54 protein-coding genes, 4 tRNA genes, 5 pseudogenes and 1 riboswitch (1 of these 64 running past the window's edge) are annotated in these 56,456 nt (G+C 59.5%); of the genes and pseudogenes, 43 read left to right on the top strand and 20 right to left on the bottom strand.

Annotated features, from left to right (window positions below):
• The 10 genes and pseudogenes from AACY44_RS24670 to AACY44_RS24625 form a co-directional block, all read left to right on the top strand.
• On the top strand, positions 1–203 hold the end of the coding sequence (locus tag AACY44_RS24670) for a benzoate/H(+) symporter BenE family transporter (RefSeq protein WP_339427440.1). 1,030 nt of this gene lie to the left of the window's left edge; 203 of the gene's 1,233 nt are visible here — the last part of the coding sequence; the start codon falls outside the window, past its left edge; it ends in the stop codon at positions 201–203.
• Positions 203–1,042, top strand: a complete 840-nt coding sequence (locus AACY44_RS24665) for a YggS family pyridoxal phosphate-dependent enzyme (RefSeq protein WP_065874177.1) — start codon at positions 203–205, stop codon at positions 1,040–1,042. Before AACY44_RS24670 ends, AACY44_RS24665 begins: the two co-directional genes overlap by 1 nt.
• 29 nt (positions 1,043–1,071) lie before the next feature.
• Positions 1,072–2,253, top strand: coding sequence for an aspartate aminotransferase family protein (locus tag AACY44_RS24660; RefSeq protein WP_339427442.1), 1,182 nt, complete (start codon positions 1,072–1,074; stop codon positions 2,251–2,253).
• Positions 2,254–2,279: 26 nt separating this feature from the next.
• On the top strand, positions 2,280–3,545 hold the full coding sequence (gene glyA, locus AACY44_RS24655; protein WP_305394087.1) for a serine hydroxymethyltransferase: 1,266 nt from the start codon (positions 2,280–2,282) through the stop codon (positions 3,543–3,545).
• A gap of 214 nt (positions 3,546–3,759) precedes the next feature.
• Positions 3,760–3,945: a DUF1203 domain-containing protein gene (locus tag AACY44_RS24650; protein ID WP_339437685.1), complete on the top strand. Its 186-nt coding sequence runs from the start codon at positions 3,760–3,762 to the stop codon at positions 3,943–3,945.
• 292 nt (positions 3,946–4,237) lie between these two features.
• Complete coding sequence (locus AACY44_RS24645) at positions 4,238–4,558, top strand: hypothetical protein (RefSeq protein ID WP_339437686.1); 321 nt, start codon at positions 4,238–4,240, stop codon at positions 4,556–4,558.
• Entirely contained in the window at positions 4,555–6,015 is a 1,461-nt protein-coding gene (locus tag AACY44_RS24640; RefSeq protein ID WP_339437687.1) for an ATPase domain-containing protein, read from the top strand. Before AACY44_RS24645 ends, AACY44_RS24640 begins: the two co-directional genes overlap by 4 nt.
• Before the next feature lie 8 nt (positions 6,016–6,023).
• Entirely contained in the window at positions 6,024–7,043 is a 1,020-nt protein-coding gene (locus tag AACY44_RS24635; RefSeq protein ID WP_339531240.1) for a sensor histidine kinase, read from the top strand.
• 133 nt (positions 7,044–7,176) lie between these two features.
• On the top strand, positions 7,177–7,974 hold the full coding sequence (locus AACY44_RS24630) for a DNA/RNA non-specific endonuclease (protein WP_339416410.1): 798 nt from the start codon (positions 7,177–7,179) through the stop codon (positions 7,972–7,974).
• Positions 7,975–9,085: 1,111 nt separating this feature from the next.
• Positions 9,086–9,251: pseudogene (locus tag AACY44_RS24625) on the top strand (YeeE/YedE thiosulfate transporter family protein); the annotation flags it as partial.
• Positions 9,252–9,271: 20 nt separating this feature from the next.
• Here the strand turns inward: AACY44_RS24625 and AACY44_RS24620 are convergent.
• The 3 genes from AACY44_RS24620 to AACY44_RS24610 are packed head-to-tail and all read right to left on the bottom strand — an operon-like array spanning position 9,272 to position 10,059.
• Entirely contained in the window at positions 9,272–9,571 is a 300-nt protein-coding gene (locus AACY44_RS24620; protein ID WP_339416409.1) for a hypothetical protein, read from the bottom strand.
• Positions 9,572–9,583: 12 nt separating this feature from the next.
• Complete coding sequence (locus AACY44_RS24615) at positions 9,584–9,910, bottom strand: low molecular weight protein tyrosine phosphatase family protein (RefSeq protein ID WP_339531237.1); 327 nt, start codon at positions 9,908–9,910, stop codon at positions 9,584–9,586.
• A complete protein-coding gene (locus AACY44_RS24610) occupies positions 9,907–10,059 on the bottom strand; it encodes a DUF2986 domain-containing protein (RefSeq protein WP_339416407.1) in 153 nt (50 codons plus the stop codon). Before AACY44_RS24610 ends, AACY44_RS24615 begins: the two co-directional genes overlap by 4 nt.
• Positions 10,060–10,209: 150 nt before the next feature.
• Between AACY44_RS24610 and panB the strand changes: the two genes are divergently transcribed.
• On the top strand, positions 10,210–11,025 hold the full coding sequence (panB, locus tag AACY44_RS24605) for a 3-methyl-2-oxobutanoate hydroxymethyltransferase (protein ID WP_339531235.1): 816 nt from the start codon (positions 10,210–10,212) through the stop codon (positions 11,023–11,025).
• Here the strand turns inward: panB and AACY44_RS24600 are convergent.
• From AACY44_RS24600 to AACY44_RS24590, 3 genes are read right to left on the bottom strand one after another with little or no spacing between them, the layout of a single operon-like run.
• Positions 11,013–12,407, bottom strand: coding sequence for an aminotransferase-like domain-containing protein (locus AACY44_RS24600; protein ID WP_339439612.1), 1,395 nt, complete (start codon positions 12,405–12,407; stop codon positions 11,013–11,015). The two genes, panB and AACY44_RS24600, sit on opposite strands and share 13 nt — an antisense overlap.
• Before the next feature lie 55 nt (positions 12,408–12,462).
• Entirely contained in the window at positions 12,463–12,981 is a 519-nt protein-coding gene (locus tag AACY44_RS24595) for a DUF2569 domain-containing protein (RefSeq protein WP_339416401.1), read from the bottom strand.
• Between the two features lie 37 nt (positions 12,982–13,018).
• A complete protein-coding gene (locus AACY44_RS24590; protein WP_339531233.1) occupies positions 13,019–14,053 on the bottom strand; it encodes an alpha/beta hydrolase family protein in 1,035 nt (344 codons plus the stop codon).
• Positions 14,054–14,299: 246 nt separating this feature from the next.
• Between AACY44_RS24590 and AACY44_RS24585 the strand changes: the two genes are divergently transcribed.
• Both AACY44_RS24585 and AACY44_RS24580 read left to right on the top strand, forming a co-directional pair.
• A complete protein-coding gene (locus tag AACY44_RS24585; protein WP_339416398.1) occupies positions 14,300–14,806 on the top strand; it encodes a hypothetical protein in 507 nt (168 codons plus the stop codon).
• A gap of 112 nt (positions 14,807–14,918) precedes the next feature.
• Positions 14,919–16,274 carry a hypothetical protein gene (locus AACY44_RS24580; RefSeq protein WP_339416396.1) on the top strand — a complete coding sequence of 452 codons (1,356 nt, stop codon included), beginning with the start codon at positions 14,919–14,921 and terminating at the stop codon, positions 16,272–16,274.
• Between the two features lie 91 nt (positions 16,275–16,365).
• Here AACY44_RS24580 and AACY44_RS24575 read toward each other — a convergent pair whose 3' ends face one another.
• Complete coding sequence (locus AACY44_RS24575) at positions 16,366–18,387, bottom strand: FIST N-terminal domain-containing protein (protein ID WP_339427446.1); 2,022 nt, start codon at positions 18,385–18,387, stop codon at positions 16,366–16,368.
• 399 nt (positions 18,388–18,786) lie between these two features.
• On the opposite strand from AACY44_RS24575, the gene msrA reads away from it, so the two are divergent.
• The 4 genes and pseudogenes from msrA (at position 18,787) to AACY44_RS24555 (ending at position 20,507) form a co-directional block, all read left to right on the top strand.
• Complete coding sequence (gene msrA, locus AACY44_RS24570) at positions 18,787–19,293, top strand: peptide-methionine (S)-S-oxide reductase MsrA (protein ID WP_339416393.1); 507 nt, start codon at positions 18,787–18,789, stop codon at positions 19,291–19,293.
• Between the two features lie 5 nt (positions 19,294–19,298).
• A pseudogene (locus AACY44_RS24565) lies at positions 19,299–19,697 on the top strand (ABC transporter substrate-binding protein); the annotation flags it as partial.
• Between the two features lie 138 nt (positions 19,698–19,835).
• Positions 19,836–20,137, top strand: a pseudogene (locus AACY44_RS24560) (type II toxin-antitoxin system RelE/ParE family toxin).
• A gap of 1 nt (position 20,138) precedes the next feature.
• On the top strand, positions 20,139–20,507 hold the full coding sequence (locus tag AACY44_RS24555; protein WP_339416392.1) for an addiction module antidote protein: 369 nt from the start codon (positions 20,139–20,141) through the stop codon (positions 20,505–20,507).
• A gap of 85 nt (positions 20,508–20,592) precedes the next feature.
• Here the strand turns inward: AACY44_RS24555 and gudD are convergent, their stop codons facing one another.
• The gene (gene gudD, locus AACY44_RS24550; protein ID WP_339427448.1) at positions 20,593–21,918 is read right to left on the bottom strand and encodes a glucarate dehydratase; all 1,326 of its coding nucleotides are present in this window, start codon (positions 21,916–21,918) and stop codon (positions 20,593–20,595) included.
• Positions 21,919–21,937: 19 nt separating this feature from the next.
• On the bottom strand, positions 21,938–23,293 hold the full coding sequence (locus AACY44_RS24545; RefSeq protein ID WP_339427449.1) for an MFS transporter: 1,356 nt from the start codon (positions 23,291–23,293) through the stop codon (positions 21,938–21,940).
• 338 nt (positions 23,294–23,631) lie between these two features.
• Here AACY44_RS24545 and AACY44_RS24540 point away from each other — a divergent pair, with 338 nt between their 5' ends.
• The 6 genes from AACY44_RS24540 (at position 23,632) to AACY44_RS24515 (ending at position 31,332) form a co-directional block, all read left to right on the top strand.
• The gene (locus AACY44_RS24540; RefSeq protein WP_339416385.1) at positions 23,632–24,351 is read left to right on the top strand and encodes a FadR/GntR family transcriptional regulator; all 720 of its coding nucleotides are present in this window, start codon (positions 23,632–23,634) and stop codon (positions 24,349–24,351) included.
• Positions 24,348–25,043, top strand: coding sequence for a tRNA (adenine(22)-N(1))-methyltransferase (locus AACY44_RS24535; protein WP_339416384.1), 696 nt, complete (start codon positions 24,348–24,350; stop codon positions 25,041–25,043). The genes AACY44_RS24540 and AACY44_RS24535 overlap by 4 nt, the downstream gene beginning before the upstream one ends.
• 281 nt (positions 25,044–25,324) lie before the next feature.
• A complete protein-coding gene (locus AACY44_RS24530; RefSeq protein ID WP_339531231.1) occupies positions 25,325–27,382 on the top strand; it encodes a methyl-accepting chemotaxis protein in 2,058 nt (685 codons plus the stop codon).
• Positions 27,383–27,528: 146 nt separating this feature from the next.
• Positions 27,529–27,924, top strand: coding sequence for an InvB/SpaK family type III secretion system chaperone (locus tag AACY44_RS24525; protein ID WP_339437380.1), 396 nt, complete (start codon positions 27,529–27,531; stop codon positions 27,922–27,924).
• A gap of 39 nt (positions 27,925–27,963) precedes the next feature.
• On the top strand, positions 27,964–30,552 hold the full coding sequence (locus AACY44_RS24520; protein WP_339531229.1) for a hypothetical protein: 2,589 nt from the start codon (positions 27,964–27,966) through the stop codon (positions 30,550–30,552).
• Between the two features lie 153 nt (positions 30,553–30,705).
• Entirely contained in the window at positions 30,706–31,332 is a 627-nt protein-coding gene (locus AACY44_RS24515) for a glutathione S-transferase family protein (RefSeq protein ID WP_339416376.1), read from the top strand.
• Between the two features lie 39 nt (positions 31,333–31,371).
• Here the strand turns inward: AACY44_RS24515 and AACY44_RS24510 are convergent.
• Positions 31,372–31,760 (bottom strand): annotated as a pseudogene (locus tag AACY44_RS24510) (FAD-dependent oxidoreductase); the annotation flags it as partial.
• 118 nt (positions 31,761–31,878) lie between these two features.
• Between AACY44_RS24510 and AACY44_RS24505 the strand changes: the two are divergent.
• Positions 31,879–32,112, top strand: a complete 234-nt coding sequence (locus AACY44_RS24505; RefSeq protein ID WP_339416375.1) for a hypothetical protein — start codon at positions 31,879–31,881, stop codon at positions 32,110–32,112.
• A 3-nt stretch (positions 32,113–32,115) separates the two neighbouring features.
• Here the strand turns inward: AACY44_RS24505 and AACY44_RS24500 are convergent.
• Positions 32,116–32,202, bottom strand: a pseudogene (locus AACY44_RS24500) (DUF6124 family protein); the annotation flags it as partial.
• Positions 32,203–32,551: 349 nt separating this feature from the next.
• Positions 32,552–32,788: a hypothetical protein gene (locus AACY44_RS24495; RefSeq protein WP_339416373.1), complete on the bottom strand. Its 237-nt coding sequence runs from the start codon at positions 32,786–32,788 to the stop codon at positions 32,552–32,554.
• A gap of 50 nt (positions 32,789–32,838) precedes the next feature.
• On the opposite strand from AACY44_RS24495, the gene AACY44_RS24490 reads away from it, so the two are divergent.
• Entirely contained in the window at positions 32,839–33,411 is a 573-nt protein-coding gene (locus AACY44_RS24490) for a nucleotidyltransferase family protein (protein ID WP_339416372.1), read from the top strand.
• On the opposite strand, the gene chrA is transcribed toward AACY44_RS24490, so the two are convergent.
• On the bottom strand, positions 33,400–34,614 hold the full coding sequence (gene chrA / locus AACY44_RS24485; protein WP_339416371.1) for a chromate efflux transporter: 1,215 nt from the start codon (positions 34,612–34,614) through the stop codon (positions 33,400–33,402). The two genes, AACY44_RS24490 and chrA, sit on opposite strands and share 12 nt — an antisense overlap.
• Before the next feature lie 163 nt (positions 34,615–34,777).
• Between chrA and tspO the strand changes: the two genes are divergently transcribed.
• From tspO to AACY44_RS24465, 4 genes are all read left to right on the top strand, one after another.
• Positions 34,778–35,218, top strand: a complete 441-nt coding sequence (gene tspO / locus AACY44_RS24480; RefSeq protein ID WP_339416370.1) for a tryptophan-rich sensory protein TspO — start codon at positions 34,778–34,780, stop codon at positions 35,216–35,218.
• Positions 35,218–36,162, top strand: a complete 945-nt coding sequence (locus tag AACY44_RS24475) for an alpha/beta hydrolase fold domain-containing protein (RefSeq protein ID WP_339416369.1) — start codon at positions 35,218–35,220, stop codon at positions 36,160–36,162. Before tspO ends, AACY44_RS24475 begins: the two co-directional genes overlap by 1 nt.
• A gap of 34 nt (positions 36,163–36,196) precedes the next feature.
• Entirely contained in the window at positions 36,197–36,736 is a 540-nt protein-coding gene (locus AACY44_RS24470) for a hypothetical protein (RefSeq protein ID WP_339416368.1), read from the top strand.
• Positions 36,737–36,843: 107 nt separating this feature from the next.
• Complete coding sequence (locus AACY44_RS24465) at positions 36,844–37,068, top strand: hypothetical protein (protein ID WP_065874145.1); 225 nt, start codon at positions 36,844–36,846, stop codon at positions 37,066–37,068.
• 96 nt (positions 37,069–37,164) lie between these two features.
• On the opposite strand, the gene AACY44_RS24460 is transcribed toward AACY44_RS24465, so the two are convergent.
• The 4 genes from AACY44_RS24460 to AACY44_RS24445 form a co-directional block, all read right to left on the bottom strand.
• A complete protein-coding gene (locus tag AACY44_RS24460; RefSeq protein WP_339416367.1) occupies positions 37,165–37,929 on the bottom strand; it encodes an ABC transporter ATP-binding protein in 765 nt (254 codons plus the stop codon).
• Positions 37,926–38,930, bottom strand: a complete 1,005-nt coding sequence (locus AACY44_RS24455) for a FecCD family ABC transporter permease (protein WP_339416751.1) — start codon at positions 38,928–38,930, stop codon at positions 37,926–37,928. The genes AACY44_RS24460 and AACY44_RS24455 overlap by 4 nt, the downstream gene beginning before the upstream one ends.
• Positions 38,931–38,938: 8 nt before the next feature.
• Entirely contained in the window at positions 38,939–39,949 is a 1,011-nt protein-coding gene (locus AACY44_RS24450) for an ABC transporter substrate-binding protein (RefSeq protein ID WP_339416365.1), read from the bottom strand.
• A gap of 115 nt (positions 39,950–40,064) precedes the next feature.
• A riboswitch (cobalamin riboswitch) is annotated at positions 40,065–40,259 on the bottom strand.
• A 360-nt stretch (positions 40,260–40,619) separates the two neighbouring features.
• On the bottom strand, positions 40,620–41,564 hold the full coding sequence (locus AACY44_RS24445; protein WP_339416364.1) for a DNA/RNA non-specific endonuclease: 945 nt from the start codon (positions 41,562–41,564) through the stop codon (positions 40,620–40,622).
• 127 nt (positions 41,565–41,691) lie between these two features.
• On the opposite strand from AACY44_RS24445, the gene AACY44_RS24440 reads away from it, so the two are divergent.
• Positions 41,692–42,756: a M4 family metallopeptidase gene (locus AACY44_RS24440; RefSeq protein WP_339437387.1), complete on the top strand. Its 1,065-nt coding sequence runs from the start codon at positions 41,692–41,694 to the stop codon at positions 42,754–42,756.
• Between the two features lie 14 nt (positions 42,757–42,770).
• The gene (locus tag AACY44_RS24435; protein WP_339416362.1) at positions 42,771–43,076 is read left to right on the top strand and encodes a protealysin inhibitor emfourin; all 306 of its coding nucleotides are present in this window, start codon (positions 42,771–42,773) and stop codon (positions 43,074–43,076) included.
• A 73-nt stretch (positions 43,077–43,149) separates the two neighbouring features.
• Here the strand turns inward: AACY44_RS24435 and AACY44_RS24430 are convergent, their stop codons facing one another.
• Positions 43,150–44,532 carry an aldehyde dehydrogenase family protein gene (locus tag AACY44_RS24430; RefSeq protein ID WP_339531225.1) on the bottom strand — a complete coding sequence of 461 codons (1,383 nt, stop codon included), beginning with the start codon at positions 44,530–44,532 and terminating at the stop codon, positions 43,150–43,152.
• A gap of 103 nt (positions 44,533–44,635) precedes the next feature.
• Here AACY44_RS24430 and ptrR point away from each other — a divergent pair, with 103 nt between their 5' ends.
• Complete coding sequence (ptrR, locus tag AACY44_RS24425; protein ID WP_339416359.1) at positions 44,636–45,508, top strand: putrescine utilization regulator PtrR; 873 nt, start codon at positions 44,636–44,638, stop codon at positions 45,506–45,508.
• Between the two features lie 102 nt (positions 45,509–45,610).
• Here ptrR and AACY44_RS24420 read toward each other — a convergent pair whose 3' ends face one another.
• Positions 45,611–45,820, bottom strand: a complete 210-nt coding sequence (locus AACY44_RS24420; RefSeq protein WP_038442076.1) for a hypothetical protein — start codon at positions 45,818–45,820, stop codon at positions 45,611–45,613.
• Between the two features lie 110 nt (positions 45,821–45,930).
• The gene (locus AACY44_RS24415; protein ID WP_339416357.1) at positions 45,931–47,127 is read right to left on the bottom strand and encodes an amino acid aminotransferase; all 1,197 of its coding nucleotides are present in this window, start codon (positions 47,125–47,127) and stop codon (positions 45,931–45,933) included.
• A gap of 341 nt (positions 47,128–47,468) precedes the next feature.
• On the opposite strand from AACY44_RS24415, the gene uvrB reads away from it, so the two are divergent.
• The 11 genes from uvrB to AACY44_RS24360 form a co-directional block, all read left to right on the top strand.
• Complete coding sequence (gene uvrB / locus AACY44_RS24410) at positions 47,469–49,484, top strand: excinuclease ABC subunit UvrB (protein WP_065880879.1); 2,016 nt, start codon at positions 47,469–47,471, stop codon at positions 49,482–49,484.
• 739 nt (positions 49,485–50,223) lie between these two features.
• Entirely contained in the window at positions 50,224–51,705 is a 1,482-nt protein-coding gene (gene gltX / locus AACY44_RS24405; protein ID WP_339531223.1) for a glutamate--tRNA ligase, read from the top strand.
• Positions 51,706–51,852: 147 nt separating this feature from the next.
• A tRNA-Ala gene (locus AACY44_RS24400) sits at positions 51,853–51,928 on the top strand.
• Between the two features lie 56 nt (positions 51,929–51,984).
• Positions 51,985–52,060 (top strand) — tRNA-Glu (locus tag AACY44_RS24395).
• A 50-nt stretch (positions 52,061–52,110) separates the two neighbouring features.
• Positions 52,111–52,186 (top strand) — tRNA-Ala (locus AACY44_RS24390).
• 80 nt (positions 52,187–52,266) lie between these two features.
• Positions 52,267–52,342, top strand: a tRNA-Glu gene (locus AACY44_RS24385).
• Positions 52,343–52,524: 182 nt separating this feature from the next.
• Positions 52,525–53,064, top strand: a complete 540-nt coding sequence (locus AACY44_RS24380) for a TetR/AcrR family transcriptional regulator (RefSeq protein WP_339416351.1) — start codon at positions 52,525–52,527, stop codon at positions 53,062–53,064.
• Positions 53,065–53,079: 15 nt separating this feature from the next.
• Positions 53,080–53,913, top strand: coding sequence for an alpha/beta hydrolase (locus AACY44_RS24375; protein ID WP_339416750.1), 834 nt, complete (start codon positions 53,080–53,082; stop codon positions 53,911–53,913).
• Between the two features lie 39 nt (positions 53,914–53,952).
• Complete coding sequence (locus AACY44_RS24370) at positions 53,953–54,387, top strand: acyl-CoA thioesterase (RefSeq protein WP_339416350.1); 435 nt, start codon at positions 53,953–53,955, stop codon at positions 54,385–54,387.
• Positions 54,388–54,442: 55 nt separating this feature from the next.
• Entirely contained in the window at positions 54,443–55,402 is a 960-nt protein-coding gene (locus tag AACY44_RS24365; protein ID WP_339416349.1) for a tRNA dihydrouridine synthase, read from the top strand.
• A 540-nt stretch (positions 55,403–55,942) separates the two neighbouring features.
• Positions 55,943–56,456 (top strand): hypothetical protein (locus AACY44_RS24360; RefSeq protein ID WP_339531221.1); only part of this gene is annotated, 514 nt, incomplete at its 3' end.

Genomic DNA, 56,456 nt, shown 5'->3' with positions numbered 1-56,456 from the left:
TGGCCAATGCCATGGCGGACGTCAAATCCCGTGAAGCCTCGCTGATCACCTTTCTGGCGTGCGCCGCCAACATCACCTTGCTTGGCATTGGCGGCGCGTTCTGGGGCTTGCTCATCGGCCTCGCGGCGTATGCGGTACTCAATGGGCAACTGCCACGTGGTGAAAAAACCACTGCGGTGACCACCAAGGGAGCGACCCGCTGATGACTGGGCAAGCCGAACACCTCACCACGCTCCACGCCGACCATGGTCGCTATCCGCAGGCGGTCAGCGTCGAGGACTTTCGTCGCAACCTTGCCGCTGTGCAGCAACGCATCATCGATGCTTGCCACCGTGTCGGGCGTGACCCGGCCACCGTGCGGTTGCTGCCGGTCAGCAAGACCTTCGACGAAGCCCATCTGCGCCTGGCCTATGCCGCCGGTTGCCGCCTGCTCGGCGAAAACAAGGTGCAGGAGGCCCAGCGCAAGGCGCAAGCCATGAGCGACCTGCACGACCTGCAATGGTCAGTCATCGGCCACCTGCAAACCAACAAGGCCAAGCAGGTTGCGCGTTTTGCCAGCGAATTCCAGGCGCTCGACAGCCTGCGCGTGGCCGAAGTGCTGAACCATCGGCTGCAGCTCGAAGGTCGGCAGATGGATGTGTTCGTGCAGGTCAACACCTCGGGTGAAGCCAGCAAGTACGGCCTGGCTCCCGAGGATGTGGCGGCGTTCATCGCGGCGCTGCCGGCATTCCCGGCGCTGCGGGTTCGCGGGCTGATGACCCTGGCGCTGTTTTGCGCCGACGTGGTGCGGGTACGCCCCTGCTTCGTGCGCTTGCGTGAATTGCGCGACCGCTTGCTCGCACAGGTGCCCGAGGGCGTGTCGCTGCAGGAGTTATCGATGGGCATGTCGGGCGACTTTGAAATTGCCATTGAAGAGGGTGCAACCGTGGTACGCGTCGGCCAAGCCATCTTCGGTGCCCGCGCCATGCCCGATGCCTATTACTGGCCCACGGCCGACGCCAGACCGCGCAACGACGACGAGTTGCCGGCGCTCGCCCCTTAACGTTGATTGATCTTTATAGGAGGCCTGCAATGTCCGCTGCACCCGCTTACCTGATGCACACCTCGTCCCGTCAGCCGGTTTCGTTCAGCCGAGGCCTGGGCGCCCGCCTGTGGGACACCGACGGCGTTGAATACCTGGATGCCATCGCCGGCGTGGCCGTGACGAGCCTGGGGCACGCCAACCCGGAAATTGCCGCCGCCATCGCCGAGCAGTCCACGCAGTTGCTGCACACCACCAACATGTTTCGCATCCCGTGGCAGGAGCAACTGGGCGAGCGGTTGTGCCTGTTGTCCGGCATGGAGCGCGCGTTTTTCTGCAACTCCGGCGCCGAGGCCAATGAAGCCGCGCTGAAACTGGCGCGGTTGCACGCCCATGCCCGAGGCGTGGCCCAGCCGCAGGTGCTGGTGATGGACAACAGCTTCCACGGGCGCACCCTCGCCACGCTGGCGGCCACCGGCAACCCGGCGGTGCACGTCGGTTTCGAACCGTTGATGCCCGGCTTTGTGCGCGTGCCGTACAACGACATCGAGGCGATTCGGGCGGTCGCGGCGCGGTCACCCAACATCGTTGCAGTGCTGGTCGAACCGGTGCAGGGCGAGGGTGGGGTGCATGCGGCGTTCGCGGGCTACCTGCAAGGGTTGCGCGCCCTGTGCGATGAACACGACTGGCTGATGATGATTGATGAAGTGCAAACCGGCATGGGCCGCACCGGCGCCTGGTTTGGCTTTCAACACGCGGGCATCGAGCCGGATGTCATCACCCTGGCCAAGGCACTTGGCAACGGCTACCCGATAGGCGCATGCCTGGCGCGGGGCAAGGCCGCCGAGCTGTTTTCCCCCGGTCACCATGCGTCCACGTTTGGCGGTAACCCGCTGGCCTGCCGCGTGGGGTGCACGGTGCTGGACATCATGCAGCGTGAGCACCTGCCACAACGCGCCGCCGCCAGCGGCCGACGCCTGCTGGCCGCGCTCAAGCTGGCGCTGGGCAACCATCCCGAGGTGGTGGCCATTCGTGGTATCGGCTTGATGGTCGGCGTCGAACTCAACCGCCCGTGCGGCGAGCTGGTCGACCGCGCCCGTGAAGAACAACGCCTGCTGATCACCGTCACCCGTGGCACCACCGTGCGCCTGTTGCCCGCACTGATCTGCGATGACACACAGATCGACGAGATCGCCGCACGTGTCATTCGCCTGCTGTCGCCCGCTGTTTGAATTTGTTAACCAAGGACGCTCCCACCATGTACGACTCAACGCTCACCCTGGATGCCTTCGACCCTGAACTGCGTGAGGCGATTCATAACGAAGCGCATCGCCAGGAAGACCACATTGAGCTGATCGCGTCGGAGAACTACGCCAGCCCGCTGGTCATGCAGACCCAGAGCACGGTACTCACCAACAAGTACGCCGAGGGCTATCCCGGCAAGCGCTACTACAGTGGTTGTGAATACGTTGATGTGGCCGAGCGGCTGGCGATTGAGCGGGTCAAGACCCTGTTCAACTGCGACTACGCCAACGTGCAGCCTCACGCGGGTGCGCAGGCCAACGCGGCGGTGTTCCTCGCGTTGATCAACCCCGGTGACACGGTGATGGGCATGAACCTGGCCCAGGGCGGCCACCTGACCCACGGTAACCCGGCGAACTTTTCGGGCCGGCATTACAAGATCGTGCCCTACGGGCTGGACCCGAAAACCGGTTTTCTCGACTACGACGAGATGGAACGAATTGCCCTGCAGACGCGCCCGAAAATGTTGATCGGCGGCTTCTCGGCGTACTCGCGCTACAAGGACTGGGCACGCATGCGCACCATCGCCGACAAGGTCGGCGCCATATTCTGGGTCGACATGGCCCACGTCGCCGGGCTGGTCGCCGCCGGCGAATACCCGGACCCGCTGCCCCATGCGCATGTGGTCACCAGCACCACGCACAAAACCCTGCGCGGCCCACGGGGCGGTTTGATTCTGTCGAAGGGCCAGGACGAAGCCTTCTACAAGAAACTCGATTCGGCAGTGTTTCCCGGCGTGCAGGGCGGCCCGCTTATGCACCAGATTGCAGCCAAGGCCGTGGCGTTCAAGGAAGCGCTGACGCCCGAGTTCCGCGTCTACCAGACCCAAGTGGTGATCAACGCCCGCGCCATGGCGGCGGTGCTGCAAAAGCGCGGCTACAAGATCGTCTCGGGCGGAACCGACAACCACATGATGCTGATCGACCTGTCCGACAAGCCCTACACCGGCAAGGACGCCGATGCGGCATTGAGCAGCGCCTACATCACCGCGAATAAAAACTCGGTGCCGAATGACCCACGCTCACCCTTCGTGACCTCCGGCTTGCGCATCGGCAGCCCGGCGGTGACGACGCGGGGCTTCGGTGTCGAGGCCTGCGAGCAAGTGGCAGGGTGGTTGTGCGACGTACTCGACGCCCTGGAATATGGCGACAGTGACAAGGTCGGCCACCACGTGCGCGAACAGGTTGTCGCACTGTGCCGGCGTTATCCGGTTTATCGCTGAATGGGTTTGGGGGGGCCGTGTGGACGGCCCCTGATTCACTTCTTTGCCGAAAAGGACGCTCATGCAGCCTGCTTCCAGCTTTATCAGGCGTTCGATCTGGGGGAGTGGGTGCGTCGTGATGATCTGCCGGAGATTGATCCCGGTGAGCCCGAAAGTCACAGCGCGTGGTACTTCCCAAAAAATGATCTCAATTTGACAGCTGGTACCCGAGTCTATGCGAATCCGCCTGCTATCACTTCGCGCTTTCACTGATGATGGGATGATGCTCGACGCCGACGTCGCTGATGGAATAGCAATAGAACCTGTCGTTACCCGGATGTTTGCCAATCCAGAGGTTAGTTACATACACGTTCACAATGCCAAGCAGGGTTGCTACTCCGGGCGAATAGATCGGGCTTAGTCACCGCAGGTCTTCGTGGCTCATCTTCGATTTTTCTGGTCACCAAATGGCCGGTATTGGCCGTTTGAATTCGGCAGAAAGCGGAAGTCATTGCTTACCCATCGGACGCCTCGCTAATGGTGAGGACAATCGCCTAAATCGATGTCCGGGACCAGCAGACCACTGCAATTAGCCCGTCATGTCCACGCTAAGCTAAGAGAGCCGCCAGATCGTAGCGTCTCTGGCGCACCGTGTTGGTCCCACCGCTGATATCGCAGGCATCGCCGAGGCGATCATTTCGATATTGCAGGACATGGACGCAGCACTCACGCCCATCATCGGACAGCAAGGGGTTGTGGCGCTCTTGCGCCGCAGCCTGCTCCTCAGCGCCTCGAAGCACACTCGGCTGGCCGGCACGTACGAACGAGTACAGGTCACGGCGGACCTGATCGGCCTCAAAACCGTATTGATCGAGCAAAGCGAAGCCGATGCGCTGTTTTTCGGTGAGGTGCTGCTGATCACCTTTTACACGTTGCTGGCCTCGCTGATCGGGCGGTCGCTGACGGCCCAGTTACTGCACAACGTGTGGGAACCTTCTTTGAGCGACACCCCTTTGCAGGAAAATTCGCCATGAGCTCCAAAGTAACTATCAACCGCCTGGCTACCGGTGTGCCAGGTCTGGACGAGGTGCTGGGCGGAGGATTGCCGGAATTTTCGTTCAACCTGATCGCCGGCCCACCTGGCTGCGGCAAGACCACGCTGGCGCATCAAATGATGTTTGCCCTCGCGACCCCTGAACGCCCCGCGCTGTTTTTTACCGTGTTGGGCGAGCCGCCGCTGAAGATGCTGCGTTATCAGCAGCAGTTCGACTTTTTCGACAATGATGTGATCAACCAATCGATCCGCTATATCAACCTGGCCGATGACACCCTGGCCGGTAATCTGGATGAAGTGCTGCGGCGGATTGTCAGCGAAGTGGAGGCACATTCGCCGTCGCTGGTGTTTGTCGATTCCTTCCGTTCGGTGGTGCTGGCCAGCCAGACTCAGACCAACCCCAACAACAACCTCCCGCAGTTCGTTCAGCAGTTGGGCATGTTGATGACGACCTGGCAGGCGACCACCTTCCTGATTGGCGAATATTTCACCGAAACCGACACCAACCCGATCTTCACCGTGGCCGATGGGCTGATCTGGTTGCGTCAGAGCGTCGAGCGCAATTCGATGGTGCGCAAGATGGAAATCATGAAGATGCGCGGCCAACCTACCTTGCCGGGGCTGCACACCTTCCGTATCGCCACCTCCGGCATCAAGGTCTTCGCGCCCGCTGCTATCGACCCGGTCGAGACACCGATGGCGCTGCCTATCCAACGCCTCAAAATGGGCGTGCCACGTCTTGACGAGATGCTCGGAGGCGGCCTGCCCCGGGGCTACTCACTGTTGGTTGCGGGGCCTTCGGGGTCGGGCAAAAGCATTCTGGCGGCGACGTTTCTGGCCGAGGGTGCGCGTAATGGCGAAACCGGTGTTATTGCGGTGTTCGAGCAACGGCCCAACCGCTCGCAAAACGCCACACTGATCGACCTGATCAACTGTGGCAAAGTCAGTCTGGTGGACAGCCGGGCGCCGGACCTGTCGATTGACGAAATCGTCCAGCAGTTGCTCGGTGAAATCAGGCGCATGAACGCCACGCGGGTGGTTATCGATTCGTTGTCGGGCTTCGAGTTGGCCTTGGCGCCGACCTTCCGTGCGGACTTTCGTGAGTCGTTGTCGCGCATGGTCACGGCGTTGACCCGCGTCGGCGTCAGCGTGTTGATGACTTCGGAATTGGAAGACCGCTACACCGACCTGCGCTTCAGCCCCTACGGCACGGCGTTCCTGACCGATGCGATCATCGTGCAGCGCTACATTGAAGTGCGTAGCCGCCTGCTGCGCATCATGGCCGTGGTCAAAGTGCGTGCCAGTGCCCACTGCGATGAGTTGCGCCAATACCACATCACTGACGATGGCCTGCAGATCGGCGAGATGCTTCCCGATCAGGAGGGGCTGCTCGGCGGGTGCCCGAAGACCCGGCATACAGGGCGTGACAATGTTTGAGCTGACTCATGAGTGACCGCGCTGGAGAGGGGGAACGTAAGGTAGCCAATGCTGCCCACGAACTCTTCCTGCTCGGCCGCAAAATCGTTGAAGCCCGTGCGGTATTGGCTGCGCTGCAGGATCAACTGAGTGACGCGAATAATCGTCTGGAAGACGCCCAGCACGTCGAGCAACTGATCGAAGCCAATCAGCAACTGGTACTGGCAATACTCCTGACGCAATCCGACGCAATCGCGGCGCCTCAGGTCGAGGAGCTGCTGCTGTTCCAGGAGCTGCGCGAGGCGAATGCGCAATTGGTGATCGCCGCGCTCAGCGCCCAGGACCTTCAGGCCACGGCCGAGCTTGCACTGGGCCAGCAGAAAAGCATCCTGGCGATGGTCGCCCATGAACTGCGTAACCCGCTGACGCCTATCAGCCTGATTGCCGAGCGCATGGTCAGGCTGCCCAGCGACCAACTGCCGCGCATGCGTGAGTTGATCGAAGGCCAGGTCCAGCATATTTCACAACTGGTCGACGACCTGCTGGATGTCTCACGCGCCAGCACCGGTAAGCTGCGCATCCAGTGTCGCGAGGTGGACATGCTGCGCATCTTGAATGCCGCGGTCGACGCGTGCAGCCCGGTGATGATCGCGCGAAATCAGCAGTTCGACGTGGCGTTTCCCGACGCTAGCCTGATCATGAGCGGTGACCCCGTGCGGCTCGCGCAGATCCTGCACAACTTGCTGGGCAACGCGGCCAAGTACACCCAGGCCGGTGGCAGAATCTCGATGGTGGTCACCGTGGAGGCCGAGCAACTGAGGATCTGCATTTCCGATAATGGCATCGGCGTGACCGCCAAGGCCCTGCCGTTCATTTTTGATCCTTATGTGCAAGACGCCCACGCCATCGGTTTCAACAGCGCCGGCCTGGGCATTGGCTTGACCGTCGTGCGCGAACTGGTCGAAGCCCACGGCGGCACGGTCTCGGGAAAGAGTGATGGGCATGGCAAGGGCAGCGAATTTGTGGTGGTGCTGCCCCTGACGGCGTAACGGGGCGAACGCGCGGCACCAAAGTGATTTATGAGGGTCCATACACCCCGCACGATTGTCTGTGGTCGTGCGCCTGTAGGTTCCGAGCGTCGGAACCTGTCGTCCGTTTTACCCTCAGCATAAGATCTAAAGCATGTACCTACGCAACATTGCAGTCGGGCTGTCTGCCCTTGTTTTGCTCTCTACCGCAGTAGAAGCCCGCAACCTGGCAAACCCCTACACCCCCACCGAGCAACGCGCTTCATTTGAGGGTTGCGCTGATCTTTTCCCTGCCAATACGCCGATCAAAACCGCCACCATCCCTGCGTCAATGACACCTCTGGCGCTGTGTTCCGACACGTTTGCAGTGCTGTACTCGCAAACCAGCAAGACGCCGCTGGTGGTGGTCGAACGCCTGAATGCGGCGCAGTTGAAAGAGGCGAAAGGCGAGGAGCGTACCAACCAGTTCTACCCCGACCCACGCATCCCCAAGGCTGGGCGTGCTGAGTTGAGTGACTACCGCAGCCAGCACCCGGCTGTGGACCGCGGCCACCAGGCCCCGGCCGCCGACGCACCGGATGCCCACGCGATGGCCCAATCCTTCGCACTGTCGAACATGGTGCCGCAAGACCCCACCAACAACCGCAAGATCTGGAGCAAGGTCGAGGCCGACGTGCGTAAGTTTGCCAAGCGTGCTGGCGGTGATGTGTATGTATTCACCGGTCCGCTGTTCGACCCGGGCCACGGCACCATCGGCGACAACCACGTCTGGGTGCCGACGCGGCTGTTTAAATTGGTGTACGACGCCTCAAGCAAGCGAGCCTGGGCGTATGTGCTACCCAACGCTAAGACGCGCCTCCAGAAGCCGATGGACTACGACAGCTTTGTGAAGAGCACCGGCCTCAAGTTGCTGGGGAATCTTCCGGTGTCGGGGTCGGTGGGGCGGGGTTGACCGACGCCTCTGGCACGGCGGGCGCAGCACCCAACCGCAACAGAGACCAAAGGTGGGAGCTGTCGAGCCCTGGCGAGGCTGCGAAGGCGGCGGTAATGCCAGCATTTTCATCACCTGATCCACCGCTTTCGCAGCCTCGCTAAAGCTCGACAGCTCCCACAGGAGATTTGCTGTGTTGGTTGGATTCCGGTCTTGGCAGCGGACGCAATTTCAGCAGCGATAAAGCTCAAATGTGGGAGCTGTCGAGCCCCAGCGAGGCTGCGAAGGCGGCGCCACTGCCAGCATTTTCATCACCTGACCCACCGCTATCGCAGCCTCGCTAAAGCTCGACAGCTCCCACAGGGGATTTGCTGTGTTGGCTGAATTCCGGTCTTGGCTGCGGGCGCAATTTCAGCAGCGATAAAGATCAAATGTGGGAGCTGTCGAGCCCCAGCGAGGCTGCGAAGGCGGCGGTACTGCAAACATCTCCATCGCCTGACCCACCGCTATCGCAGCCTTGCTAAAGCTCGACAGCTCCCACAGGGGATTTGCTGTGTTAGCTGAATTTCGGTTGTGGCGGCGGGCGCAATTCCAGCAGTGATAAAGATCAAGTGTCGGAGCTGCTGTGTTGATTGGATTTTGGTCTTGGCTGCAGGCGCAATTTCAGCAGCGATAAAGCTCAAATGTGGGAGCTGTCGAGCCCCAGCGAGGCTGCGAAGGCGGCGGTACTGCCAGCATTTTCAGCACCTGACCCACCGCTATCGCAGCCTCGCTAAAGCTCGACAGCTCCCATAGGGGATTTGCTGTGTTAGCTGAATTCCGGCCTTGGCTACGAGCGCAATTTCAGCAGCGATAAAGCTCAAATGTGGGAGCTGTCGAGCCCTAGCGAGGTTGCCAAGGCGGCGGCACTGCCAGCATTTTCAGCACCTGACCCACCGCTATCGCAGCCTCGCTAAAGCTCGACAGCTCCCACAGGGATCGGCGGTGTTGGTTGAATTCCGGCCTTGGCTACGAGCGCAATTTCAGCAGCGACAAAGCTCAAATGTGGGAGCTGTCGAGCCCCAGCGAGGCTGCGAAGGCGGAGGTAATGCCGACATATTTTTTCGCCTGGACCCAACACTCTCGCAAAGGGATCGGCGGCCTGCTGCTCGGCTACGGTTCGCGCCTGGCCTACGGCTGTTACTTCCAGCGGCATCGTCTTGGGCAGCCTGTATGGCTGGGTATGGTCGGTGGTGGCGTTAATCGGCAACAGCGTGGGGTGCCGGTTGCGGCCGCTTTTCTTCGTAGGTGAGCGTTAGCAGGTGGCGTTGAGCAGTTGCTAAGACTTGAAGGCATCGCAGTTGTCTTCAGGCGCTCCGAACAACTCATCGTGAGCGTCCATTGCTTCTATCAGGCTTGCGTACGATTGGCTACGTTCACTGGGTGACATCTCAATCAGCAGTTGTATCAGTTGTTTATCAAAGAAAGCTTGGTTGGCGGTCGTCATGGGCAGGCGAAAGAAATCCGTACTCTGCACCGTGTACAGGGCTGTTTTAAGGTTCATAAAGCACACATACCGCACTGCCGCGGTATCAGTCAGTCGGCGCCAAGTGATGATTTGCTGGTAACTGTCGTTCATTGATCTTCCTTGTCATGTCGCGAGGTAAGGCTCCACCACATCTTCCAGCAGACTCACTAGTTCCAGGTCCATGTAGCGAAAATCGTCGGGAATATCCAGGCAGTGCAACGGCTTATGCTCCAGCAGACGGGCGTAGTCGGCCTGTAGGCGCTGCTGGTGTTTGCGCTCCATGACGAAGATCACGTCGGCCCACTGGATGTCCGCCGGGCCGACGGTTTTGCGTGCGTTTGGGCTGGTGCCTGCCGAGCGCACATTGAAGCCGGGGCGACGGCGCCAAATCACTTCTGCCGTCGGGCTGGGCCATTTGTTGCGGCTGCAGATGAATAGCAGGTTTTTCAATCTTGCTCCAACGCTTGAACCGCTTCAGCCGCCAGCTTTTCCCGGTCTGCCTTGCTGACGTACGTATCTTTTTTCTTCGGCGCCAATTTGGCGCTGGCCTTTTTGGCCTTGGCCTTGAAGAGCTGCTTGAGTTTTTTCTGGCGGTTCATGTCTTTCTACCCAGGCTGTACAGGCTCGGGATGATACCAGCTTAAAAACCGACGCCATTCCCTGAGTCGCTTTTTAGCGCCAATCTGTGTATTGAATCGCCCTCCCTTTTGCCAATAATCGGGTCCTCCAGCGCACAACGGACGACACTGATGAGCATCCACACCCGCACCAAACGCATGACCGTCCCGCAACTGGTCGCCATGAAGGGCCAGCAGAAAATCGTCTCCCTGACGGCTTACTCCAGCGCCATCGCCAAGCTGATCGATCCTTTGGTCGATTTCATCCTGGTCGGTGATTCCACGGCCATGGTCGGGTACGGCCGCCCCTCGACCTTTAGCATGCAACTTGAAGAAATCATCGGCCACACCCGGGCCGTGGTCGATAGCACGCGCTTGGCCTGTGTGATTGCCGACATGCCGTTTGGCAGTTATCAGGAATCCAATGAACAGGCCTTCCGCAATTGCGCCCAGGTGCTGGCGCGCACCGGCTGCGACGCCGTCAAGCTGGAAGCCAACCAGGCGTTAGCCGGCACCGTCGAGTTTCTGGTGGCGCGCGGTGTTCCGGTGATGGCGCATGTGGGGCTGATGCCGCAGTTCGTCAACGTGATGGGCGGCTTCAAGGCTCAGGGGCTCACCGCCGAAACCGGCGCGCGAATTGCCAAGGATGCACGGGCCAATCTGCAGGCGGGTGCGTTCAGCCTGTTGCTCGAAGGGGTGGCAGAGGGCGTGGCCCGGCAGATCACCCTCGACTCGGCAATGCCCACCATCGGCATCGGCGCTTCACCGGCCTGCGACGGCCAGGTGCTGGTGACTGAGGATGTGCTGGGCCTGGGCGGCGAGCAGATGCCGCGTTTCGTCAAACAATACGCGGACGTGGGCGCGGTGATCCGCGATGCCTGCGAACGGTTTGCCGAAGACGTGCGTCACGGTCGTTTCCCTGAGGCGCGGCACTGCTACGGACTTTGACGAATTGCCCGGGCCAGTTGCTCCACGGCCTGGGCGATGTCTTTGCTCCAATCGAGGGTAAAGCTCAGGCGCACATGCTGTTTCCAGGCACCTTGCTGGCTGAACAGTTCGCCGGGGGCGATGACGATGCGTTCCGCCAGCAGGCAATCGAACACGCTCTGCATGTCGACCAGACGCGTGGCTTCCAGCCAAAAACACGCGCCACCCTGCGGGATCTGCACTTCAAAGGCACCCTTGCCGTGTTCGTCCAGCAGGCCTTTCAGCCGGGTCATACAGTCCTGCAACAAGGCCCGCAGCGTGTGCAGATGCGGGTCGATGCGCTTGGAAGTGAATAGCTTGGCAATCGCCTTCTGGCGGATCGGCGACAGACGAAATGCCCGCGCCAGGAACGCCTGCTGCAACTGCGCCCCACACCCACGGCACAGCACATAGCCGTAGGGTGCCTCCGAGCCGATCACCTTGTCTAAGGTCGAAAACACCAGCAGTTTCTGCGGGTCGGCAACGTCGCGATAGCGGGCCGGCCGGGGCGCGAAATACAACTCGCCGTAGGTGTCGTTTTCGAACAACCAGATATCCCGCTGCGCCAGCCATTGGCAGATCTGCTGTTTATCCTCAGCCGGCATGCGGCTGCCGTGGGGAATGTTCACGGTGGATGACAGCACCGCCAGGCGAATGGGCGCGTGCTTGAGCAGTTGATTAAGCGCAGGCAGGTCGAAGCGCCCGTCGGCGTCAAGGTGCAGTTCGATTACGCGGATGTTCGCGGCTTTAAGCTGGCGCAGGATCGCCCACGAGCACGGAGACTCCACCAACGCCACTGTGCCCGCCAAGCCCAGGGCGTTCAGCGACAACGCCAGCACGCTGTGCAGGTCCGCGCCGACATAGACCTGATCGGCCTGCCAGTAGTTGTCAGTGGAGCAGGTGTAGCGCTCGGCCAATGCAGCGCGCAGCTCCGGTTCGCCAAAGGGCAGGTACAACGGTGTCAGTGAGCGCGGGTATTGGCGGGCAATCTCCCGCTCAATCATCAGCAGTGGGTTTTCCAGCGACATCAGCATGGCCGGTGCGTCGCTGCTCAGGGCCAGCATGCCCGGCTGGCGGGCATTGGCAAAGACCTGATCGAGCAGGCTGGGTGCGCGCTCAGTTGAGACAGCCGTCGGCTGCAGACGGGTGAAGTAACCGAACTTGGGCCTGGCGTATACCCGTCCTTCATCCTCAAGGAGCGCGTAGGCGTACTTGGTGGTCGACACCGATACGCCGAGGCGCTGCGCCAACTGGCGCAGCGACGGCAACTTGTGGTCGCCTTGCGAAGGGCTTGCCTCAATCAACTCGACGAGGTAGCGGTACACCGCTTGATAGGCGAACGGGGCGTTTTTAGGTGTATCCATAACCCTTTGCGCCGCATGACTCGCCATTGCAGGGAGCAAGGGGCAGCGTGCTCTGTTAAAGGTTGACGACGGTGCGAGTGTCAGCGCTCTCAGGCTTATGCTCTACAAACGTTGCCTGTACCCGCTTGGATACCAGCATGTAAGGCACCCAGATAAACAAGCCAAACAATGCCCGGACCATTTCTTTTAGTGTGTTGCCATCGAACAGCGGCTGATTCACCAGGACAAACGAGCAGATCCAGGCATCGAGCGGAATGAAAATCACCGAAAAAACGACCGTGGCGATATAAACCTTGGGGAACACGTAATGCTTCCTGAGGAACAGGTAGACCAAATAAGCATAGGTAGCAGCCAGTAGTACGTTGACGACTGTTTCTGAAATCAGAATCGGCGCCCATAGCGGGTTATACAAGGACGATCCCTGCGTGGTCACAGCAGTAAAAGTGCCATTTGCGAAGATGGGGTAATACACGGCGAGAACGTTATAGCTCAGGCGGATAACCGATATAAACAGGCCTATTCCAACGAGCACGAGCCAGCCTCCTAACCCTCTCAACTCTTTGCTCTCTTGCATGTTGTACTCCGTGGGTGAGTAAGGGTTCGAATTTTAATTATTTGCTGAACGATTGCCGCAGAAACGTAGTAATCAGTCCTACCACCTGTTGTTGGATCTCTACTCTGGGTCGGGCCCCTTCACCATCGCGGCAAATCATGCCATCGCCTGGCGAGTCCTCTTCGATCAACGCCATACCGCCCGGCTTGCAGGTCGACATAAAGCTGAAGTGAGTGGCGTCTGCGATCTCTACGTAGTGTGTCGAGGCTTTAGGCAACCGCTTGACCATATCGGTGGACTCCAGGTTGGGGTCCATATCCTCCGTTGGCACGCCCCCCGCAATTACCAGTGCCGGCACCGGCAGTGCGGCCAGGCTGGCGTCGGTGAAGCCGCGCGACAGGCCCAGGTCCAATGTCACCACGGCGCCGACGCGTGGGTCGCGCAGGGTCGCGGCCAGTTGGGCCTTCGCAGCCGGTGTCTCGGCCGGTTTGATCTGCTGGTAGCCGATGCAGCCGCCCAACTTCGGGTGTGCATTGCAGTCGCGGGCGAAGAGGTCCGGGTCGAAGCGTGCACCGGCAATTTCCATGGCAGTCCATCCCCCAATAGAGTGACCCACCACGGCGATCCGGTTTTTCGCCACCGCGCCGAACTGCTTAGGCTGAGCGATCACCGCATCGATGGCCCGGCTCAGGTCTTTGGTCCGTTGCCATAACTGTGCGGCAGCCCGCGGGCTGCGGTCCTTGCTGGTGGTGCCGGGATGGTTGACCGCCGCCACGATGTAACCCTGATGGGCCAAGGCGCTGGCCAGCCACACCTGGTTGCCCCAGTTACCGCCGTAACCATGGGAGAGCACCACCAGCGGGTGTTCGCCGCTTTGCGCAGGCGCGTCGGGCACCGCGAGGGCGCCGAAGAACACTGCGTCGTCACGGATCAGCTCGGGTGTAGTGGCGGCGGCGGTGGGGTACCAGACGACCATTTGCAATGGGCGCTGCGTATCAGGGACGGTGACGTTTTTGAAGCCGATAGGTGTGGTTTCGGCGAATACAGGCGCTGCCAGGATAATCAGCAGCAGTGCGGTGAGGGTGGTTTTCACAGTTTTTATCGTCCTTGATGTGAGGGCCGCATCATGCCTTGAAATAAGGAGTTTTAATAGAGGTGAGGCGGGATTAGGAAGTTGCTGACGTATTCCTACTTTTAAGTATGACGGCGTTGTCCTTCGTTATTTTAGGAAGTGGGTGGCTTTATTCGGTTAATTAATCGTGCAATGGTGCGGGTGTGAATCTTACAGTTGGATTGATTTGAACCTTACGTGTTAACTCCTGACTCTATGGTGATAATTATGAAAAGCTTGATTGTGTTTGTTCGTAGTTCAGGCCCAAGCAAATATCTGCTCGCATTGGTTGCTGCTTTGGTGATTTTCATTAACGAAGTCGTGCAGGCGCAGGAAAGGTCTATTCCTAAGTCTGAGGCGCCCGGCCCCGTGCTCGTGTTATCTAATTCCGATACCAGTCCCGGTGTAGGGTTCGCAAGTTTCAGTATTGTGAGCTCTGATTTTCCACCGGGGACTCTCGTTGACCCCAAACAGTTAGTGGAAGTGCAATGGAATACGACTTACTATCCTGAAAGTATCATGGAGGATGTGAAGTTGTGCTACTCGCGCCCCTTCAGTTCTCAAGAGGACTGCAGGAAAATTCTTCCAAACTCTTCCGGAACACTGTCGGACTTCAATGTTCAGTCGTTCGGTAATGGCTCGCGTGTCAGAATCTATCATGATGTATACGGGGGGACGCCCCGCTATACTCGGCCTGCGGGTGCAGACTCAGTGGTATTTAAATACAGGTACTAACTCAGTGGAAGCTGCTGGGGATTAAGTTGCTTCGAGTTTATTTTTAAATAGATAACCAACGTATATCTAATGCCGGGTAGCTTCGGTTTGCTCCTGGGCTGGGAGAACATCCATGATCACTGTTCAACCTCAGGCATCCGCATCCTACGGGCGCATGACAACAAGTAGTTCCGTCAGTGCCGTTCCGTTGTCTACGGTTCCACACGCTAACGATCAGACGGCTGTGGCGTCAGCTACGATCCGTGACGTTACTAGCAGCACCGTCTCAATCCTGGCTCGTCAGCTGAGCGAAGCCGCAACACGGGCTGAAACCCGGGCCGGCCAGATGAGCGCCAACCCACTCCATTCGATTACGGGTGACCATTACCTCGCCAATAAAGCCCAGCACGATACGGAAACCCCCAGCACCGAAAACCCGGAGCTCCTGGCACGGGCGCGGCACGCCACTGGTTTCGTCAACGGTACGGACAGCAACCCGTTTAAAGAACTCGCGCGCAATCAGCTCAGCCTGATTGTCGGGGATGACGGTGGCTCCTTCACCGTCAATGAACGACGTGCAGCGTGGGAAGCGCTGGCATCAACGGCGCCCAAGGTCGCCACCCAGTCGGCCCCAGCTTCCGTTAACGGCCGCGACCTCATGATTTCGCGCTTGTACAACGGCAATGAACCCCCCGTTGCCAAGCCACCGGCCACTGTCTACAACGGCACTCAAAACCACGCCGATTTCCTCAACCGTGATGACCGTGCCTTGATCTCGGATATGTACGCCTATGCAAAAGCGGAAGGTGCGGACCTGTATTTCGTAGATCGAGTGGCCATAGAACTCGGCACCTACCGTCATTACAGTGACGGCCTTCAACTTGGGGGGAGCAACGTTCGCTATGACTGGGACGGGTTCCAGGTGACGTTCGACTACAAGCCAGAGGACGCCGCAAACGCGTCAAGAATCCTGGAGGGCTCGGCGATCAACAGCACCCGTCTCGACCAGGGCTTTTTACGATACATCCTGAGTCCGAGCCAGGGAACGTTCTCCAATATTGGGGGCATACCCTTCCTGGAGCGGATGGTAAAAAAATTCTCCAGTGAAGGCGCTGATCAACCTCCACTGGGCAGCGAGTTCGCCACCTTCAAAAGAGCCAAGCGCGAGGACCATGTCGTTCAAACCACGGACAAGAACATAAGGCTCGCGCCCTTCAAGGCACTTACCGAAACCGTGAATGGTGTCTGGCACCTCACCGAACACGGCAAGACCGCTGGCTATTTGATGGATAAGTCCACCGGTAGGCTGTACAAGCCCACTGATCCTCTAAGCGATCAAGTGCAACAGCGCTCGCCCTTGAATATTCCTGCTGGCGAAGCGCCCAACAACACCTTGCTCGACGCCCTGGCAGACACCCGCGAGCAGCCAACAACACGTTGGATCTGGCCCGGCCATCTGTTCAAACTGATGAAAAACTTCAAACCCTGAAGCGCCACTGTCCACCAGCCACTGCAAGCGCATTTTGCTGATGCGCATTGCAGCCCAGCCGACTCAGACCCCCGCGCCTTCCGCTTAAGGCCTACGCGTGCGTAAGCCCCGTCAACGTATCCGCAAGGGTCTTCGTGCGTTGCGCTGTCCCCTCAGTCGCACGGCTTGACGCCTCCAGTGCGTCGAGCATTTCGCGCAGCGCGCCCACCCCGGTGGACTGGTCCTCAATCTGCTGGGCAACACGCTGGATCTCGCTCGACAGCAGGTCGATATCCACACCAATCTCCGCCGCATTCTTACGCGTGATCTCTGCCAGTTTGCGCACTTCGTCCGCCACCACTGCAAAGCCCCGGCCGAGGTCGCCCGCGCGCGCCGCCTCGATGGCGGCGTTGAGCGCCAGCAGGTTGGTCTGCCCGGCGATTTGCTGGATCACTTGCACAATCGACTGGATACGCAAACTTGAACCCGCCAGGGTGCGTGCACCTTCCACTGCGACATCTGCCTGGCTCGACAGCCCCTCCACCGTCGCTCCAGCCTGGGCAGACACGCTGTTCTGCCGGTCAATGGTGCCCACCAGATCATCCATCGACGCATGCAACTCACCCGAGTAATGCTTGAGCTGCGAAGCAATGTCCTCCTGCTGCCGCTCGGCTTGCGCCAACACTTGGCCCAAGTCTGCCAGGCCTTCGAACACCGGCAGGATATTGCGGTCCAGCCCACGGGTATTCAGGGTGTCGGTGAAGTCTTTGTTCTTGAACGCGTTAATTTGCTTGACCACCACATGGTTCAAGCCCGCCAGTTTCTTCACCTGCCGGCGCAGGAAAAACGCCTTGAACTCGCCATAATGGGCGATGAAATTGTCGACGTACTCGTCATTGAAACTGACGCCTTTGGCCACCCGAAAGAAGAAAATCGCGGTCAGCGTCTGGTTCAGGTTCAGCCCCAGGATTTCACCAAAGGTCGAAAACCCCGCCAGCGGCACATCCCCAAACGTGCCGGCCATGCTGCCCAGTTCGGCGCCGTTGTTCAGCCGGCGCAAAATGCAGTCATTTAGAATACCCGCCACCGGCTGGCCACCCTTGCCGCGCAAAAATTGCTCGTAGTCCAAACGCGTTGCCTCACGCAACGGCGTACGCCGCACCATCACCAACTCTTCACCGGGTGCCACGTCGCAAAACAGCTGCACGATCTGCTGCTCATAGTCGATACGCGCGATGGAGCGCACGAATAACTCACTGCCCACGCGGATGGCAAACGAGTAGTCCGCCAGCTTCGATTCCAGCGCCTGGGGCGTGCAGTTGAACGCATCGCACAGCGCTTGCACCATGCTCTTGATGTTGCCGCTGCTGTCGATCACCTGGTCAATCGTGCGGTCCTCTACCGACGCGGTCAGCACACTGAAGGTCAAATCCGCCGGCTTGAAATTCTGGCTCTTGAACACGCCAAAGCGCACTTGGGCTGCCGTCTTCAGGAACACAATCTGCGCATGGTTCTGATAACTGCGCTGGCCGTCGTGAATCAGCGTCTTCTGGAAGTCCGACTTGCCCCCGGCCGACCCGCCCACGAATAAACACGGAAAACGCCCGGACTCATACAGCGCCTCCATGAAAAACGACTCCGACGCCGACAACCCGTCAAACACGACATAGGCCAACGTATCGCGATGATCGATCTGCGTATGCACCTGCACCCCTTTGATATTGCTTACCAGCTTGGCAATCCGCTCCTGCATCCCCAGGCGCTTGCCGCCACTGCGAATGTCCTCACACTCCAACGGCACCATCACCACCTCGGCGGCAGCGATCACGCTGTCGTCGAACAACTGCAGCACAATCCGGTCCCAGCGTTCGCCAGTGGCGCAGTAAAGCGTCTTGGCTGCGTTGCACAACTCGCCGGCAGTGGTGCACAGGCTGATGGTGCTTTGGGGAAAGCGCCGCTTGAGCTTGGCGGCTATTTGGTCGATGTCCAGATGCGGGGAGATGAAGCCGGTGATAAGCGTCGGGCTGATGCGCAGGGTGGCTAAAGACGGCTCCAGTTCGTTGGCGGTGCAGGTGAGCGTGGTGGTGCCTTGACGGTCGGGCCGGGCTTTTTTGAGAAGGGCGAGTGGGTTCATGGTGGGGGCTCAATCGGGAGGGGGCGCAGGGTATTGGCATGCGGTTAATAAGGTTATCGGCGGGAGGGGGGAGGGCAGGAGGGGAGGTTGGCGGGATGCGACAGATGGCCGCATTTGGCCTGCGCGGGATGCGCGTGAGCTACGGCAGGGGCCTTGCCTGGAAGCCTATGACTAGCCCTGTAGATCTTGATGAGTGGGTGACGCACGTGAGAGATGCGTCGTACCGATCCACCCGACACTGATCTCAGTGAGAAGTATGTGAAGCCGCTGGGCCTGCCAATAGTGCGTGACCTTCGAGAGCAGTGGTTTTAAAACCGGGATAATCTGCCGCTCAACCTTGGTATTGGCCAACACAACCCCATAACTACCCCTGTATCCATTGAGCTTAAGGGGCAGACCATGACCAACCAAACCGAAACCGCCATCCTCGCCGGCGGCTGCTTCTGGGGCATGCAAGACCTGCTCCGACGCTATCCCGGCGTGCTACATACGCGCGTCGGCTACACCGGCGGCGATGTGCCGAATGCTACTTATCGCAACCACGGTAACCATGCCGAAGCGATTGAGATCGTTTTTGACCCGGCTGTGATTACGTATCGGAAGATTCTCGAGTTCTTTTTCCAGATACATGACCCGAGCACGCCTAATCGGCAGGGGAATGACCTTGGGCCCAGCTATCGTTCGGCAATTTATTACCTCAGCGAAGCGCAGAGGGGCATTGCCGAAGATACAGCAGCAGACGTTGATGCTTCTAAGTTATGGCCGGGGCGTGTGGTAACTGAAATTGAGCCGGCGGGGCCATTTTGGGAGGCGGAGCTTGAACATCAGGATTATCTGGAGCGGATACCGAATGGGTATACCTGCCACTTCGTGCGTCCGAACTGGAAGCTGCCGAAGCGTGCGTGATGATGGCCTTCGGTACCTGGGAACCCTACGTGTCGCTGCAGGAAAAAGAGGGCAGTACCTTGATCCGCAACGCCATGGGCCTGATGAGCGCGCCGACCTATATCGTGGCGTACGAGCCGGCCCTGGCGCAAAAAAGCGCGATCATCGCAGACTTCATTGCGCGCCTCACCCGTGCTCGGGCGTGGAGCAGCATGCACGTCGATGAGTACGCCGAGGCGTGGTGCAAGGCCAACCAATCGGCGCCGGAAATCGCCAAAGTGTGGTTCAAGCGCGATGCGATCAAAGTGCTGCCGATCTCGCCAACGATTGTCAGCGAGGCCCAGGCCACGCCGGATTTCCTGGTGGATGCGCAGATGTTGAAGCAGCGGTATGACGTGGCGCCGTTGTTTGATCGGGTGCTTTAAACGCAGAGGAAATGTGCGCTCATAGTATCCACCGGATGTTTGTTCAGGTGCTGGACTAGGATTTTTCTTCCGGAGCTCACCGGAAACAAAATTCCACTGGCATCGGCAAGGAGTAGCCAGTAGGCTACGCGTGATGCTGTGACCAATTTAGTCGGCAGGACGCCGGAGTTTGATACATGGCTCGACGGTATGAGGGATATTTGGGGGAAAGCGGCGGTGCTGACCCGCCTGGACCGAGCTGGAGAAAACAATTTTGGAGATTGTGAATCGGTAGGCGACGGCTTGAGTGAAATGCGTGTGTTTGTCGGGCCCGGTTACAGGATTTATTTCGTGCGTACGGGTATCACCGCTTACCTGATGCTGTGGGGAAGCGGTAAACCGACCAGAAGAGAGGAATCAAGCGGGCGAAAGAGATTCTTGATGCCCTGAGAGGTAGATGAAATGAGCGAATCGAAATTCAAACCCGAGGATATGCCGATCCTCGATCTTGATACGTCCGGTACCCGCGTCTATGAAGCTTCGCGCTTCCTCGACAGCCCGGACACCATCAGTGCGTATCTGGCGCAAAGCATGAGGTCTCAAGACCCACAGGTACTGATGAAGGCACTTGCGGAGGTCACCAAAGCCCAGGGCGTGAACAAGGTGGCCGAGGCGGCGGGGGTTAATCGCGAGAGTCTTTACAAAACGCTGAAAGGCGGATCAAAAACGCGCTATGAGACGATCCAGAAGCTGATGATGGCGTTAGGGGTTGAGCTGACTGTGCAGCCGATTGCGATCCAAAAAACACCGGCAGTCGTCCGCAAACCTTAATACGAAAACGCGCACTTCAGCACGAAGCAGTTCGAGTCTGGGAGCAGGCAAGCCAGCTCCCATATTTATTTGCGTGTTTTTGGCCTTACCGCACCAGGCACGGCTGCTTGTTGTTGAAGCGCCATCCCGGAATCAGGAATTGCATCGCCACGCTGTCATCCCGCGCCCCGAGGCCCATGCCTTTGTACACTTCATGGGCCTTGGCCACGGCGTTCATATCGATCTCTACACCCAGGCCTGGCTTGCTCGGCACTTTCACGTAGCCGCCTTCGATTTTCAGTGGCGCCTTGGTCAGGCGTTGACCGTCCTGCCAGATCCAATGGGTGTCGATGGCGGTAATGTCGCCCGGCGCGGCGGCGGCTACCTGGGTGAACATCGCCAGGGAAATATCGAAGTGGTTGTTGGAGTGCGAGCCCCAAGTCAGGCCCCATTCATGGCACATCTGTGCGACGCGCACCGAGCCCTGCATCGTCCAGAAGTGTGGGTCGGCAAGAGGAATATCGACGGATTGCAGCTGGATGGCGTGGCCCATTTCGCGCCAGTCGGTGGCGATCATGTTAGTGGCGGTTTTCAGCCCCGTGGCGCGGCGGAATTCGGCCATGACTTCGCGGCCTGAGTAGCCGTTTTCGGCACCGCAGGGGTCTTCGGCATAGGCCAGTACGTGGTGCTGGTCTCGGCACAGGCGGATGGCTTCTTTCAATGACCAGGCGCCATTCGGGTCTAGGGTGATGCGGGCATCCGGGAAACGTTCGGCCAAGGCCGTGACGGCTTCGATTTCGGCATCGCCACTGAGCACGCCGCCTTTGAGCTTGAAGTCGTTGAAGCCGTATTTGGCTTTGGCAGCCTCAGCGAGGCGCACCACGGCGTCGGCCGTCAGGGCTTTTTCGTGGCGCAGGCGGAACCATTCATCGTCGCTGTCGGCCTCGTCGCGGTAAGCGAGGTTGGTAGCGCTGCGGTCGCCGACGTAGAACAGGTAACCGAGCATCTTCACGGCATCGCGCTGCTGCCCTTCGCCGAGCAAGGCGGCCACCGGGACATCGAGGAATTGACCCAGCAGGTCGAGCAGCGCGGCTTCCATGGCGGTGACGGCGTGGATCGTAATGCGCAGGTCAAACGTCTGCAGGCCGCGCCCGGCCGCGTCGCGGCAAGCAAAGGTGCTGCGCATCTGGTTGAGCACGCGCTGGTACTGACCAATGGGCTGGCCGATCACCAGGCTGCGGGCGTCTTCCAGGGTCTCGCGGATGCGCTCGCCACCGGGTACTTCGCCCACGCCGGTATTGCCGGCGCTGTCTTTGAGAATGACGATATTGCGCGTGAAGTAAGGCCCATGGGCGCCGCTGAGGTTGAGCAGCATGCTGTCGTGGCCGGCGACGGGGATGACCTGGAAGTGGGTAACGACGGGAGTGTTCATGGCAAGTTCCTAAATGGGCTCAAAGAGGTTTGCTGAGGGCGGCGCCCGTAGGCACAGTTGGCGCCAGCACGGCGGAGGGCGACGTCTTGGCAAAAAACACCAGGATCGCAGCGAGCACCGAGGTGCCGGCCAGGCCATAGAGGCCGCCCTGGATCGAACCGGTGGTCTGTTCCAGAAAGCCAAAGGTGGTCGGTGCAACGAAACCGCCCAGGTTACCGATCGAGTTGATCAGCGCGATCACCGCGGCGGCAATGCGCGCATCCAGGTAACCCTGGGGAATCGGCCAGAACAGCGACGACGCCGACTTGAAGCCGATGGCCGCAAAGCAGATCGCCACAAAGGCAAAGATCGGCCCGCCGATGGTGGACATGAACATGCCTGCGGCGGCAATCAACAGCGCCGCCGCCACCCAGGCCTGCTGGAACTTGAACTTGCCCGACAGCGAGGCGAAGGTGTACATGGCGATGATCGAGATCAGCCATGGAATCGAGTTGAAGAGGCCGACCTGTATATCACTCAAGTCGCCCATCTTTTTGATGATGCTCGGCAGCCAGAATGTCGCCGCGTAGATCGTCAGTTGGATGCAGAAATACAGCGCGCAAAACAGCAGGATCTGGCGGTCTTTCAGCAACGTGCCGAGGGTCGGTTTGACGGTGGTGAGGGCTTCACGTTCGAGCTGTTCCTGGTCGATGGCATTGACCAATGCGTCTTGTTCTTCGCGGGTCATCCATTTGGCGTCGTGGGGTTTGGAGTCCAGCCAGAACCACACAAAGAACCCCAGCGCCACCGAGGCCAGGCCTTCAATGGCAAACATCCACTGCCAGCCGTGGAAGCCAAACCCTTCGATCTGCAACAGTGCGCCTGAGAGAGGACCGGAAATCAGTGAGGCGACCGCCGAGCCGCTGAGGAAAATCGCGATGGCTTTACCACGCTCCACGCCGGGCAGCCAGCGGGTGAAGTAGTAGATCACCCCAGGGAAGAAGCCGGCTTCGGCCACGCCCAGCAGGAAGCGCAGGATGTAGAAGTGGGTTTCGTTCTGGATGAACGCCATCATCGTCGCGACGATGCCCCAGGTGAACATGATGCGGGTCAGCCAGATTCGCGCCCCGACCTTCTGCAGCAGCATATTGGAGGGCACTTCGAACAGGGCGTAGCCGATGAAGAACAGTCCGGCGCCGAATCCATAGGCGGCGGCGCCAATGCCCAGGTCATGCTCCATGTGCGTGCGCACAAAGCCGATATTGACCCGGTCGATGTAGTTGAGGATGAACATGATCACGAACAGTGGGAGCACATGGCCCTTCACTTTGCTCACGGCGCGTGCGAGGACCGAATCGCTTTCTGGTGCGGCAGATGCATGGCTTGAATTGTTCACAATTCAAAACTCCCCCTGATTATTTTTATGCGGGTTTGCGTGTTTTGTTGATAGACATCATACAAGTAGGTTTCGTGAGATCGCAATGCAGTGGTGCGTGTTTTTGTGCTTATAACGCCCTGTGTAGATCAGGTTTTTTGGTTTTTGTTATAGGTTTCACTTGGTTTTATGCAGGTTTTGAATGGTCTGATTGTTTGGGAGAGTCGCAATGGTTCGAGTGAAAAACGTGAGCGGTATGATTGGTTGTCATACAAGTTGATGGTTTTTTTAATCAAGCCGGGCCCGTCGCCGGGCGGGGTGTTAAGCTCCCTCCAGCTCAGCCCCGTGGACTTGTAGCAATGCCCATTGAAAGTGGAACCCCCCTGCGCAGACGCTCCACCAACCTTGCCCAAGGCGTGGTCGATGCGCTGACCCAGCGCATCCTGCTTGGCCAGTTGAAGCCCGGTGAGAAATTGCCATCGGAATCCACCATCGTGCTTGAGCATGGCGTGAGCCGAACCGTCGTGCGCGAAGCGCTCTCGAAACTGCAGGCGTCTGGCCTGGTGGAAACCCGTCACGGCATCGGCACCTTTGTATTGGCGCTGCACGCCCAGCAGGGTTTGCGCCTGCATGTGGACACGGTGGCCAGCGTGCGCAATATGCTCGAGTTGCGTCTGGGCCTGGAGGTACAGGCCGTAGCGCTGGCAGCGGTGCGTCGAACCGACGTTCAACTGGCCCACATGCGCCAGGCGCTCGACGATTACCAGGCGTCCCTGGCCAACAACGACACTTGTGTGGAAGAAGACAAACGCTTTCACCAACTGATCGCCGAGGCCACCGGCAACACGTTTTTTACCGAGATCATGCTGCACCTGGGGAGCGCGATGATTCCGCGCACCCAGCTCAAGGGTGACGAGCGTGGCGGCGCCGACTTTGCCCAATTGGGGCAACTGGCGAACCTGGAGCACGAGGCGATCTTCAACGCGATCAAACGCCAGGACCCTGACGCCTCACGCGCCGCCATGGTGCTGCACCTGACCAACAGCCGGGACCGTTTTTCGGGGGAGCAGGGCCGTTGAACGAACACACTTTATCCATGCGCCTGGAGCGCGTGGGGGCGAACGTACCGACTGGCGCGCGCCTGGCGGATATTGGCTCCGACCACGGCTATTTGCCGGTGGCCTTGATGCGCCGTGGTTTGATCGTGGCGGCGGTAGCGGGGGAGGTGGCTGCTACGCCATTCCATGCGGCGCAGCGCACCGTACGCTCCAATGGCCTGGAGCAGCAGATTACGGTGCGCCTGGCCGATGGCTTGGCCGCCATCGAACCCCGTGACGGCATCACCGCGATCAGCGTTTGCGGCATGGGTGGCGAGACGATTCGCGACATTCTCGAAAACGGCAAGTCTTACTTGAGTGGCCAGGAACGGCTGATCCTGCAACCCAACGGCGGCGAGCAACCCGTGCGCCAATGGCTGATGGATAACGGTTATTCCATTCTCAGTGAAGAACTGCTGTGGGAGAACCGCTTCTACTACGAAATCATCGTCGCCGAGCGCGCTGGGCCGGTGGCTTATAGCGCCGAACAGCTGTACTTCGGCCCGCTGCAGATGCAGGCGCGCAGTCCTGCGTTCCTGGCCAAGTGGCAGCGCATGTTGCATCAAAAGCAAAAGACTCTGGCCAGCCTGGAGCGCGCGCGGCAGGCGGTGCCTGAAGAGACGCGGCAGGAGATTTCCCAGCAGGCCAGGTGGATTGCCGCGCTACTGGCTTGACACACGTTCATTCAAATTCTCCAGCCCCCACAGGGATGGGGGTTGTGCCGGGTGTTTGCGCCATTAGTTACAGGGGCGCTCTGGGGGTGAGTGTTTCTGCCCCATTTTCGTGCGTTTCTCGTTGTTTATTTGGTGCGAGCCCGCCTATTTCGGGGCGTTCCTTCATCGGCCCATTTTTTGCTTGTGGCTTCTCAATCAATGACATGGCATTTTGCCGTTAGTCATTTCAAGGCTTCACCCAGCGGTGCACCGCGTGGGTCGTTTTTGGAGAGTGGTCGGACATGCACAGCCTTTTATCACCGGGTATCCGCCTGCTGGGTCGTTTCGGCTTTGCGCGCAAGTTCCAGATCCTGTTCTTGCTGTTCATGCTGCCCCTGGCGGGTAGCCTATGGACGATTGGCTCGGACTATCGCGACAAATTAACCGTGATATCGAGCGAGCAGTCCGGCGTTCGGCAATTAATCGCCTTGGACGCGTTGGATGACCAATTGACGGCCCAGCGCAACCTGGCCGCGCGGTGGAAAGCGGCAGATATACTGCACGCTCCGACGCCGGCGGCGAAGGCGGCGATGGACAAGGTGGATGCGAATTTCCCAGTGATCCTGCAAAGCCTGCAAGCGTTGGGCGATTCACTAAAGTCCCAGAACGCCAGCGCCGATATCCTGGCCCGCTTCGAAGCGTTACAGGCCACAGTCAAGGGCATGGATTCCCAATCCCTGCGCACCGTGGGCTGGTGGCCGGACGGCTACGACCGCTTCACCTTGGCCCTGACCGCGATGCAAACCCTGCGCGAGCAGATCACCCAGGATACCGGCTTGATCCTGGACCCGTGGTTGGAAACCTACCTGTTGATGCAGATTTCCACCCAGCAAACGCCTGACCTGATTGAGCGGATCGGCCGCATGGCCAGTGTGGGTCAGTCATCCATCGCCTCGGGGCAGTTCACCCTGCAAAGCCGTTTGCAGATGCGTGACCTGCGCAGCCGCATTGGCGATGCACGGGACCAGTTGGTTAAGGCCGCTGCCCCCCTTAGAGCCAAGCAATACGTGGGGCTAGGTCCCTGGACCACGCAGTACGACAACAGCCTGCAACGGCTGGACAACGAACTCAAAGTGCTCGACGAGGGCGTGTTCGGCGGCACCATCAAGCTCGATACGGCGGCCTTCGAAACCAGTGTCGACGGCATGCTCGACGGTTTGGCCGCACTGCGTAACCAGTCGCTGACGTCGCTGGATGCGCGCTTGAGCTATTACCACACGCGTTCCATGCAGCAATTTGTCCCGTTGGCGGCGACGTTCAGCCTGCTGGCGTTGGCAGCGTTGTATCTGTTCATTTGCCTGCAAGCCTCGATCCGGCGTAGCGCCAGCGGTATCACCACCTTGGCCGAATCCTTGCGAGACGGCAATCTGTGTGTGGAAGTGGCCTTTGAGGGGCGCGACGAGCTCGCCGCGATCAGCGCTGCCTTGAACGTCGCAGTGGTGCAGTTGCGCACCAGTCTGTTAGGTGTCAATCACGAAACCCAGCAGCTTGGCTCAGCGGTACAGACCCTCAACTCGCAATCGGGCAGTACCCTCAACGAGGTCGAAGACCAGCAACACCAGATCAGCCAGATTGCCGCCGCTGCTACCCAATTGGCCGCCACCTCCATGGGCGTTGCCCGCAGTTGCGAACAAGCCTCGAGCAGCGCCCAACAAACCCGGCGCATTGCCGAGGACAGTAGTCGCGACAGCCAGCGCACCACGGCCAGCATCCAGCAGCTCAATCAACGCCTGACTGACACCGCCAATGCGCTGGAGCAAGTCAACCAGCAGGGCCAGCAGATTCAATCGGTGGTCGATACCATTCGGGGCATCGCCGAACAGACCAATCTGCTGGCACTCAACGCCGCCATCGAAGCCGCCCGCGCCGGCGAGCAGGGCCGGGGGTTTGCCGTGGTCGCTGATGAAGTGCGCAGTCTGTCACAACGCACACAGGCCTCGACCGCACAGATCGCCGACACTGTGGACAGCCTGCGCGCGACGGTCAGTCAGGCAGTTACCCTGATGGGCGCCGCCTGCGAACAAGCACTGACGGATGCGCAATCGGTCACCGGGCTTGGCGTTCGATTGGGCGAGATCGCCGGCGCGGTGCAGAACGTTACCGACACCTTGGCGCAAATCGCCACGGCAGTGGAGGAACAGGCCACGACGGCGGATGAAGTGAGCGGCAATATCCAGCAGGTCGACCAGGCCGCCGGGCGCCTGCTCGACGGCGCGCGCGCGGTGAACCAGGCGGCCGACACGCTGAGCAAGGGCAGCCAGGCACTGAGTGACAACACTGCACGGTTTCGATTGGCGTAAGCGCCGAGGCTGGCGAGCGGAACCCTTTCGTCGCGACTGACCACTTATTGTCCGAACCCTGGCGCACCCGATAAGTGACGCCAGCATCCAGGTCCCCAAGGAACACGGCCAACAACAACGCCCTTCGATCTCACGGGATTACAGGTATGAACTTTGATATCTCGAGTACTTTGCGTGCGACTCTGCTAACTATCGGAATTTCCAAGGAGCACATTGGCGCTTTCGATCTTCATTCGTCTATTGAGATTAACTTCAAAACGATCAGTCCGATTATTTTTACTGTTGAAAATGACAAGGTGTGGATGTGGAGTCGGTTGAACAGTCACTTCAATGTTGATGTTCATGCACAGAAGTTACTTGTTCTACTGCAACACGCATTGCCCTGGGTCGTGACGGGGCAGGCGGTCTTTGGCAAGGGACGAGCGGGCTACGAAATCAAAGCGTTGTTAGCGGTAGATTGCATTGTATCGCCTGAAAAAATGCAGGGAGCATTGGATGGATTTTACCGTCTGATGGTATCAATCAATAACACACTCAATTGAATACTCACCCGCACTCCACTTTTTTATGAGAGATAAATAATGGTAATTGAAACTGGCACTGCACCCGTGCAGCAGACGCCTACGGGGCAGCGGGTTGAGGATAATGGCCTGAGAAAGACGGAATTTGTCAAAAACTTTGATTACATCAAGAATAAGGCTATTGAGGTTTCCTCCAACACACTGCCTACGTTGACCATGAAAAACGGAGGCAAAGAACAGCCGGTTCATTTTCTTGATGATGGTGCGTATGTTGCGCAAGTCAGAAATGGTGCCGTCTACAATGCTGTGATTGACAGTGAAATTGTTGAAAAATACTCTCAAGACAATGTCGTGCCGGGCAAGGCATCCATCAAGGATGGCGCGTTGAGTCTGGGGTTGAATCGGTTCAGGATTACGGGCCCCACTCAAACGGAAACCCAAAAAATCCTGGCGGGACTCCAGCATATCAAGGACCCGGAGGCCCGCATGGCTGAGCTTTCCAAACTCGTCAACGACCAAGGCACTCACAGTGTGGAGGGGGCGATGAGGCTTACCATGGTCAACGATCCGGTCAGGCGGGCGTTCGAGAGCTATTACGCTAAGCACGCCTTGCAAGATTATTTCAGTAGCCCAGAGAAGTACCAGAAATTTTCAGATATCTCCACTCGCCAAGTTGATTATCTTAAACAACATCTCATCCCTGCCGCCTTAGTCGAAAAGTATGAAGCTGCCTGGCGCAATGAAAGTTTTGACACCGCCATTGTCGGTTTGGATCAGTTGCAAGGCTTCTATACGCGTGCCAAGAAAACCCTCGAAACGCTGGAGGTGACACCGTCGGCGCAGCAGGCAATATTCGATATCTACAAACATCGTTACATGAGTTATGCGCTGAAGAATGAGCCCGAGGCCGAAGCGAAACTTCCAGTGGGGCATTGGGACGGCGTGTTTGATCCGATCAAGGCGCCTGGTAAAGGGCGCGTGGAACTCAACGCCAAAGAGGGTAACTTGTTCAGGCAGGCAGACAGTTTCAATGTTGGGATTATGAGGAACATTGACGCCACGCCCAGGGACTTGCGGCTTAATGAACCTCATTATATTAAATACGAAAGCGATTACAAAAATCAGTTATTAGCCAGCGCCAGTACGCGCTGCCCGGACAGGCTTGAAATGCAAGATCCCAATCATCCGGATGCATTCAAGCCTGGCTCTTATTTAAAAGACTTTTTTGGAAAAGGTACAGGGACCTATGTCAATGGTCCTTCGGGCTCTATTTTGATCGAGCATGGCGCTTTACGCGCGTGCAAAGATGCCCATGCACAGGCGAGTGCTGATGACATAGAAACTTACCTGGCTATTCAAGCCCTGTTATTTATCTATATTGATGGCGGGCACTCAATGGATGAAATCGCCTATGCGCTGAAGCAGGGGAGTGCGCGAGAAAAACTGCAAGAAGCGTTTGGAGGTCGAGATGGATTCGACAAGGTGGGCACCAAAATTTTCATGAACTACGGCGCTTTGGAGAAAGCCGCCAATGATGCCGCCACGTTCAGCCATGCACTACAGGTCAAAGATCACGCCCATCAAAAAATAACCCATACCGATCCGGCCGGGTTAACCACTCGTGCGCAAACTAAAACGTTGGCATTGAAGCAAACGGCATCCGCCCGAGGTGTGCTTTATCACCCCGCAGACGTCCTGATTAAGGAATTGGGGGCTGCTGCCAAGCTACTGCATAAGGTTGTCTCGAATCTCAGTCCCGAGCACCAGAAAACGCTCGGTGCTCATTTATTAGGCGAGGGCAGATTATTGGAGGGGGGAACAACCGCCGATTTGCTGGCAGCGTTACAACGAGTCAGCGCGCCTGAGCTTTTGCCGGCTGGCGTGGAGGTAAGTGCTACGGACAGGGCTGTGGTGATTGCACTGATGGGTGATATCGGCGGTTTTTACACCACCCCTGCCAATGCAAGTGTGGAGATGATGACGGCGCTGAATGATCAGTTGGAGGCACATGGCGTGCAGATACCGTCCCCGGCATCCGTACAGGCTATGCGGGACACGGGCGGTTCTACTGCTGTTGGCCCGGACAAAAGGGCGGAGCGGAAAGTCCGCTCCTTTGAGTCACCAAAACACATTCCCTTCCGCGCCGGAGTACACAATACGGGCTCGGTTGCCGACGAATTGCTGAATATCGATGCAGCCAAACGTATCCCCGCCAATCGCTGGGCAGTCTTCGATATCAGTACGCCTCGTATCAAAGAAACCACCGAACCCTTTGTCGGGCACATGTCGGCTTCTCCGGCCGAGATACTTCAAACCTGGGATATGTTGCGTGGTGTCAAAGCGAAAGACCAGTACGTGGGAGCACTGCGCGGTCACCCGATTCGTCCAGAGGGCGGGGAGTCGCCAGGTTTGATGTCAGCGCAGCAAGAACAGCGCTATGCCCGTGCCGCGGGTGCAAGTGCCTTCTTAGTGGGGTTGGGTTATCACAGTGCGGTCGAGGTGCTCGAAGGTACGCTGGTGTACACGGGACAAAGCATCAGAAACAAGGGAACACTGTCCCCGACACAGCAGGATTCTGCCCATGTGTTCGGACACGGCGCGGCGACGGACCTCATGAGCGAATTGTTCAAGGCCAATACGACAGCGTAGCGTGCTACTTTTTTTGCTGCGCTGGCAGATCAGGCCACGTAGTGTTCAAATCAGCCAAACGCCTCCACAATCGGTAGAAATTTAATTGTCTGCACTCCTGGGCGCTGGCGTAGTCTGTTTGCAAGACACCCCTGTCGCCCAGCGGAGCATTCAATGATCATCGTCCACCACCTCAACAACTCACGCTCGCAACGCATCCTGTGGCTGCTCGAAGAACTCGGCCTGCCCTACGAAATCAAGCGTTACCAGCGCGACCCAAAAACCAACCTCGCGCCGCCTGAACTCAAGGCCATCCACCCACTGGGCAAATCTCCGGTAATCGAAGACGGTGGCCAGGTGTTGATCGAATCTGCCGCCATCATTGACTACTTGATCCGCCGCCACGGCCAGGGCCGTCTGCAACCTGATCCCGCCAGCGCAACCTACGACAGCTACGTGCAATGGCTGCATTTCGCCGAAGGCTCGGCCATGCTGCCGTTGATGCTCAACCTCTATGTCGGCCGCCTCGGCGACGCAGGCGCGCCGTTGCACCCGCGTATCGAATCGGAGGTGGCCAATTATTTGGGTTACTTGAACGATGTACTGGGGCAGACGCCTTACCTGGTCGGCGATGAATTGAGCGGCGCGGATATCCAGATGAGCTTTATCGGTGAAGTCGCCGGCGCCCAAGGCAAATTGCAGGCCTACCCGAACCTGGCCGCGTGGGTGGAAAAATTCCAGGCGCGGCCTGCGTATCGCAAAGCGGTGGAGCAGGGCGGGGAGTACGCGTTCGCGAAATAACGTGGCTTAGGGGGGCAGCTTTGCCCCCATTCTTTGCAGTTATTGACCTTCGAAACGCCTCAACGAAAACGACGATAAATCCAGCTCGCTCGCCCCCCGGATGCACCACTGCGCAAACGCCTCCCCCAGCGCCGCCGAATGCTTGAAGCCATGCCCCGAACACGGCGACACCACCAGGGTGTGCTGCAACGTGGGGGCTGGTCGATGATGAAATGGTGGTCCGGCGTCACGGTGTAGGCGCACACCGCCGACTTAACCACCTTGGCCGTCACCCCGCAGAGACGGCCCTGCACCTGTTGTTCGTATATCTCGCGCTCTTGCGCAGGCGAGACTGTGCGGTCGAGTGTCTCGGGCGTTGACGAAGTGTGGTACTGCGCCGTGGCTATCTTCAAACTGCCCTCGCCGGGCAACGCGGGGAAACCGTAATTGGTATGTTCCAATGGCTATTTCGGCCGAAAGCGTCCCCTTTCTTTCACAACCGGTCTACCATGCCAACCCCCGGCAGTGGTTAACGCGCTACCGACCCCATTCTTAAAAGGTACCGCAATGTCCATCGACCAAATCTCCCTTCCCAAAGGCTTAGGCCCTCACGCCATCAAGCTCCTCGAAGCCATCACCGGCGCTTCAACCCATGAAGAACTCAACCGCGCCGGCGGTAAGGCTGAGGGATTTGTGTTGGGGCTTGAGTCCACCAAAACCATCAAGAGCCAAATCGCCGAGTCGTTGTATGTGGCCTACGACGACGCGGCGAGTAATCGGGCGGGGGAGTTGAAGGGCTAACAATTAGCCGGGGTAGGGTGCTTCGCGGTCAAGGAGTTTGGACGTGAGCAACACGCCCAGTTCGCTCAGTTGGTGGATAGCCAGGGCGACGCTGAATAGGGCGGATGTCTCAGGTTTTGCTTGAGACATGACGATATCCAGATTAAGGCCATCACCTCGTCGCGACTAAACAAAAAGGTGGCAGCTGTACGCAGGTTAGTAGACCGGTGGATATCAAAGCCGGCGCGCCCGAAGGCGCCCTACGCACAGCCACCATCAAGCTCAGACGCAATGTCTGACTGATGAAGCTCATGCACTTTCAATACCCAACTCAGGCCACTAAACCCGATCCCCGAGAAGTCGGCGACCAGGCAACCTTAGAGACGGCCACCCCGGCCCACGGTCACGTGGCAGGTCTTCGGCACGTCGGAGAGGTTTTCCGGGTTGCGCGCCAGCTTTTCTATCGCTGGGGTTTGGCCCTGGCGGCGATGGGTTTCTGGCGGATGTCCACCGTCACGATCCAGGATTTATCCACGGCGGCGCCCATTGCGCCGGTGTTGGGGGAGATGCCCTCGATTTTGGCGGTTTCATAGCCTTGTGAGTAACAAAAGCCAGGTGCTTGTTCCACGTAAGCAGCGCGGCCAGGGTCGGTGAGGCTGTAAGTCTTGTCGCTTTTGGCGAGCAGACCGCCATCCAATACGCTATAGAATTGCCTCCTGGAACTGGCCTCACAACGAAGGATTGAGCATGACATTGACGGTCGAGACCCTACTCCAACTGGCCATGGCCAACCCCATCAACGCCGAAATCACCGCACGCCTGCCCGACCTCGGCGTGGACCAATGCATGCTCACCGCCGGCTGTCTGTTCCAGGCAGTGTGGAACCATCAAGTGAATCTTCCCGCCGCTCAGGGCGTGAAAGACTACGACGTTTTTTACTTCGACACAGACGTGTCCTACGAGGCGGAAGATGCGGTGATTCGTTCTGCCGAGGCGCTGTTCCAGGACCTGGGCGTGAATGTGGAGGTGAAGAACCAGGCGCGGGTGCACCTTTGGTACGGCGAGCGGTTTGGTCGGCCCTATCCGCAGTTGCACTCGGCCAAGCAGGGCGTGGATCGTTACCTGGTGGCAGGTACGTGCATCGGCTTGGATATCGCGACGGGTGAGGTGTACGCGCCCTATGGGTTGGATGACGTGGAACACGGCGTGCTGCGCATCAACCCGCTGCATGCGGAGCCGGCGTTGTTCATGCACAAGGCCAAGCGTTATCAAGCGCGTTGGCCGTGGCTGAAGATTGTGGCGCCGGGTTCAGCCCAGTAACCCTCCCAGCACGGCGCTGGCGGCCACCACCAACCAGGGCGGCAGCTTCCAGAACATCAGCGCCACCAACGCGACCAGTGCCAAGCTGAAGTCCAGCGCAGTGAAGATCGCGCTGGTCCACACCGGCTGATACAGCGCCGCCAGCAATAACCCCACCACTGCCGCGTTCACGCCGGCCAGCGCAGCCTGGGTGCGTGGGCTGCGGCGCAGGGTTGCCCAGAACGGCAGTGCACCCATCACCAGCAAAAATGACGGGGCAAAGATCGCCAGCAGGGCGATCACACCTCCCATCCAGCCGTTCGGGGCATGGTTCATCGAGGCGCCAAGGAACGCGGCAAAGGTGAACAGCGGGCCGGGCACGGCTTGCGTGGCGCCGTAGCCCGCGAGGAATACGTCATTGTTCACCCAGTGCGGTGGCACCACTTCGGCTTGCAGCAACGGCAGCACCACATGGCCGCCGCCGAACACCAGCGAGCCGGTGCGGTAAAAGGCATCTACCAAGGCCAGCGTGGGATTGGGCAGCCAGCCGGCCAGCATCGGCAGGCCCGCCAGCAACACGAGGAACAGCCCCAGCCACAGGGCGCCCGAGCGGCGGCTGATGGCGACCGGCAGCGTGTCAGGCTCGGCGCTCGGCTCATGTTTGAACAGCAGCAGACCGGCCACGCCTGCGGCGCAAATCACCCCGACCTGGGCCCAGGTGGACGGTTCCAGCAGCACCATACACGCCGCAATCAGCATCAGCATCACACGCGCCAGGCCTTGGCACAGGGCGCGCGCCATGCCCCAGACGGCTTGGGCGACCACGGCCACGGCGACGACTTTGAGGCCATGCAGCGCGCCGTCGGGGAGGGCGCTGCCATAGTGGGAAAGGCCCAGGGCGAACAGAATCAGCGCGATGGCTGACGGCAGTGTAAACCCGGCCCAGGCAGCAGCGGCGCCAGCGTAACCGGCGCGGGACAGGCCCAGCGCGATGCCGACCTGGCTGCTGGCCGGGCCAGGAAGGAATTGGCACAACGCGACCAATTCCGCGTAACTGCGCTCGCTCAGCCAGCGTCGCCGTGTGACGAACTCCTCGCGAAAATAACCCAGGTGCGCAATCGGGCCGCCGAACGAGGTGAGGCCCAGGCGCAGGAAGATCAGGAATACCGACCAGGGGCTGTCGGGATGATCAGCACAGGAGTGGGCCAAGGGGCGAGGTCTCATGAGGTGTTGCGCCACCTTAGCGAATTTTGATGACGTGAAGAAGAGGCCTCTGTTTACGCCAATTGCAACGCGTGATGGAATTTTTGCGCGGGCATTTGAGTCATTGAAGGATGCACGGAGAAAGCCTTCCCATCACTAACACTGACGACAGCAAGGACAGACGATGACCTTTTTTATTTTCCTGCTGGCCTGCGCGGCGGCTGCCAGCACCGGCATCATTTTCAAACCAGGCGCCTGGTACGAATCCCTCGTAAAGCCCAGCTTCACCCCGCCAAACTGGCTGTTTCCCGTGGCCTGGACGATTATCTATCTGCTGCTGGCCTGGGCCGGCTACCGCTTGAGCCTGATCCCGGGCAGCGAAATCGTGCTGGCGTTGTGGGCGGCGCAGATTGCGCTTAACACGCTGTGGACCCCGGTATTCTTCGGCGCGCATCGGATTTTCGCCAGCATGGTGATTATCGCGTTGCTGTGGGTCACCGTGGCCGCGATGGTAGTGCTCGCCGTGCGCCTGGACCTGATCACCGGCTTGATCCTGTTCCCCTACCTGGCGTGGCTGTGTGTCGCGGCGGCGTTGAATTTCTCGATCCTGCGGAATAACCGCTGATGACCCACAAGCTCTGGCCCGCCAGTGAACCTGAACTGGCCGAGATGCGCCGCTTCAATCAAAAGCTCGCGTGGATGCCGCGCTTTAAAATCCGCAATCGGGTTACACCGCGTCTGATTCAGGCGCTGTTGCGCGTCAGCCAAAAGGTCAGGAAAGGGCCGGAGGCGGAGTGCAAGGTGGTCGACTCAGTGCCTGTGCGCATCCTGCGGCCGAGCGGCAAACCCAAAGGCGTGGTACTGGATATCCACGGTGGCGGCTGGGTGATTGGCAATGCGCAGATGGATGACGACCTCAATCTGGGCATGGTCAACGCGTGCGACGTGGCGGTGGTGTCGGTGGATTATCGGCTGGCGGTCGACACACCGGTCGAAGGGCTGATGGACGACTGCCTCGCGGCCGCGCGTTGGTTGCTGACCACGGATGAGTTTGCCGACTTGCCGGTGTTCGTCGTCGGCGAATCGGCGGGCGGGCATCTGGCGGCGGCGACACTGCTAGCGTTGAAACAGTGGCCCGATTTGCTCAAACGGGTAAGCGGGGCGGTGTTGTACTACGGCGTTTACGATTTGACCGGCACCCCCAGCGTGCGCGCCGCGGGGCCCGAAACCTTGTTGCTGGACGGGCCTGGCATGGTCGAAGCGCTGCGCATGTTGACGCCAGGGTTGAGTGAGGGCGAGCGTCGGCAGGCGCCGTTGTCACCGCTGTATGGCGACCTCGTCGGGTTGCCGCCAGCGTTGATGTTTGTCGGGGAGTTAGACCCGTTGAAAGATGACACCTTGTTGATTGCTGAGCAGTGGCCCGGGGCTGAGGCGCATCTGTTACCGGAGTCGGCCCATGGTTTTATCCATTTTCCGGTGGTGATGGCGCAGGGTGTACTTGCCTATAGCCGCCAGTGGATCAGTCAAAGAATGGGCGGGGGAGTACTCAATCTTCCTTCGTCCGGATAACCTTTCGCTCCCCCATTCAAGCCAAGGAAAGCACGTGAAGGTTCTTCAAGGACTCATCGGGTTATCGGCGCTTTATTTGCTGGCCGGCTGTGAGCAAGTCACCGAGAAGACACTGCGCTTCGACGTGCCCTACGGCTATTACGAGACTGCCTTGCGCCAAGACGTCACGGGCAAAGGCCAGTTGACCTGCAAGGTCGCCACCGACACCCAGGACCGTGGCGCAAAGTGGGTGCCTTCGGTCATTCTTGCGGCCGCCGAGGATGCTGCGCAAGACGATACGCTGTTCCTGTCCAGCTATACGCCCGCCGACAGCGACGTGCGGCTATTCCAGCTGCGCACTTTCAACAAGGCAAAGCCAATCATCGATACCTTCTTCCATCGAGCTCCCGACCATAACGGCGTGTACACCCTACGGCTGACCTGGCAAGCAGATGGCACTGTCGGTTATCAAGTCGAAAACGGCGGCGTCTGGGAAGAGAAGAAGCTTGTCGAGAAACCAGGGTTTACCGTACGCCACGTGAGCGTGCATGCGTCGGGGATGAAGGGCAGTGCAGTCTGTGAGTTGCGCCAGTGAGTGGTACCTGTGATTTGAGGCCGTTGAAAGGCTGATCCATTGAACTAAAAACTTGATCAAAGAGTCAGGTTAATCAGCTGCTCTTCTCTCATCATGAGGACTCCACGATGCGCCAATACACGCTCAACTACCGCTTCAACGAAGAATTGCGCACCCATGTGTTCGAATTCAAGCAGCCCGAGTTGCCGGTGCATGAGGCGGCGTTGCACTTGCTGCAATTGCATTTTGGCGATGCCGAGAATGGCTTGATCCTGCCCCCTGCGGATGCGACGCCGGAGGAAATTCTGGAGCAGGCGCAGGTGGTGGGCATTACGCAGATTGAGGTTGTATGAGCGAAAACCGACGGATTCAGGCGGTCACGGCTGTATTCCTGTGCTGTAGAGCCGAAGCCAGCATTGGATTTCTGGTGTTGTCGTAACCGGCGTTACTCAGTTCGGGCGCAACCGCAGTATCTGCGCGCCATCAAACGGGTCTGTCAGGTAGTGCGCCTGCACCCCAAACGTCTCCTGCAAGCGCTGCGGCGTCAGCACTTCCATCGGCTCGCCCAGCGCCACCAGCCGTCCACGATCCAGTACCGCCAGCCGATCACAGGTCAGCGCTTGATTCAGGTCATGCAGCGCAATCAATGTGGTCACCGGCAGCCCTTGCACACCCTTCAAGATCGCCAGCTGATGCTGGATATCCAAATGATTGGTCGGCTCATCCAGTAGCAGTATCTGTGGCCGTTGCGCCAATGCGCGGGCGATGTGCACGCGTTGGCGTTCACCGCCCGAGAGGCTGCGCCAGGCGCGTTTGCTCAGGTGAGTGGCGTCGACGTCATGCAAGGCCTGGTTCACGATGGCATCGTCTTCGCTGGACCACGGGCTCAGCGCCGACAACCACGGCGTACGGCCCAGCGCCACGGCGTCGAACACGCGGATGGCATCGTCCGTGTCAGCCTGTTGCTCCACCACGGCCAGTTGCTGCGCGATGGCGCGGCGAGACAGGTCACCCAAAGGCTGGCCGCCCAACAACACTGCGCCAGATGCCGGCGCGCGCAAGCCTGCCAGCAGTTTGAGCAAGGTGGATTTACCGGAACCGTTTGGCCCGACAATTCCCAAGGTTTCACCCAACTGCACGTCCAGGTGAATATCGCGTAATAACTCAGCCTCACGCACCTTGAAGCCCAACCCCGTGCAGCTTAAAACCGTCATCGCGCGTTCCTCCGGCCAATGAGGATCAGCGCGAACACCGGCGCACCGACCAGCGCCGTGACCACGCCGACCGGAATCACCTGGCCCTTGATCAGCGTGCGCGACAGCACATCCGCTGCAATCAAAAACAGCGCGCCGCCGAGTGCGCTGGCCGGCAGCAAGCGTGAGTGCCCGGTGCCGAGCAACAGACGCACGGCGTGGGGGATCACCAGCCCGACAAAGCCGATGGCGCCGACAATCGACACCATCACGGCCGTCACCAGTGCCGCGCAGCCCACCAACACAAATTGCACGCGGCGCACGGGGATACCAAGGGACGCCGCCGAGTCACTGCCAAAGGTGAACGCATCCAGCGCCCGACGATGCCACAGGCACACGGCCAAGCCCACAACCGCCACCGGCACCGCCAGCCACACCGACGGCCAGCGCACGCCGCTGAGGTTGCCCAACAGCCAGAACATGATGCCGCGCGCCTGTTCGGAGCTGGCCGACTTGGTGATCAGGAACGCGGTAAGCGCATTGAACAGCTGCGATCCGGCAATGCCGGCGAGGATGATCTGGCCGGTGCCGCTCGACGAACCGCTGGCGCGCGCCAGCAGAATCACCAAGGCAAACGCCGCCACCGCGCCGACAAACGCACCGGCCGACAACGAGATCAGCCCGCCACCCACGCCCATCAGCGCCACCAGCACCGCGCCAGTCGAGGCGCCGGCGCTGATGCCCAGCAGGTACGGATCGGCCAACGGGTTACGCAATAACGACTGCAGAATCACCCCGCACGTCGCAAGTCCCGCACCGCACGCGGCGGCTACCAGGGCACGTGTGAGGCGGTAGTTCCACACCACGCCCTCATCGATCGGGTCCAGCGCATAGCCGGCCGCCCACAGTTTATTGGCGAGTACCTGGAGCACGACGTGCGGCGAGATGGCGGTTTCACCGATGGCCACGCCGGCGAGCACGGCGATCAGTAGCAAGGCCAGGGCCAGTAGGGTCCGGATCAGGCTGGCAGTCATTTGTGCAGGTCGTAGCCGTCGATGGCGGCCGCCAGTTGTTCAAGGCCGTCGAACGTACGAATGCTGGCCTGCAGCGCCATGGCATCGATGATGATGATGCGGTTGTTTTTCACCGCGTCCATGTTGCGCGTGACCGGGTCGCTGCGCAAAAAGGCCAGTTTCTTTTCATGGTCGTCAGCCGGGTAACGGCGCCGGTCCATGCGTGCGATGATCAAAAAGGTCGGGTTGGCCTTGGCGATGGTTTCCCAGCCGACGGCGGGCCATTCTTCATCGGACTGCACCACGTTGGAAAGGCCGAGGGTTTGTAACATGAATTCGGGAATGCCTTTGTGGCCGGCCACGTACGGCTCGCTGGCCATCTCGGAACTGGAGAACCACACCAACGCGCTGGCGTGCTTGAGGCCTTTGCTTTGCACGGTGGCGACCGACTTGGCCAGGCGCGCCTTGAGTTCGTCGTTCAATTGTTCGCCGCGATCCTGTACGTCGAAAATTTGCGCCAACTGGCTGATGCTTTTGTAGATCGTCGCGATGCGGAAAGGCTCCAGCCGCGTGCCATCGGCGCCCACCAGGTTGTCTTTGCCTTCGCAGTCGGAGGGCAGCAGGTAGGTGGGGATCTTCAGCTCATGGAATTGCTCGCGGGTGCCGACCACGCCTTGTGGCCCGACCACCCATTCCAGCTCGGCGGCCACCAGTTGCGGGCGCTTGGCGATCACCGCTTCGAAGCTCGGCTCGTTGTTGGCCAGGCGCTCGATGCTGTCGTTTTGCGCCTTGAACTGCGGCAATACGCTGTTGAACCACAACGAAGTGCCAACCACTTTATCGCCCACGCCCAGCGCGTAAAGCATCTCGGTAGCCGCCTGGCCAATCGTCACGCTGCGCGCGGGAGCCTGTTGGAAGGTCAGGCGGCTGCCGCAGTTTTCCACGGTCAGTGGGTAGTGGGTGGGTGCGGCTTGGGCCAGGGCACAGAAGCTGACGCCGGCGAGCAGGGCGGTAACGCGTGGCAGCATGGGGCAATCTCCGAGTGAACCGTACGTCGAACTGGGGAGGTACGGTTCGGAAACACACCCTTGAGCACTGTGGTGGAGACAGGCAAGCGTGTCCTCCCGGACACCCCGCCGGTTAGTGATTGAGCTTAAGCCGGCAGGTCTCCTGACTGATGCGTCGTCGCCACGCTCCAGCCTTCCCGGACGTGATCCAGTGGCATTAAGGAGCAGGCTCAGCACCTACAGTTGCGGGGGCAGTTCCGATTGGCGCGGGTGTAGCGCGCTTCGGATTCCCTATTAGTCCCGTTTGGGAACCGGCGCGGTATGGTAGTCGATCAGGCGCGTCAGCGGGAGCTCCAAAGACGCGGGGCATGAAGATGGTGGTAGCTCTGGCGGGGGCCGACAAAGTGCGTGCGGCCGTTGAGAAGACCCGGGCGCAGTTTCATTACATCAATGCGCAATGATCGCTCGCACCTTGAGCCGTCTGGGTGGACTGGCGCGGTTGTTCAGCGTGAAGGCCGAAGCTCGACTGATTCGGCCAATCACCACAGATCAAAATGTGGGAGCTGGCTTGTCGAGCTGCTGCGATAGCCATAAGTATCTCCACATCTTGAGCGAGCACTCTGCTACGCGTTATCACATCAAAAATGTGTAGATACCTGTGCTCCCACACGTGGTGCATTTGAAGCGTCGGTCAGAGACGAATGTCTTCCGGACCTTGTATCAACGCTTCAATCCGCGTGCCGGTGGCGCGTTCTTCGTTGCTGAAGCCGTCGTAGTCGGCAAGGTTGGCAAAACGGATGCCGGTCAGCCGTTCTATCTGGATCACACTGCGTTGGTAGGTCCTGAGCTGGCCGAACACCAGCTCGAGCCGGCCCAACTCGCGGCTCTGGTCAATCATGTAGGCGCTCGCGCAAGGCTTGCCGTCGTCGCCGAGGTAGGCGACGACTTTCCAGAAGGCCTTGGGGATTTTAACGCCCCGGTACACACGGTCGTCGTCGGCAAACACCGGCCCGGTAAACACGGTGGCGCGGGCTTTCCAACGTTGTGTGTTATCGAGAATATAGTCTTCGAGTTCCAGCCAGGTCTTCTGGTTGAACCCACTCATCTGCGGCGAGCAGTTGGTGAAGTGGAATGTGTCGACGTTGGCGATTTTCGCCTCGTCGCCCCAATTGGGGTCCTGTCGGCGTACCAGGTGGCCGCGATCAAGGCCATTGCTGGCGTAGAGGTCTTCGCCCACCTGCGCGTCGATGGGCAGGCGGCCATCGTAGGCCCAAATGTCGTTTCTGCGGGCAACGTCCACATGCAGCCCCCCGTCGATATTGGCGCCCACGTACAGCGCGAGGCGCCTTGAGCGTGACATCGTCACCGAGAAGTGCGTGTAGTCCAGGCGGTCGCCGCCCTCTTTCAGCGTCTGTACATCATCCGCAATCGCGCCCTCAACGGTGGGCCAGGGCACCACGAAGCTGCCGAGAAAATCCTCGGCGTAGCCGCTCCGGTCCTTGAAGTCCTTGGCCGCAGTGACGCGTGGCGTCGCCGCCTTGGCCTCCAGCAGAGTGGGGCTGGGCGCGAGCAGCGGGCGCAGGTCGGCGAGCCGTGGGCGGTACGAAAGGTCGATTTTGGTTTTGCGTGCGGGCATCGGTCAGTCCTCCTTGGATAAGCACGACTGCAACATAGGTTAATGACAATTGATGACACGCGTTAACCCCATGGCGCTATCCTGAATCGATACCCGGACGTTGTCACATGCCAAATGGAGCCAGCCAATGTGTGTTCGCCAGCAGCATCGCAATCCGATTTTCTGCCTGATCCCGCCCTACATGCTCGACCAGATCGCCCGCAACGGTGATAAAGCGCAGCGGGAAATCGCGTTGCGCACCCGCGCTAAAGACAGCACGTTCCGTTCGTTGCGCATGGTCGCGGTGCCCGCCAAAGGGCCCGCTCACATGGCACTGGTCATGGCCGCAGGCAAGCGGCGCTCGATCTACAGCGCCGAGGGCACCGACAGCCTGCCGGGAACGCTGGTCCGTGGCGAAGGGCAGCCCGCCAGCGGTGATGCGGCGGTGGACGAGGCCTATGACGGCTTGGGCGCCACCTTTGATTTTTTCGAGCAGGTCTTCGACCGCAACTCCATCGATGATGCCGGCATGGCATTGGATGCGACCGTTCATTTTGGCCAGAACTACAACAATGCGTTCTGGAACTCTTCCCAGATGGTGTTTGGCGATGGCGATGAGCAGTTGTTCAATCGCTTCACAGTGGCGCTCGACGTGATTGGCCATGAGCTGGCCCATGGCGTCACCGAGGATGAGGCCAAGCTGATGTACTTCAACCAGTCCGGCGCATTGAACGAGTCGCTGTCGGACGTGTTCGGCTCACTGATCAAGCAATATGCACTGCAGCAATCGGCGCAAGACGCCGACTGGCTGATCGGCAAGGGGCTGTTTACGCCAAAGATCAAAGGCACCGCCCTGCGTTCGATGAAAGCCCCCGGCACCGCGTTTGACGACGAACTGCTGGGCAAGGACCCTCAGCCTGGGCACATGGATGATTTTGTCCAGACCTACGAGGACAATGGAGGGGTGCATATCAATTCCGGCATCCCCAACCATGCGTTCTACCAAGTGGCGACGAAGTTGGGCGGGTTCGCCTGGGAGCACGCCGGGCGTATCTGGTATGACGCGTTGCGCGATGCGCGGCTGCGGCCCAACTCGGGGTTTCTGCGCTTTGCGCGCATCACCTACGATATTGCCGGTCGACTCTACGGCGCGAACAAGGATGAGCAGAAGGCGGTCAAGGAAGGTTGGAAAGCGGTCGGCATTTCGGTTTGACGTGAGGAGCAACCATGCAGATTTCGATCAAGGAAAACGGCGGACCGGCATTTTTCCCCGGTTTGGCCCAGCCCCGTACGGTGAAGCTGGACGCGCTGCCTGAGCAGGATCAGCAGGAGTTGCGGCAACTGATCGCGGCTTCAGACTTTTTTCAGTTGCCGCAGAGCACCGTCCCGGAGCCCGGCAAGCCAGGCCAGGTGCATTACACCCTGACCGTGACAGAGGGCCAGCGCGAGCACACGGTGTGCGTGCTGGCGCCGGTGAAGTCCCAGGCACTGGACGGGCTGGTGCAGTGCGTACGCAGGCATATTCGGTGTTGAGGCCGCTTTAGCTCTACAGCTCTACTGCGCAGCCCCACGGGAGCAAGCGCCCGCACCACAGGTAATGCTCGACTTATTTGCGATCCAGCCACACCGTTTGCGCGTTGCAGAATTCGCGTACGCCGAAGTGCGACAACTCGCGGCCGAACCCACTTTTTTTCACGCCGCCAAACGCCACCCGAGGGTCGGAAACGCTGAAGGCGTTGACGAAGATCCCGCCGGTTTCCAACTGGTTGGCGATATCGCGTGCCTTCGCCGGGTCGGTGGTGAAGATGCTGGCGGTGAGGCCGAACTCGCTATCATTCGCCAGGGCCACGGCGTGGTCGGCGTCGCGGGCGGTGATGATCGAGGCCACGGGGCCGAACAGTTCCTGCTTGAATGAGGTCATCTGGTCGGTGACGTTTGCCAGTACGGTCGGTGCGTAGAAGTTGCCGGCGCCGGGTACTTTGTTGCCGCCCAGCAATAGGGTTGCGCCTTCTTCCTGGGTGGCCTGGACCTGGTCGTGCAGTTCGTCGCGCAGGTCGAAGCGCGCCATCGGGCCGATGTAGGTGGCGGCGCAAGTCGGGTCGCCCATTATCAGGGCGCGGCTGGCTTCGAGGAATTTGGCGGTGAAGGCGTCCACCACACCGGCCTCGATGATCAGGCGCTTGGCGGCGGCGCAGACTTGGCCGCTGTTCTGGAAGCGGCCGATCAGGGCGGCTTGCACGGCGGCGTCGAGGTCGGCGTCGTTGAGTACGATGAACGGGTCGGAGCCGCCGAGTTCCAGCACGCATTTTTTCAGTGCAGCGCCGGCCTGGGAGCCAATGGCGATGCCGGCACGCACGCTGCCGGTCAGGGTAACGGCGGCGATGCGTGGGTCGGCGATGGCTTTGGTCACGCCTTCGTTGGCCACGTTGATCACTTCGAACAGCCCTTCGGCGAAGCCAGCCTTTTTAAACGTTTGTTGGATCAGATAGGCACTGCCCATCACGTTCGGTGCGTGTTTGAGCACGTAGGTGTTGCCGGCAAGCATGGTCGGCACGGCGCCGCGCAGCACTTGCCATACTGGGAAGTTCCACGGCATTACCGCCAGGATAGGGCCGAGCGGGCGGTATTCGATCTGGGCGCTGCCGTTGTCCACCAGGGTCGGTTCCGGGGCGAGCATGGCCGGACCGTGGGCGGCGTACCATTCGCTGAGTTGCGCGCATTTTTCGATTTCGGCACGGGCTTGGGCGATGGGTTTGCCCATTTCCAGGATGATGGTCTGGGCCATTTCTTCGGCTTGGTCACGCAGGGCGCTGGCCAGGTTCAGCAGCAACTCGGCGCGCTGGCTCACTGGCTGGCGGCGCCAGGTGCGGAACGCGCGGGTGGCGCGATCGAGGGCGGCGTCCAGTTGCTGATGGGTTTCGTAGGGATAGCTGGCGACGGTTTCGCCGTTGACCGGGTTAATCGAGAGGGCATGGGTGGTTGCGTTCATGGCGCCGTCCTGCTGAATGAATACGTTGAGTTCAGCCTAAGGGGCTATCTCTTTCCTGGAAACTGAATAATATTAAGCAATACGTTCACGATTGGAGAATGACGTGGATTTGGTGCAGCTGGAAATCTTCAAGGCCGTTGCCGAGCAGGGCAGCATCAGCGCCGCCGCGCAGTTGATTCATCGGGTGCCGTCGAACCTGACCACGCGCATCAAGCAACTGGAGCAGGATCTGGGCGTGGAACTGTTTATCCGAGAGAAAAGCCGCCTGCGCCTGTCGCCGGCCGGGTGGAATTTCCTCGGCTATGCGCGGCGCATCCTCGACCTGGTGCAGGAAGCCCGCGCGACGGTGGCGGGGGAGGAGCCCCAGGGCGCGTTTGCCCTGGGCTCGCTGGAAAGCACCGCGGCGGTGCGCATACCCGCATTGCTGGCGGCCTACAACCAGAAACACACCAAGGTCGAGTTGGACTTGAGCACTGGGCCATCGGGCACGATGATTGAAGGCGTGCTGTCGGGTCGACTGACGGCGGCGTTTGTTGATGGCCCGGTGCTGCACAGCACCCTTGAGGGCGTAGCGGTATTTGAAGAAGAGATGGTGGTGATTGCGCCGCTGCATCACGCGCCGATCACACGAGGGCAAGAGGTGAACGGCGAGAACATCTACACCTTTCGCTCGAACTGCTCGTACCGGCATCACTTTGAGCGCTGGTTCTCACAGGACGGCGCGGTACCGGGCAAGATCTTCGAGATCGAGTCCTATCACGGCATGCTTGCCTGCGTCAGCGCCGGGGCCGGGGTGGCACTGATGCCGCGCAGCATGCTGGAAAGCATGCCGGGGTTTGCGGCGGTGAGTGTGTGGCCGCTGACGGAAAATTTCCGGATATTGCACACTTGGCTGATCTGGCGGCGGGGCACTGTCTCGCAGAGTTTGAACAGTTTTGTGAAGTTGCTGGAGGAACGCGCTCTGGTAACCCAGTAGATCGAATGTTGTATATGGCTTGCCTGCGATAGCATCAACCCGTTTTGCCTGATACGCCGAGGTGCTGGCATCGCAGGCAAGCCAGCCACATTTTGATCTCTATCAGCCGCCGAATTGCAGGGTGCCCATCGCCAGTTTTGCCATTAACGCGGTGGCACCCAATTGCACCAGCCACAGTGCCAAGCCTCCGAGGAACACGCCGAGCGCTACCTGCAACACCAAGCTCTTCTGGCGCTTGGCTTGCGGCGCGCGTGGGGTGAAGTGGTCCAGCTCGTCGCGGTCGGCACGCAGGTCCAGGTCATCGTTTCTCATAAGGCTCTCACAGCGAAGGGGCAATCAGGGTTCAGTCTAGGGGAGCAGGGCATTTTCTGACAGGCATTAAAAAGGGAAGCCGTGGCTTCCCTTCTGGCGGCGCCGCCAAGTTAGAGAACCTGAACAATCGCCTTTGTGACCGCATCAATGTTCGACTGGTTCAGCGCCGCCACACAGATACGCCCGGTATCCAGTGCATAGATCCCAAACTCGGTGCGCAAGCGGGTGACTTGCTCAACGGTCAGGCCTGAGTAGGAGAACATCCCGCGCTGGCGGCCGACAAAGCTGAAGTCCTTGCCCGGAGCAGCCTTGGCCAGTTCGGCGACCATCTGCTCGCGCATGCCACGGATGCGCAGGCGCATTTCAGCCAGTTCGGCTTCCCATTGGGCGCGCAGCTCAGGGTTGTTCAACACCGCTGCAACAATTGCCGCGCCGTGGGTCGGCGGGTTGGAGTAGTTGGTGCGGATCACACGCTTGACCTGGGACAGGATGCGCGCGCTTTCTTCCTTGGAGTCGCTAACGATGGACAGCGCGCCCACACGTTCGCCGTACAGCGAGAACGACTTGGAGAACGAACTGGACACAAAGAAGGTCAGGCCCGACTCAGCGAAAAGACGTACGGCAGCGGCGTCTTCGTGGATGCCGTCGCCAAAGCCCTGGTAGGCCATGTCGAGGAACGGCACCAGGTTCTTGGCCTTGACCACATCCAGCACATTCTGCCAGTCGGCCGGGCTCAGGTCGACGCCGGTCGGGTTGTGGCAGCAGGCGTGCAGCACCACGATGGACTGTGGCGGCAGGGCGTTGAGGTCTTCGAGCAGGCCTGCACGGTTTACGTCGTGGGTGGCGGCGTCGTAGTAGCGGTAGTTCTGCACCGGGAAACCCGCGGTTTCGAACAGGGCGCGGTGGTTTTCCCAGCTTGGGTCGCTGATGGCGACAACGGCGTCTGGCAGCAGTTGCTTGAGGAAGTCGGCACCGATTTTCAGGGCGCCGGTTCCGCCAACGGCCTGGACGGTCACGACGCGACTCGCGGCCAGCAGTGGCGACTCAGCACCGAACAGCAGCGTTTGCACGGCCTTGTCATACGCCGCGATGCCGTCGATCGGCAGGTAGCCTCGGGCTGCGTGTTGCGCCACGCGAATGGCTTCCGCTTCGGCAACGGCACGCAAGAGTGGAATCTTCCCCTCTTCGTTGCAGTAAACGCCCACGCCAAGGTTGACCTTGGTGGTTCGTGTATCGGCGTTGAATGCTTCGTTGAGGCCCAGGATAGGATCGCGTGGTGCCATTTCGACAGCGGAGAACAGGCTCATTTTGCGGCAGCTCTATGGGGGAAGGGAGGGACGTGTCGCGCTCCAGCCGAATGCACTAGAGCGGTGCACAAACGGGGAGCTAGTATAGAGGCCATCACGGCTGAGGGCGACAGCCGAAACGGCTTTTCGGCCAAGTTTTTAGGTTTATTTGCTGGCCGTTAGTCTTATTGCAACCGTGATCGGAAAGCTCGCGTAGGAGTATTGCCTTGAAACCCGACACATTCGCCACCACTTCTATGGCTATCATGGTTTTTTCCTACCGTCCGCTCTGAATCTTCGCGGGTTGTGGTCTATTTCGTCCTCGACGGGTTTACAGTCTGGGGTGACTACACGAGGTACTTATGTCGGATTTCCAACTCGTCACCCGCTTTGAACCCGCTGGCGATCAGCCAGAAGCCATTCGCCAGATGGTCGAGGGCATCGAAGCCGGCCTGGCCCATCAGACGCTGCTCGGGGTGACCGGTTCGGGCAAGACCTTCAGCATCGCCAACGTGATCGCGCAGATCAACCGGCCCACGCTGGTGCTGGCGCCCAACAAGACCCTGGCCGCGCAGTTGTATGGCGAGTTCAAGGCGTTCTTCCCGAATAACGCGGTGGAATACTTCGTTTCCTACTACGACTACTACCAGCCCGAAGCCTATGTGCCGTCCTCCGATACCTTTATCGAGAAGGACGCGTCGATCAACGACCACATCGAGCAGATGCGGCTGTCGGCGACCAAGGCGCTGCTCGAGCGCAAGGACGCTATCATCGTCACCACGGTGTCGTGCATCTACGGCCTGGGCAGCCCGGAAACCTATTTGAAAATGGTGCTGCACGTTGATCGCGGCGACAAACTCGACCAGCGCGAGTTGCTGCGCCGCCTGACGAGCCTGCAATACACCCGCAATGACATGGACTTTGCCCGCGCGACCTTCCGCGTGCGCGGCGATGTCATCGATATTTACCCGGCGGAATCCGATCTGGAAGCGATCCGCATCGAACTGTTTGACGATGAAGTCGAGAGCCTGTCGGCCTTCGACCCGTTGACCGGCGAGGTAATCCGCAAGCTGCCGCGCTTCACGTTCTATCCGAAAAGCCACTACGTGACCCCGCGCGAAACCCTCATGGGCGCCATCGAGGGCATCAAGACCGAGTTGGCCGAGCGCCTGGAGTACCTGCGGTCCAACAACAAACTGGTGGAAGCCCAGCGCCTGGAGCAGCGCACCCGCTTCGACCTGGAGATGATCCTGGAGCTGGGCTACTGCAACGGTATCGAAAACTACTCGCGCTATCTCTCGGGTCGTGATTCCGGGCAGGCGCCGCCTACACTATTTGATTACTTGCCGGACGACGCGCTGTTGGTGATCGACGAGTCCCACGTCAGCGTGCCGCAGGTCGGCGCGATGTACAAAGGTGACCGCTCGCGTAAAGAGACGTTGGTGGAATACGGTTTCCGTCTGCCGTCGGCGCTGGACAACCGGCCAATGCGTTTTGACGAGTTTGAAAGCATCAGCCCGCAGACGATTTTTGTCTCGGCCACGCCGGGTAATTACGAAGCCGAGCATGCGGGCCGTGTGGTTGAGCAGTTGGTGCGCCCGACGGGTCTCGTCGACCCGCAAATCGAAATCCGGCCCGCGTTGACCCAGGTCGATGACTTGCTCTCGGAGATCGGCAAACGCGTGGCCCTGGAAGAGCGGGTGCTGGTCACCACGCTGACCAAGCGCATGTCTGAAGACCTGACTGACTATCTCGCCGACCACGGCGTGCGCGTGCGCTACCTGCACTCGGACATCGATACGGTAGAGCGCGTGGAGATCATCCGCGACCTTCGCCTGGGCACCTTTGATGTGCTGGTGGGGATCAACCTGCTGCGTGAAGGTCTGGACATGCCGGAAGTGTCGCTGGTGGCGATCCTCGATGCGGACAAGGAGGGTTTCCTGCGTTCCGAACGCTCGCTGATCCAGACCATCGGCCGCGCGGCACGTAACCTCAATGGGCGGGCGATTCTCTACGCGGACCGCATTACCGGCTCCATGGAGCGGGCGATTGGCGAGACCGAGCGCCGCCGCGACAAACAGATTGCCTTTAACCTGGAACATGGCATCACGCCCAAGGGTGTGTTCAAGGACGTTGCCGACATCATGGAAGGCGCCGTGGTACCGGGCTCGCGCAGCAAGAAGCGCAAGGGCATGGCCAAGGCTGCCGAGGAAAGCGCCAAGTACGAGAACGAACTGCGCTCGCCGAGTGAAATCACCAAGCGCATTCGGCAATTGGAAGAGAAGATGTACCAGTTGGCGCGGGACTTGGAGTTTGAAGCGGCGGCGCAGATGCGCGATGAGATTGGCAAGTTGCGTGAGCGGTTGCTGGCTGTTTGATTTGCGTTGACTGACCTGGCCCCATCGCAGGCAAGCCAGCTCTCACATTTTGACCGCGTTAACCGTTCAAGGTGGGCGCTGGCTTGCCTGCGATGGGCATAGGTATCTACACAACTTTCCGCCCGATGCCCGAGCTCGGCTGAGCAGCGGTTGCTCTGGCTTTTGATCTGTTTTTGATTTTGATCTCAGGCGCCCCATCAACCACGCTGGCCGAACGCAGGCTTGAGTCCGTGGGTAACCCGGCAGGACGCCGGGTTAGCCGCACTGGGCCAAGGATGGCCCATTGCGGCGGCCCACGGATTCAAGCCTTCGTTCTGGCACACCGAGCTTAAGCGAGGTGCCGAGTGGTGGGGCGAAGCGTTTTGGGTTACTTTTGGCGCTCTTCCAAAAGTGACTCGCCGTAAGGGCGAAACCCTAAGTAGCCGTTACCGCAGAAATGGATATGTACTCATTCCAACCACACCGCATGGTCAGCCCAGAGGCCGCCATCGCAGGCAAGCCAGCTCCCACATTTTGATCGATTTACACCCAATAGGGCTCGAGCGACTATCAAGCCGCCACGGGAGCAAGCTCCCTCGCCACTGGTCGGACACAACACCGAAAGTTGTGTAGATACCCATGCTGCGATGGGGGCGACGCGGTCCATCAGAATCACCCAGGCTGGAGCCCAACCACCCCAGGCTGTTACCATTCCTCCCTTGTTTCAATTTTCAGCTTTATCGCCCATTCGAGACCTGCCATGACCACCGTCCGCACGCGCATTGCGCCATCGCCTACTGGGGATCCCCACGTCGGCACTGCTTACATCGCCTTGTTCAACTACTGCTTTGCCAAGCAGCACGGCGGTGAATTCATCCTGCGGATCGAAGACACCGACCAACTGCGCTCTACCCGTGAGTCGGAACAGCAGATTTTCGATGCCCTGCGGTGGTTGGGCATTACCTGGGCGGAAGGCCCGGACGTCGGCGGCCCGCACGGTCCTTATCGCCAAAGCGAGCGCAGCGACATCTACAAGCAGTACACCCAGCAATTGGTCGACATGGGTCATGCATTCCCGTGCTTCTGCACCGCAGAAGAGCTGGACCAGATGCGCGCCGAGCAACAGGCCCGTGGCGAAACCCCGCGCTACGATGGCCGTGCGCTGCTGCTGTCGAAAGAAGAAGTCGCCCGCCGCCTGGCCGCTGGCGAACCGCACGTTATCCGCATGAAAGTGCCGAGTGAAGGCGTGTGTGTGGTGGCGGACATGCTGCGCGGTGACGTCGAAATCCCGTGGGACCGCATGGACATGCAAGTGCTGATGAAGACCGACGGCCTGCCGACGTACTTCCTCGCAAACGTAGTCGACGACCACCTGATGGGCATCACTCACGTGCTGCGCGGTGAAGAATGGCTGCCGTCGGCACCGAAACTGATCCTGCTCTACGAGTACTTCGGCTGGGAACAGCCGCAGCTGTGCTACATGCCGCTGTTGCGTAACCCGGACAAGAGCAAGCTGTCCAAGCGCAAGAACCCGACCTCGGTGACCTTCTACGAGCGCATGGGCTTCATGCCGGAAGCGATGCTCAACTATTTGGGCCGCATGGGCTGGTCGATGCCGGACGAGCGCGAGAAGTTTTCGCTGCAGGAAATGGTCGACAACTTCGACCTGTCCCGCGTGTCCCTGGGCGGGCCGATCTTCGATATCGAGAAACTGTCGTGGCTCAATGGCCAATGGCTGCGTGACCTGCCGGTGGAAGCGTTCGCCAGCCGAGTGCAGCAGTGGGCGTTGAACCCTGAGTACATGATGAAGATCGCGCCGCTGGTGCAGGGCAGGGTGGAAACATTCAGCCAGGTCGCACCGTTGGCCAGCTTCTTCTTTGCCGGTGGCGTGAACCCGGACCCCAAGCTGTTTGAGTCCAAGAAGCTCTCCGGTGATCAGGTTCGCCAGTTGATGCAGTTGATCCTGTGGAAGCTCGAAAGCCTGCGTCAGTGGGAGAAGGATGCGATCACCGCGACGATCCAGGCGGTGGTGGAGTCCCTGGAATTGAAGCTGCGCGATGCCATGCCTTTGATGTTTGCCGCGATCACCGGGCAGGCCAGTTCGGTGTCGGTGCTGGATGCGATGGAAATTCTCGGCCCGGACCTGACGCGTTTCCGTCTGCGCCAAGCCCTTGATTTGCTTGGTGGTGTGTCGAAGAAAGAAAACAAAGAGTGGGAAAAACTGCTGGCTGCTATCGCCTAAGCAGGCTGCTGTAACGGTGAAACCCCGGTTTTCCGGGGTTTCACCGGTAAGTGATTGTTATCCCGGCAAAAAACTTTAGAAATTGTTGAAAATAAATTTGACACACTTCTAAAGCGCCATTAAGATTCGCCCCGTCCTCACCGATGAGGGGCTATAGCTCAGCTGGGAGAGCGCTTGCATGGCATGCAAGAGGTCAACGGTTCGATCCCGTTTAGCTCCACCAATTTACAGGTTCAAGGTCTGGCCACACCGTACTTGAATTGATGTGCAGAAGGTTTTGTCCCCTTCGTCTAGTGGCCTAGGACACCGCCCTTTCACGGCGGTAACAGGGGTTCGAGTCCCCTAGGGGACGCCAGTTTAAACAAGCATTTCGAAAGGTATGCTGCGTCGCGAGACGAAAAATCCGGGGCTATAGCTCAGCTGGGAGAGCGCTTGCATGGCATGCAAGAGGTCAACGGTTCGATCCCGTTTAGCTCCACCAATTTTACAGGTTCAAGGTTGCGGTCACTCGGTCCTTGAATCGATCAGTTCTCAGCGCTGATCAATGTATAGAAGGTTTGTGTCCCCTTCGTCTAGTGGCCTAGGACACCGCCCTTTCACGGCGGTAACAGGGGTTCGAGTCCCCTAGGGGACGCCACGATTACCCGCTCTGCGGGATTTTTAAGGGTCATTCAATTATTGAATGGCCCTTTTGTTTGTCTGGCGTTTGGCCGATCCCTCTCTCAACTCGCTTTTTCTCTTCTGACCAATGGTCATACCTGTCGCTTGCCAAATATTATTATGTTAATAATATTCAACTCATTAACATCGGAGGCAGTGATGAGCGATAAAAAAGCGCAAACCCGCGAACGCATTCTGCAGGCAGCCAGCGCCGCGTTGATCCAGCGTGGCCCGGCAGAGCCAAGTGTGGGGGAGGTCATGGGCGCCGCGGGGCTGACCGTCGGTGGTTTCTACGCGCACTTCGAAAGCAAGGACGCGCTGATGCTGGAGGCCTTTACTCAGTTGCTGTCCAAGCGTCGCGCCTCGATTGACGACATCGATCCACAGCTGACCGGAGAAGAGCGCAGAAGCCTGGTGGCGGCGTTCTACTTGTCGCGCAAGCACCGTGACTCAACCGCCCAGGCATGCCCGATCCCGGCCACTGTGGGCGAAATGAGCCGTCTGCCGGATGAGTTCCGCCAGGCACTCAATGAGCACTGCGAGCTGATGGCTGCGCAGCTCGCCGCCAGCCCTGAAGACACCGACAAAGCCCTGGCTGACATGGCGCTGATGATCGGTGGCCTGGCCTTGGCCCGCGCGCTTGGTCCTGGTGAATTGTCTGACCGTGTGCTGCGTGCCGCCAAGTCGGCGGTGCGCTAGAAGAGGGCTCTCATGATGGGCACGCCAACCTGGATTCGTCGCTTCAACGGTACGTTGGGGCACCTGGCTCCGCAAATGGTGGCCAACAAGATGCGTCGTGCCTTCATGACGCCGCGCCATCTACCGCCGCGCGATTGGGAGCTGCCGCTGTTGGCGCAGTCGGAGCGCATCACCTTGCGTTTCGGTTTGTCTGCCTTGCGTTGGGGGCAGGGGCCTGCGCTGCTGTTGATGCACGGCTGGGAAGGGCGGCCCACCCAGTTCGCGAGCCTGATCAGTGCGTTGGTCGACAATGGTTATTCGGTGATTGCCCTGGACGGTCCCGCCCATGGCCGTTCGCCGGGGCGCGAAGCCCATGTGCTGCTCTTTGCTCGGGCCATGCTTGAGGCGGCGGCGGAGTTGCCGCCGCTGCATGCCGTGATCGGCCATTCAATGGGCGGTGCCAGTGCGATGCTGGCAGTGCAGTTAGGCTTGCGTACCGAGGCGTTGGTGAGTATTGCCGCGCCGTCACGCTTTCTGGATGCGCTACGCGACTTTACCAGGAGGGTCGGTTTGCCAGCGCGGGCACGGTCGGCGTTTATCCAGGAAGTCGAGTTGACGTTCGGCATGCCGCTCAAACACTTGGATGTGGCCCACTACCAGATGAATATCCCCGGCCTGATCGTGCACGCCGAAGACGATACGTTCGTCCCGGTCAAGGCGTCGCAAGCCATTCACGAAGCCTGGTTCGACAGCCGCCTGCTGCGCCTGGAGCAGGGCGGTCACCAGAAAGTGCTCGCCGATCCACGGGTGATCGACGGTGTGCTGGCATTGCTGGCCGGCCGCTGTCTACAGGAGCGGCAAAGCGCCTGATACACTCCTCCCGCCGACATTAATCAACTGGAGCAAGGCATGGGCTGGGATTTGGTAGCGCCGTTTATCATCGATCTGCAGGTCGCCGCTGAAGACATCGACGGCCTGGGGCACGCCAATAACGCGGTGTATGTGTCTTGGCTGGAGCGCTGCGCCTGGCGCCATTCCCAGCGCCTGGGGCTGGACCTGACCGAATATCGTCGACTGGACCGCGCCATGGCCGTGGTGCGGCACGAGATCGACTACCTGGCCGCAGGCTACGAAGGCGATGAGCTGCAACTGGCCACCTGGATCGTCGACTGGGACCAGCGCCTGAAGATGACCCGGCGCTTCCAACTGGTACGCCCGCGTGACGGCGTCACCTTGCTACGCGCACACACTACCTTTGTCTGCATTGAGCTCTCCACTGGCAAGCCCAAGCGCATGCCAGCGGCGTTTCTCGACGGTTATGGCCCCGCCCTGACAGGGGGTTAACGGTTGCTGCGGGAAACCCAGTAAACTGCGCCACGATTTTTGTTGAGTGTTTTCCATGCAAATTGCTTTGGCGCCCATGGAGGGGTTGGTCGACAACATCCTGCGGGACGTGCTGACCCGCGTCGGCGGTATTGACTGGTGTGTGACCGAGTTCATCCGCGTCAATGACCGCCTGCTCACCCCTGCGTATTTCCACAAGCTCGCCCCGGAACTGCTGCACGGTGCCCACACCGCCGCGGGCGTACCGCTGCGTGTGCAATTGCTGGGCTCCGACCCGGTGTGCCTGGCAGAAAACGCCGCCCTCGCCTATGAGCTCGGTGCGCAAGTGATCGACCTGAACTTCGGTTGCCCGGCCAAGACCGTCAACAAGTCCCGTGGCGGCGCGGTGCTGCTCAAGGAGCCGGAGCTGCTCAACCGGATCGTCGAGCACGTCCGGCGCGCTGTACCGGCCCACGTCCCGGTGACCGCCAAGATGCGCTTGGGTTTCGATAGCCCGGACGGCGCCCTGGTCTGCGCCACCGCCTTGGCCGAAGGCGGCGCGGCGCATATCGTCGTGCATGCGCGCACCAAGACCGATGGCTATAAGCCGCCGGCCCATTGGGAATGGATCCCGCGGGTACAGGATGTGGTCAAGGTGCCGGTATTCGCCAATGGTGATATCTGGAGCGTCGAAGACTGGAAGCGCTGTCGCGAAGTCAGCGGTGCCGAAGACATCATGCTGGGCCGTGGCCTGGTGGCACGGCCGGACCTGGCGCGGCAGATCGCCGCGGCGCGGGCGGGCGAGGAAGTGGTTGAGATGACCTGGGCAGAAATGCAGCCGATGCTCCAGGACTTCTGGACCCAGTCGGTGGTGCAACTGACCGAGCGTCAGGCGCCTGGGCGTTTGAAACAATGGTTGGCGATGCTGACGCGTAATTACCCGGAGGCGGTGGAATTGTTCAATGCGATGCGCCGCGAGACCGAGCTGGACAAGGTGGGTCTCTTGCTTGGGATGGCACCCGTTCTGAAAGATTAAGTTTATATTGATACTGCTTTAAAACACCTCAAGAGGGGCGCCATCGGCGCTCTTTTTTTTAAATGGTTTAACGGTGCTTTCTTGGAGCGGGGCATTGGCATGTTGACGTTTATTTTTTACATGAGGTGATAACTGGGCAAGTGGTCGGTGTTTGTGTTTTTGTTGCATTGGGTTTTCTCCGGGGGGGGGGCACGTTGTTTGGTTTGTGCGCGTGTGTACGAACTAACATGAATGGACTAAAGTTGTTCTGGCTTAATGATTTCATTAGTTTAAGGTTGGGGCTGTTTATTACCTTGTGTATCTGTGCTGTGGGTGGTGCATAGGGTCGAGGCTTTGATTTTCTTGATGGTCTATGAGGCGAAGTCTGATTTTCCATTTTGGTTTCCTTATGTGAAGATGGGTTTTTGGAACTCGATAGCTCTGCGCCCCACGAAAGTAAGGACTGTGAAGTGATGACGGTTGCTTCCGGTTCTATTCTATTGCTGCCGATGTTAGTAAGTTGTTTTAGGGCGGCGCAAAACTAAAGGTGAGATTAAGCAGATGTCCAATATACCGATGAATAATGTTTCGGCTTTTAAACCAGCGCTCCATACGGCAAACTCGCCCACAGCGGACACCTTGAAGGACATAGAAAAGGCCAGTGGTTCGCTGGCAGGCCTTAGTTCAAGGAGTAACGCGCTTCCGCGCAACGACTCTCCTAAAGAGGCCGCCAAGGACATTACGGTTAATGCCGATGCTTTGGAAAAATTGTTTGAAATGTTTGAACTCGTCTTCAAAGCAATGCGCAGCGTGTTATCGGGCAGGGGGTTTAGCGCCAAGTTGCCAGTTGACGTTGGCACTGGCGTGCAAATTGGCGTGAAAGGCAATGGCAAACAGGCGACGCCGGTGAATGGTGAGAAAGGCGCGCAGGTAAAGGTCGGCACCGACGGTAGCGTGCAGGTTGGCGTGAAAGGCAACGGTACTGAATCGACGCGGCCAACGGGTGAGAAAGGTGCGCAGGTAAAGGTCGGCACCGACGGTAGCGTGCAGGTTGGCGTGAAAGGCAACGGTACTG

Source organism: Pseudomonas sp. RA_15y_Pfl1_P11 (assembly GCF_963970975.1).
Classification (GTDB): domain Bacteria; phylum Pseudomonadota; class Gammaproteobacteria; order Pseudomonadales; family Pseudomonadaceae; genus Aquipseudomonas; species Aquipseudomonas tritici.
Note: the sequence above shows the minus strand (reverse complement) of the source record. Positions and strands in the feature narration are given on the sequence as shown.

Coding starts and splice junctions, on each gene's coding strand:
- AACY44_RS24380 (WP_339416351.1), top strand. CDS start 52,525: ATGAGCGATAAAAAAGCGCAAACCCGCGAACGCATTCTGCAGGCAGCC.
- uvrB (WP_065880879.1), top strand. CDS start 47,469: ATGTCGGATTTCCAACTCGTCACCCGCTTTGAACCCGCTGGCGATCAG.
- AACY44_RS24450 (WP_339416365.1), bottom strand. CDS start 39,949: ATGCTGCCACGCGTTACCGCCCTGCTCGCCGGCGTCAGCTTCTGTGCC.
- AACY44_RS24665 (WP_065874177.1), top strand. CDS start 203: ATGACTGGGCAAGCCGAACACCTCACCACGCTCCACGCCGACCATGGT.
- AACY44_RS24575 (WP_339427446.1), bottom strand. CDS start 18,387: ATGAACCCACTCGCCCTTCTCAAAAAAGCCCGGCCCGACCGTCAAGGC.
- AACY44_RS24460 (WP_339416367.1), bottom strand. CDS start 37,929: ATGACGGTTTTAAGCTGCACGGGGTTGGGCTTCAAGGTGCGTGAGGCT.
- AACY44_RS24475 (WP_339416369.1), top strand. CDS start 35,218: ATGACCCACAAGCTCTGGCCCGCCAGTGAACCTGAACTGGCCGAGATG.
- AACY44_RS24375 (WP_339416750.1), top strand. CDS start 53,080: ATGGGCACGCCAACCTGGATTCGTCGCTTCAACGGTACGTTGGGGCAC.
- msrA (WP_339416393.1), top strand. CDS start 18,787: ATGACCAACCAAACCGAAACCGCCATCCTCGCCGGCGGCTGCTTCTGG.
- AACY44_RS24635 (WP_339531240.1), top strand. CDS start 6,024: ATGAGTGACCGCGCTGGAGAGGGGGAACGTAAGGTAGCCAATGCTGCC.
- AACY44_RS24415 (WP_339416357.1), bottom strand. CDS start 47,127: ATGAGCCTGTTCTCCGCTGTCGAAATGGCACCACGCGATCCTATCCTG.
- AACY44_RS24365 (WP_339416349.1), top strand. CDS start 54,443: ATGCAAATTGCTTTGGCGCCCATGGAGGGGTTGGTCGACAACATCCTG.
- AACY44_RS24555 (WP_339416392.1), top strand. CDS start 20,139: ATGAGCGAATCGAAATTCAAACCCGAGGATATGCCGATCCTCGATCTT.
- tspO (WP_339416370.1), top strand. CDS start 34,778: ATGACCTTTTTTATTTTCCTGCTGGCCTGCGCGGCGGCTGCCAGCACC.
- AACY44_RS24490 (WP_339416372.1), top strand. CDS start 32,839: ATGACATTGACGGTCGAGACCCTACTCCAACTGGCCATGGCCAACCCC.
- AACY44_RS24520 (WP_339531229.1), top strand. CDS start 27,964: ATGGTAATTGAAACTGGCACTGCACCCGTGCAGCAGACGCCTACGGGG.
- AACY44_RS24530 (WP_339531231.1), top strand. CDS start 25,325: ATGCACAGCCTTTTATCACCGGGTATCCGCCTGCTGGGTCGTTTCGGC.
- panB (WP_339531235.1), top strand. CDS start 10,210: ATGAGCATCCACACCCGCACCAAACGCATGACCGTCCCGCAACTGGTC.
- AACY44_RS24540 (WP_339416385.1), top strand. CDS start 23,632: ATGCCCATTGAAAGTGGAACCCCCCTGCGCAGACGCTCCACCAACCTT.
- gltX (WP_339531223.1), top strand. CDS start 50,224: ATGACCACCGTCCGCACGCGCATTGCGCCATCGCCTACTGGGGATCCC.
- AACY44_RS24620 (WP_339416409.1), bottom strand. CDS start 9,571: ATGAACGACAGTTACCAGCAAATCATCACTTGGCGCCGACTGACTGAT.
- AACY44_RS24515 (WP_339416376.1), top strand. CDS start 30,706: ATGATCATCGTCCACCACCTCAACAACTCACGCTCGCAACGCATCCTG.
- AACY44_RS24580 (WP_339416396.1), top strand. CDS start 14,919: ATGATCACTGTTCAACCTCAGGCATCCGCATCCTACGGGCGCATGACA.
- AACY44_RS24660 (WP_339427442.1), top strand. CDS start 1,072: ATGTCCGCTGCACCCGCTTACCTGATGCACACCTCGTCCCGTCAGCCG.
- AACY44_RS24505 (WP_339416375.1), top strand. CDS start 31,879: ATGTCCATCGACCAAATCTCCCTTCCCAAAGGCTTAGGCCCTCACGCC.
- AACY44_RS24525 (WP_339437380.1), top strand. CDS start 27,529: ATGAACTTTGATATCTCGAGTACTTTGCGTGCGACTCTGCTAACTATC.
- AACY44_RS24440 (WP_339437387.1), top strand. CDS start 41,692: ATGTGTGTTCGCCAGCAGCATCGCAATCCGATTTTCTGCCTGATCCCG.
- gudD (WP_339427448.1), bottom strand. CDS start 21,918: ATGAACACTCCCGTCGTTACCCACTTCCAGGTCATCCCCGTCGCCGGC.
- AACY44_RS24370 (WP_339416350.1), top strand. CDS start 53,953: ATGGGCTGGGATTTGGTAGCGCCGTTTATCATCGATCTGCAGGTCGCC.
- AACY44_RS24435 (WP_339416362.1), top strand. CDS start 42,771: ATGCAGATTTCGATCAAGGAAAACGGCGGACCGGCATTTTTCCCCGGT.
- AACY44_RS24610 (WP_339416407.1), bottom strand. CDS start 10,059: ATGAACCGCCAGAAAAAACTCAAGCAGCTCTTCAAGGCCAAGGCCAAA.
- AACY44_RS24595 (WP_339416401.1), bottom strand. CDS start 12,981: ATGCAAGAGAGCAAAGAGTTGAGAGGGTTAGGAGGCTGGCTCGTGCTC.
- AACY44_RS24465 (WP_065874145.1), top strand. CDS start 36,844: ATGCGCCAATACACGCTCAACTACCGCTTCAACGAAGAATTGCGCACC.
- AACY44_RS24445 (WP_339416364.1), bottom strand. CDS start 41,564: ATGCCCGCACGCAAAACCAAAATCGACCTTTCGTACCGCCCACGGCTC.
- AACY44_RS24645 (WP_339437686.1), top strand. CDS start 4,238: ATGGACGCAGCACTCACGCCCATCATCGGACAGCAAGGGGTTGTGGCG.
- AACY44_RS24650 (WP_339437685.1), top strand. CDS start 3,760: ATGCGAATCCGCCTGCTATCACTTCGCGCTTTCACTGATGATGGGATG.
- AACY44_RS24585 (WP_339416398.1), top strand. CDS start 14,300: ATGAAAAGCTTGATTGTGTTTGTTCGTAGTTCAGGCCCAAGCAAATAT.
- AACY44_RS24640 (WP_339437687.1), top strand. CDS start 4,555: ATGAGCTCCAAAGTAACTATCAACCGCCTGGCTACCGGTGTGCCAGGT.
- chrA (WP_339416371.1), bottom strand. CDS start 34,614: ATGAGACCTCGCCCCTTGGCCCACTCCTGTGCTGATCATCCCGACAGC.
- AACY44_RS24420 (WP_038442076.1), bottom strand. CDS start 45,820: ATGAGAAACGATGACCTGGACCTGCGTGCCGACCGCGACGAGCTGGAC.
- AACY44_RS24600 (WP_339439612.1), bottom strand. CDS start 12,407: ATGGATACACCTAAAAACGCCCCGTTCGCCTATCAAGCGGTGTACCGC.
- AACY44_RS24630 (WP_339416410.1), top strand. CDS start 7,177: ATGTACCTACGCAACATTGCAGTCGGGCTGTCTGCCCTTGTTTTGCTC.
- AACY44_RS24430 (WP_339531225.1), bottom strand. CDS start 44,532: ATGAACGCAACCACCCATGCCCTCTCGATTAACCCGGTCAACGGCGAA.
- glyA (WP_305394087.1), top strand. CDS start 2,280: ATGTACGACTCAACGCTCACCCTGGATGCCTTCGACCCTGAACTGCGT.